This window comes from Flavobacterium zubiriense (assembly GCF_041729725.1).
Taxonomy (GTDB): Bacteria; Bacteroidota; Bacteroidia; order Flavobacteriales; family Flavobacteriaceae; genus Flavobacterium; species Flavobacterium zubiriense.
The window spans coordinates 1-57,671 of record NZ_JBCFQL010000001.1 but is presented as its reverse complement, the minus strand read 5'-3'; the positions used below and the strand labels follow the sequence as shown (position 1 = coordinate 57,671).

The window sequence follows — 57,671 nt, the reverse complement described above, 5'->3', positions numbered from 1 at the left end:
CTTGTGTTCATGGTGTTTAAATTTAATTAATTCGACTTATTCTTATTTGTTATTTGTTTTATTTTTATTTTTTCTTTCTAAATAAAAAAACCCTTTTGGTTTGTGTACCAAAAGGGTTTATACTATATAAACGATTCTTTTGGGTATCAACAGACTATAGTCTTTGCACATAGCATAGAGACTGTAAATTGTTTATTTTTCTTAATATTAATAATAATCATTTTTCTGTTTGTTTTTTTTATTATTTGTTTTAACAAAAAAGCCTCCTGATGTATCAGGAGGCTTTTGCTATATTTTAGTCTTATTTGAATAAAAAATTAAGCTATCGCACTCCTGCGGATTTCCTTAGTTTGTACCATCGATTTTTTACAAATAATAAAATTCATTTCTTTTTTTTATTTAGAGTCACAAAGATATAAATTTTTCTTTATCACTCGTTATTTTTTCAAAAAAATTAAAGCTAAAAACACTAATTAACAGTTCATTGTGTTTTTTAACATTAAATTTAAATTCTAATCTAAAAAACAAATCAAACAAGAGCTTTTTTGCCAAGATAATTAAAAAATTAACTCCATTCCACTCTTCTGATTTGATACTTCAAAGATATAGCTGAAAACACAATTAAACATTAATTCTGTTTTAAATTAATGTTATTATAAGACGTCAAAAACCGCTTTCAAATCGGCTTTCAAATCGTTGATATCTTCAAGTCCAACTGACAATCGAATTAAATCTTTTGATACACCTGAAGCCAATTGTTGTTCTTCTGATAATTGTTGGTGTGTTGTACTCGCAGGATGAATAACCAACGATTTTGTATCACCAATATTAGCCAGCAACGAAAACAGTTTGGTTTCGTCGGCTACTTTTTTAGCTGCATCAAAACCACCTTTTAGTCCAAAAGTCAACAATCCGCTTTGTCCTTTTGGCAAATATTCCTGTGCTAAATCATAATATTTACTTGATTTCAATCCTGGATAATTTACCCAAGCCACCTGATCTTGAGATTCCAACCATTGTGCTAATTCCAAAGCATTTTCACTGTGTCTTTGAATACGAACAGACAAAGTTTCTAAGCCCTGAATAATCTGAAATGCGTTAAACGGACTCAAAGCCGCTCCGTAATCACGTAATCCTTCAATTCTAACTTTTGCAATAAATGCTGCAGCTCCCAAAGCTTCGTGGTAAACTAAGCCATGATAACCCGCATTTGGTTCTGTAAATTCAGGAAAACGACCACTACTCCAGTCAAATGTTCCCGCATCAACAATAGCACCACCTAACGAAGTTCCGTTTCCAGCAATATACTTTGTCAAAGAATGAATCACAATATTAGCCCCATGTTCTATTGGGCGTAACAAAGCTGGGGAAGCAACTGTATTATCAACCACTAGAGGTACTTTTAAAGCTTTCGCTTCAACCGAAATTGCTTTCAAATCTAAAACATCTAATTTTGGATTCCCTAAACTTTCCACAAAAAACAATTTTGTATTGGCAGTAGCCGCACTGGTAAAATTAGCCGCATCGGTAGGGTCAACAAAAGTAGTTGTAATCCCTAATCGAGGTAAAGTTGAATTAAACAAATTGAACGTCCCTCCGTACAAACTGCTAGAAGCCACAATATGATCTCCTGTTTTAAGTATAGCTAACAAAGCTGTAAAAATTGCAGCTGTTCCCGAAGCAGTAACTACGGCTGCAATCCCTCCTTCTAAAGCTGCTAAACGCTGTTCTAAAATATCATTAGTTGGATTGTTTAATCGGGTATAAATATAACCTGGCTCAGCAAGACCAAATAAATTAGCCGCATGTTCTGAATTATTGAACACATAAGAAGATGTTTGGTAAATAGGAACAGCTCTGGTTCCAGCATGTTTTGTTACGTCATGCCCTGCATGTAGCGCGTTAGTTTCAAATTTTAATGTACTCATGTCTATATTTGTTTATGATTAATTATTTCCAAAAAAAAACCTCCCAATTTCTCGGGAGGCTATGCTAAATTTATATTTAAGTTTAAGCAATAGTGTACCCGCAGATCATACCCTGTTTCTTGTTACACATTATCACTTTATCTGCTTTCATTTTTTTATAAAAAAATTTTCGAATCAAATTTACGTAAGTAATTTTTTAAATTCCAAATTTTTTAAAATAAATTAACACTTTTGAATCAAGCTTTTTTTCTTTAAAAAAATTAGCTGAGATTAATTTACATTTCAAAAATGGTTTCATACCTTTGCACCTCAAAATACAAGAGGAAAAATTTGAACTGATTGCAACCTCTTCATAATGAAACGAATTCATTGTGAGTGCTGAAAAATTTTCAGTAGAAAAAAATGCTAAAGCAGAAACTCTCCTTTAGTCCTTTTTGCAATTATTTTTTTCCTCGCTTAATATTTAAAAATTATATATTATGGCCTATTTATTTACGTCAGAATCTGTGAGCGAAGGACATCCAGACAAAATTGCGGATCAAATTTCAGACGCATTAATTGATAATTTTCTAGCTTTTGATGCGGATTCAAAAGTAGCTTGTGAGACCTTAGTAACTACTGGTCAGGTTATTTTAGCTGGAGAAGTAAAATCGAATACTTATTTAGATGTTCAACAAATTGCTCGTGATGTAATCAAAAAAATTGGATACACTAAAAGTGAATACATGTTTGAAGCAAATTCTTGTGGAATTCTTTCAGCCATTCACGAACAATCAGCAGATATTAATCAAGGAGTTGACAGAAAAAATCCGGAAGAACAAGGTGCTGGTGATCAAGGAATGATGTTTGGTTATGCAACTAACGAAACCGAAAACTACATGCCTTTAGCTCTTGATTTGTCTCACAAACTTTTAAAAGAATTAGCGGCATTAAGACGTGAAAATAATGAAATTACTTATTTACGACCAGATGCAAAATCTCAGGTGACTTTAGAATACAGTGATGACAACACACCTATACGTATTGACGCCATTGTAATTTCTACACAACATGATGATTTTGAAGAAGAAGCAGTAATGCTTGCAAAAATCAAAAAAGACATTATCGAAATTTTGATTCCAAGAATCATTGCTAAGAATCCAACTCACGCCCATTTATTCAACAATAAAATTAACTACCATATTAACCCAACAGGGAAATTTGTAATCGGTGGACCTCACGGTGATACTGGACTTACTGGTAGAAAAATTATTGTAGATACTTACGGTGGAAAAGGAGCTCACGGTGGTGGTGCATTTTCTGGAAAAGACCCAAGCAAAGTAGATAGAAGTGCTGCTTATGCCACACGTCATATTGCTAAAAACCTAGTTGCTGCTGGTGTAGCAGACGAGATTTTAGTTCAAGTTTCTTATGCTATTGGTGTTGCTCAACCAATGGGTATTTTTATTGATACTTACGGAACTTCAAAAGTGAATTTAACCAATGGAGAAATCGCTAAGAAAGTAGAGGCTATTTTTGATATGCGTCCGTATTTCATCGAACAACGTTTAAAATTAAGAAATCCTATTTACAGCGAAACAGCGGCTTACGGACACATGGGACGTACTCCTGAAGTGGTTACAAAAACTTTTTCGGCTCCAGGAGGTGAAGAAAAAACAGTAACGGTTGAATTGTTTACTTGGGAAAAATTAGATTATGTTGACCAAATCAAAACAGCATTCGGATTATAACATCAATTATTACCATTATAGTAAAGGCTGTCTTTTAGACAGCCTTTTTTTTGTAGGATTATTTTTTGTTACTTAGTAAAAAAAACACCTTATGGCTTCATTTCCTTCTTTTCAAAAAATAATCCAAGAAACACAGCGTACCTTTTTACGATTTCCACTCGAAATCCTTATTACCATTACAGGTACCATTTGCGCAATTTATGTTACTAATGAAACCAATCGAGATACAGAAGAGTTGTTTACGAAAATCATTATGGGATGCTCGTTGTGCCTTGTATTGTTCTTATCAATTACTTTGTATTCTTTAAATGATAAAAAAAATTCTTATATCCGATTTATCAGTAGTTTCATTTCAGGTGCTTTAATTTTTGTGTTTATATTTCAATTCTCCGAGCGTATCAAGGAGTTTGAAACCTATCAATTTCTATCACTTAATTTAGCATTACATTTACTGGTATCTTTTGCAGCATTTATTAATAAAAAATATGACGAAGGCACTTTTTGGGAATTTAACAAGCAACTTTTCCTTAGAATCTTAACTTCAACTTTGTACAGCATTGTTATCTATGCTGGACTTTCATTTGCTTTATTAGCCACTCATCATTTATTTAATGTCGATTATTACAATGAAATTTACCTTGATTTATTTTTCGTGATTTTTGGAATTTTCAATACCGTGTTTTTCCTTTCCGGCATTCCTGAAACAAACAATATCAATGTACCATTACACTTAAACTACCCGATTGCTTTAAAAAAATTCACTCAGTTTGTACTTATCCCTTTAATAAGTATCTATTTCTTGATTTTATTATCCTATGAAATAAAAATTATTGCACTATTCTCTTTACCTGTAGGATGGGTTTCTAATTTGATTTTAGTTTTTGCCATTTTTGGAATTCTTTCTTTATTATTAATTCACCCTATTGCAAATGACAAAGGGAATGTATGGATGCGTACCTTTCATAAATGGTTTTATTATTTATTAGTTCCTTTGATCGGACTTTTATTTTGGGCCATTTTATACAGAATTAATCTTTATGGATTTACACATGAACGTTATTATGTATTAGTATTATCGATCTGGCTGACTATTTTAACGGTGTATTTTATTTTCAAAAAAGAACCTCAAATAAAATTCATACCTATTAGTATGTGCCTGATTGCTATGTTGACCATTTTAGGTCCGCAAAGTGCCGATTCAGTTTCAAAAAGAAGCCAGTTAAATCGTTTTCAGGATTATATTACGAGACAAAAATCTACTTTAACTATTGAAGAAGAAAAAGACTTAAGCAGCATCGTAAGCTTTATTAACAAAAATTATGGTATCAAAGAATTAATTCCTTTCTCTAATAAATTAGCGTTATTAACTAAAAAAGACAAAGTTCCAGGCGATTCTCAAATCATGGAAGCCCTGGGCTATTCTTATCGCGGGAGATACTACAATGAAAATGATAAAAAAGAGAATTTTTATTATAGTCATTACAATCCTGACAGAATGAATATTGAAAAAATTCAGGGATATGATTTAGCTTTCGAAATTAGCGATAACAATAATTCAAACTGCGAAAATTGTTTAGACGTAAACGGAAAAAAATATTCAATCAACTACAGTAAAAAGGATTACGGGATTGAATTAAAAATCAATAATGATACCATACCACTTCAAATAAACAATTTTATTCTACAAAACAAAGCATTGCTTAATGATAATCATAAAAAACTCACTCAAACAGTTACCACAAAAAACTATGAGATTCAATTGAATTATCAATCACTAGACGGAGAAAACAAAGACGATAAAATAATTCTAAACTGGTTCTCTATAAATGTTTTATTAAAAATGAAGTAAAAAAAGATGAAGTTACATCCCGAAAACAGTGGAATTTTCAATAAAAATCTGTTTTTCAATCAGAATAATTTAGTTTAAAAAAAAGAGTGCCAAAGTTGAAAATTTACCTATTTTTACAACTCAAGAAGTATTTAAAATTAAAATCGTAACACCGTAATGCACATAGCAGTAGCAGGAAATATAGGATCAGGAAAAACCACATTAACGGCTTTGCTATCCAAACACTTTAAATGGGAACCGCATTATGAAGATGTAGTAGACAACCCTTATTTAGATGATTTTTACCATCAAATGGAACGTTGGTCTTTCAACCTTCAAATCTATTTCCTGAACAGTCGTTTTCGTCAAGTGATTCAAATTCGCGAAAGCGGAAAAAAAGTAATTCAGGACCGCACCATTTATGAAGATGCTTATATCTTTGCGCCCAATCTTTACGCCATGGGATTAATGACGAACCGTGATTTTCAGAATTATTCAAGTCTTTTTGAGTTGATGGAGTCTACGGTTAAAGCGCCTGATTTGTTAATTTATTTAAGAAGTTCCATTCCAAATTTAGTGGGACAAATCCACAAACGAGGACGCGAATATGAAAACTCTATTTCTATTGATTATCTGAGCCGTCTGAACGAACGCTACGAAGCCTGGATCCACACATACAACAAAGGAAAATTATTAATTATAGATGTCGATAAAATTAATTTTGTTGACAATCCCGAAGATTTAGGAAATATTATTGAACGAATTAATGCCGAATTAAACGGATTATTTTAAAAAAGAAGCCGCTTCAAAAATTTGAAGCGGCTTCTTGCATAATTTACTATTTTTAAATAGTATACTACAACTCACTATACCATTTGGTAATTTCGTCTTTAGTCTTACCTATTTTTTGTTGAATTTTTCCGAACATTTCGTCCTCTTTTCCTTCTTCATACAACAAATCATCATCTGTAAGATCAGCATACTTTTGTTTTAATTTTCCTTTAATTTCGTTCCAATTCCCTTTGATTTCAGTACTATTCATAATTTCTAAAATTTAAATTAATATTTATTTTTGATCAATATATTGACGCAACATCCACGATTTTTCTTCATGCTTTTGTAGTAGCCCTGTTAAAAAATCAGCAGTACCATAATCGTCAGTTTCTTCAACTTCCTTGATAAAATCTCTCAGTTGTTTTAAAACGGCTTCATGATCTGACAAAAGCTCTTTAAGCATTTCTTTTTGATCTACAGCTTTGGGATTTTCCTTAAGAATAGAATGATCGATAAACTCTTGCATTGTACCAATGGCTTTTCCGCCAAGTTTACTAATACGTTCGGCTACTTCATCTATCTCTTGCTCCAATGCTGTGTATTGAGCTTCAAACAATTTGTGCAACTCCATAAAACTATTTCCTGAAACATTCCAGTGAAATTTTCTTGTTTTTGTATAAAGCAACATTTCATTTGCTAATACCGTTGTTAAACAATTAATACTAGACTCCAGCTCTTTTTTTGTGATTCCAATTTTTGGTTCCATAATAGTATGCTTTTTGTTATTTATATTTGTTCTTTACAAAGATATCATACAAACAAAGCTATCATCTTACACAGTTTTTTAAGATTGTTATAGAATTCCAATTTATCGTGTTTTTTTACGCTTTTTAGAACATCAATTTTTATAGTCACAAAAAAATGCCTCGCAATTGCGAGGCATTTTTACTTATTACATTTTAAAATATTACTTCAAAGCATCAATTTTTGCCTGAACTTCTTCAACTGTTCCTTCAAAACTTTGAACATCAACTTTTCCATTTGATGTAGTGGTAATAGTAGCTTTTACTTTTCCATTAACATTTATTTTCTCAATAGTAACTTCTTTAGAAATAGCATCAATAGTTGTTAAACCAGTATGTGCATGATGCTCGCAGTTTTTATTCGTACAGCCTTTGGCTATACATTCCTCCTCTGACATAGAAGTACAAGTTCCCATTGTTGTACAACATGTAGCCGTTGTGGCAATAGTATGACTTCCATTACCTAAAATTGGAGCAATAACTAAACCTATCAAGCAAGTCAGCTTAATCAAAATATTCATTGAAGGTCCAGAAGTATCTTTAAAAGGATCACCTACCGTATCCCCAGTAACTGCTGCTTTGTGTGCATCCGAACCTTTGTAAGTCATCTCTCCATTAATTAAAACTCCAGCTTCAAAAGATTTCTTAGCATTATCCCATGCACCTCCGGCATTGTTTTGGAAAACAGCCCACAGCACTCCCGAAACCGTAACTCCAGCCATATAACCGCCAAGCATTTCAGCAATTAACTGATTGTTATCTCCGTAAACTAATTTTCCTAAAAGCACAATCGCAATTGGAAAACCAATAGTCAAAATCCCAGGTAACATCATTTCGCGTAAAGCGGCTTTTGTCGAAATCTCTACACATTTGCCATATTCTGGTTTTCCAGTTCCTTCCATAATTCCCGGAATTTCCTTGAATTGACGACGCACTTCATAGACCATATCCATCGCAGCCTTTCCAACAGAATTCATAGCTAAAGCCGAAAAAACGACAGGAATCATTCCGCCCACAAACAACATTGCCAATACAGGAGCTTTAAAAATATTAATTCCATCAATTCCAGTAAAAGTTACATAAGCAGCAAATAAAGCTAATGAAGTCAATGCCGCTGAAGCTATTGCAAATCCTTTTCCAGTTGCAGCGGTAGTATTTCCAACAGAATCTAGAATATCAGTTCTTGTACGTACTTCTTTTGGTAATTCGCTCATTTCAGCAATTCCACCTGCGTTATCTGATATTGGTCCAAAAGCATCAATAGCTAATTGCATTGCTGTTGTTGCCATCATTGCCGAAGCCGCTAAAGCCACTCCGTAAAAACCAGCCAAAGCATAAGAAGACCAAATTGCTGCTGCAAATAATAAAACAGTTGGAAAAGTAGAAATCATTCCAGTTGCTAAACCTGCAATAACGTTAGTTCCCGCTCCTGTTGCCGATTTTTGTACAATAGCCAACACTGGTTTTGTACCAAGTCCTGTATAATATTCAGTTACTGAAGAAATAGCACCACCCACAATCAAACCTATAATGGTAGCATAAAAAACTCTCATAGAAGAAATATTTTGTATCCCTTCTTCAAAAAACTCCATTTTCATCATTTCTGGCAACATATATTGCACTAAAAAGTAACAACTTACGGCCGTTAAAATAATAGAAACCCAATTTCCTTTGTTTAATGCTTTTTGTACTTGAGCTTCTTTGGCATTATCATCCGAAATTTTTACCAACATGGTTCCAATAATAGAAAATAAAATTCCGAAACCAGCAATTGCCATTGGTAATAAAATAGGTCCAATTCCTCCAAAAGCATCCTGAATGTTTCCGCCCATATCTTTTATTACATAATTCCCCAAAACCATGGCCGCCAAAACCGTTGCTACGTAAGAGCCAAATAAATCGGCACCCATACCAGCAACATCACCCACATTATCCCCAACATTATCAGCAATAGTAGCTGGATTACGTGGATCATCTTCGGGAATGCCTGCTTCAACTTTACCCACTAAATCAGCACCTACATCGGCAGCTTTAGTATAAATTCCGCCACCAACACGAGCAAACAAAGCGATAGACTCTGCTCCTAAAGAAAATCCTGCAAGTGTTTCCAGCACAACTGTCATTCCTTCAGTATCTGTCCAAACGCCTCCCATAAAAACCTGAAAAAAGAAAATAAAAAACCCTGTCAAACCTAGTACAGCTAATCCTGCAACTCCTAACCCCATGACTGTTCCTCCTCCAAAAGAAACCTTAAGTGCCTGAGGCAAACTAGTCCGAGCCGCCTGTGTGGTCCTCACATTGGTTTTAGTGGCAATTCTCATCCCCATGTTTCCAGCTAAAGCCGAAAAGAAAGCGCCAAAAATAAATGCAATTACTATTAATAAATGTGTTTTAACTCCTGGCAAAAAAGTAATTCCCGCCAGTACAATGCTTGCTAAAATTACAAAGATGGTTAACAATCGGTATTCCGCCTTGAGAAAAGCAAGTGCTCCCTCATAAATGTGTTCGGATATGGTTGCCATCTTACCATCTCCAGCATCTTGTTTTAGAACCCAGGTTCTTTTAATTGACATAAACAGCAGTCCAATAATTGCCATAACTATTGGCAAATAAATCATAAATTCGTTCATAAATTCATTTGGTTAAGGTTAATAATCAACAGTATACAAACGAATTTAAACAAAAAAGCAATACTCTTAACGGAGTATTGCTTTTTTTATAAAATTTATAGATTAAAATTATTTAATACTAAATAATCCTTCTGCTTTATTTTCAATTGCATTGAAACGATCTGTACATTCTTTAATGATAGCTCTAGCTTCATCTAAATCACCCCATCCTTCAACATCTACTTTTTTGTTTTCAAGATCTTTATAAACCTGGAAGAAATGCTCAATTTCTTTTAGTAAGTGGGGATTAATGTCTGATAAATCATTTAATGAATTCCAGATTGGGTCAGAAACGGGTACACAAATAATTTTTTCATCTGGTCCTTTATCATCTGCCATGTGGAAAACTCCAATAGGTTTTACCTCTATAACACATCCAGGAAAAGTTGGCTCATTAATTAATACCAATACATCTAATGGATCTCCGTCTAAAGCTAATGTTTCTGGAATAAAACCGTAATCAGCTGGATACATCATTGAAGAGAATAACATTCTATCAAAACGCATTCTTTTAATTTCGAAATCGTACTCATACTTATTTCTACTTCCTCTTGGAATTTCGATAAGAACATCGAAAGTGTTTATTTTGTCTGCAGTCATTTTTATTTTTTTATCTTAAATTCAATTTTTCGATTACAAAAGTAATTCAAAAAGCTGTTTCTTACAAGAATTATCTACCCTAAAACGAAAGCTTTAGAAATAAAACCCAAAGGATCCTTTTACTGAAAAACGTTGCGTGTCTGGAGTGTTTAAATAATTCCCTCTCCACGTAAGATCAATACGGAAGACTTTGAAAATATTCCCTATTCCAGCACTGTATTCCCAGTAGGCATTTTCTGGAGCGGCATAAACAAGTCCAGAAGCATTTATTGCTCTATTAGTATCAGATATTGTTCCGTAAACTCCTCTTGCACCGATAACTTCTCTCCAGTTTAATTTTCTCATGAAAGGAATTCTTGAAAAAATACGCCCTCCAAAATTGTGTTCCCACTGCAACGTAGCGTATTGATCACTTACAAATTCGTAAAAATTCAAATTATTAAAAGTATTTTCAATCGAGAAATACGATTGATTTCCTGGAATTACACTCAACAAACCTAATGGCACTGTTCCAAAAGTTTTCCCTACTTCCATAATTACATTGGATCTTCCTAAAGGACCAATGATGATAGGTTGCTTGTAATACAATTGGATTTTTTCATATTTAAAATCACTATCTAATAAACCTTTAAAGCCATGACTGAAATTCACGTAAAAACGACTAAAAGGACTATCTACAATATCTCGTTCAACTCCATAACCAATAGTTTTTCTTTTGGGCGAAAACTCTACCTGAAAATTAACTTCTGATTGCTTTACCTCGCTGTTTGTAGTTGTTTGTGTTCTATCAGTGTAATAATCCAAACTAAAGGTGTTGGATGCCGACTCTAATGTTCGATAGGAAAATCCGGTTTGAAAAGTCAAGTTTTTAACGGGTTCAATTTCGACAGCTACATTTGTTAAATTTATATTGGTAAGTTTACCGTTATTTCCCGTAGAAAACAATGCCGAGGATGCAAAACTTCTACCCAAAACGTCATTTGTAGTAGTCAAACTGGCACCAATTTGCTCTACATCTCTTCTATTTCCTCCTGAAATGATCAATCGATTTTTCTTATCAACCATCCATTTTCCAGAAATACCGTATTTGAATTTGTTGTCATCAAATCCATAAGCAGTATATCCCTGTAAACGCCAAGCATCATTTGGTCCAAAATAGGTTCTTCCTCCCGCTCGCAGTCTTATACCTTCTACCTCATTATAACCTAGTGTCGAAAAGATAGGGCCAAAATCGATATGTCCAAACTGAATATAGCCACTTCCTAAAATGGAGACTAAATTATACAATTGCTTGAATTTCTTAACCGATTGCAAAGTATCTAGCATTTTATAAACCCCTTTTTCGTCTTTGTTTAAATTTTCGAAACGATTATCATCCCAGTAGCTGTCTGATTTATTGTAAACTTCATTATCAATATAATTCACTTCTTCTTTGTAAAAAGAAACAGGTTTTTCTATATTAAATTGATGGTTTTGATACAAAGTGGTTCGTTTTCCATAAACACCTTTAGATTCTTCTTTCTTATTCAATGCAAAATCCGACATCATGTGATCTCGAGTCAGTAAAAAAACGGAGTCATTTTGCACTTCAAATTCTTGTTCGATGTAAATATCTTTTACCCAGTTAATATTAGCACTTTTAGTTACTGCCATATTAATTTTCTTGATAGCAAAAGTGGTATCGTTCACCCAAAAGTCTCCTTTAAAAGTCAATTCATTTTTACGTCTTGGATAAAATAAAATATTGTAACACCATTTATTGTCAATATAAGCACTGTCTTTCAACACATAATTATAAACATCAATTCCTGTTTTTGACAATGGACTAGTAAAACTTTTGTCAAAAAAAGTTAAGTGATTGTTGTAAATATCATAATCCGAATACAAATCTTTTACAAAAGATAAAATTTGCTGATTATCACTAAATCCCGAATTTTTATTGGCTTTTAATTTTTCTTTTACTTTTTTTAATTTATTGTTTCCATAAACATCCATTAAAGATTCATTAATAAAAATAGGCAAGTAGGTTTTTCCAGTAACTCTCGATGTATCCACATGATTGAAAACAAATTCCATTCCTTTAAAAATCTTACTTTTCATAAAAGCACTATCAATAGTATTCATATCGAATTCTACTTTTTCGTACTTTTCCATTTGGTATTGGTCAAACTGATACAATCCGTTTTTTCGTTTTCTTTCCCAAATTTTTCTCAAAATATCCAATGCAGGATTGTTCTTTTTAGATGTTTTTCCAGCGTATATAACAACCTCCTTAAGCTCTTCAACATCATTTAGCTGCACTCTAAAATTATAATTAACGGCTTTATCTAACGTAATTTCTCTATCTGAAAAACCTATAGAAGTAACAATTAAAGTATTCAAAGTAGTAGTAGATTCGATATAAAAACGCCCATCTTCATTAGACATAACACCTAAATTCGAACCTTTTAAAACAATATTTGCAAAAGGAACTGGCTGATTTGATTTGTCTACCACTATACCACTCACTTTAGTTTGAGCAAAAAGTGTTGAAAAAAAAGACAATATAAAAAACAGAACTAAAAACGAGTACTTCTTATTCATATAGGGGAGATTATTAAAAAAAAAGCTTCATCAAACTAACGTAAGATGAAGCCTTAATAGTATTTACTAATGTATTATTTATACATTACTTTCTTTACCGCTTTAACAACATCAGCTGCGTTTGGTAACCAGTCTTTCAACAATACTGGAGAATACGGTGCGGGTGCATCAGCAGTTGTAATTCTTTGAATTGGTGCATCAAGATAATCAAATGCTTGTTCTTGAACAATATAAGTAATTTCAGAAGAAATACTTGCAAACGGCCAAGCTTCTTCAAGAATTACTAAACGGTTTGTTTTTTTAACTGATCTTAATATAGCTTCGTTATCCATTGGACGAACTGTTCTCAAATCGATCACTTCACAAGAAATTCCTTCTTTAGCTAATTCATCTGCAGCAATAAAAGCTTCTTTGATAATTTTTCCAAAAGAAACAATAGTTACATCAGTTCCTTCTCTTTTAACATCAGCAACTCCTATTGGGATAGTGTATTCACCTTCTGGAACTTCTCCTTTGTCACCATACATTTGCTCTGATTCCATAAAAATCACAGGATCATTATCACGGATAGCTGATTTTAAAAGTCCTTTTGCATCATAAGGAGTTGAGGGAACAATAACTTTTAATCCTGGAGTGTTAGCAAACCAGTTTTCTAAAGCCTGAGAGTGAGTTGCTCCTAATTGACCTGCAGAAGCAGTTGGTCCACGAAAAACGATAGGCACATTAAATTGTCCTCCTGTCATTTGACGCATTTTAGCAGCGTTATTTATAATTTGATCAATACCAACTAAACAGAAGTTGAAAGTCATATATTCTACAATAGGACGACATCCGTTCATTGCTGAACCTACTGCAATTCCTGTAAAACCAAGCTCAGCAATTGGAGTATCAATTACTCTTTTTTCGCCAAATTCAGCAAGCATTCCTTTTGAAGCTTTGTATGCTCCGTTGTATTCTGCAACTTCTTCGCCCATTAAATATATGGATTCATCGTGACGCATTTCTTCGCTCATCGCTTCGCAAATGGCCTCTCTAAATTGTATTGTTCTCATATTTATATTGTATGTTGAATTTTCTGAAGAGCAAAAATAAATATTTTAAACCATTTATAGCACAATTTAGCTTAAATAATCCGTTCTAAATTCTAACATCTTATTATAGGTATGTGAATATCTCACATTTATTCTGTTATTTTACAGGAATCAAACAAATAAAAACAATATGGCGGTAATGGTAAGTAGTTTTTGATACCAAATTATTCGAAATATTGTTCTAATTTTGTAATTCAATCTACGAAATTTATAAAATATCCAAACATGAAAATACTAGTTTGCATCAGTCATGTTCCTGATACTACCTCAAAAATCAACTTTACTAACGGCGATACCGAATTTGACACGAACGGCGTTCAATATGTAATCAATCCTAATGATGAATTTGGATTAACTCGTGCCATTTGGTTTCAAGAACAACAAGGAGCTACGGTAACTGTAGTAAACGTAGGCGGTCCAGAAACAGAACCTACATTAAGAAAAGCATTAGCCATAGGTGCTAATGATGCAATTCGTATCAACGCCACTCCTACTGACGGATTTTTTGTTGCCAAACAACTAGCTGAAGTTATAAAAGCAGGCGCTTACGATTTAGTAATTGCTGGAAAAGAATCTTTAGATTATAATGGCGGAATGGTCCCTGGAATGATTGCTGGTATTTTAGACTTTAATTTCCTAAATTCTTGCATCAACATCACCGTTGAAGGCACAAATGCAAAAGCAGTTCGCGAAATTGACGGTGGAAAAGAAAGCATTTCTACTTCATTACCATTAATTATTGGTGGTCAAAAAGGAATTGTTGAAGAAAAAGATTTGCGCATTCCTAACATGAGAGGAATTATGACTGCCAGAACAAAAGTACTGAATGTAGTTGAACCAATTGACGTTGCCATTAACACAAAAGCAGTGAAATTTGAAAAACCTGCTCCAAAATCAGCAGTAAAAATGATTGCTCCAGATAACTTAGACGAATTAATTAATTTGTTACATAACGAAGCAAAGGTTATCTAGTATTCAGTAATTAGTTTTTAGTATTCAGTTCAAAAAATCTGAAATCTAAAATCGTTAATCTAAAATCTAAAATCATCATGTCAATATTAATATACGCAGAATCAGCCGAAGGAAAGTTTAAAAAAGTAGCATTTGAAATCGCTTCTTATGCAAAAAAAGTAGCCGAATCTCTAGGAACTACTGTAACTGCCTTAACGGTGAATATCGAAAACGTTTCTGACTTATCTAAATACGGAGTCGATAAAGTATTAAAAGTAAACAACGATAAGTTAGCTGAATTTAATGCCAAAGCTTATGCTGATGTTATCAAACAAGCAGCTCAACAAGAAAGCACTAAATTAGTTATTCTATCTTCCAGCACAAACAGCATTTACCTTTCTTCGTTACTTGCAGTAGGCCTTGAAGCAGGTTTCGCATCAAACGTAGTAGGTTTACCCGTAAACACTACTCCTTTTCAAGTAAAAAGAAACGCTTTTTCTAGCAAAGCATTCAATATAACCGAAATCAATACTGAAGTAAAAGTTATTGGATTAGCTAAAAACTCTTATGGTATTTTCGAAAACGCATCAACTTTAACTGAAGAAGCTTTTAATCCAAGCATTGGAGAAAATGATTTTGGAATAAAAGTAGAATCCGTTGAAAAAGCATCAGGAAAAGTATCTATTGCCGATGCCGACATTGTAGTTTCTGGTGGACGCGGTTTAAAAGGCCCCGAAAACTGGAACTTAATAGAAGATTTAGCCGCTGTTTTAGGAGCCGCAACAGCTTGTTCTAAACCAGTTTCCGACTTAGGCTGGAGACCACACGCTGAACACGTAGGGCAAACTGGGAAACCCGTAGCAACCAATTTATACATTGCAGTTGGAATTTCTGGAGCCATTCAGCACATTGCCGGAATCAACGCTTCTAAAGTAAAAGTGGTTATCAATACAGATGCAGAAGCTCCTTTCTTTAAAGTAGCCGACTACGGAATTGTAGGCGATGCCTTTGAAGTTGTTCCAAAATTAATTGAAAAATTAAAAGAATACAAGTCGCAAAACGCATAATATAACGACTCATTAAAATAATTCTGTCCAATAAAATAAGATAATCGTATCTTTGCTTATTGGCAGATTTTTTAATTAATATTGCAACCTAAATTTATCCAAAAAGGATTCAGAATAAAAAACCTAGATTTTCATTTCAACAATTATGAGCTTAGTCAAATTATCCATAAAAGGAATTTCATACAGCCAAACACAAAATGGAGCCTATGCTTTGATTTTGAATGAAGTAGACGGCGAAAGAAAATTACCTATTGTAATAGGTGCTTTTGAAGCCCAATCTATTGCCATTGCCTTAGAAAAAGAAATAAAACCGCCGCGTCCTTTAACGCATGATTTATTTAAAAATTTTGCTGAACGCTTTGATATTGTTGTCAAGCAAGTCATCATCCATAAACTAGTTGATGGTGTATTTTACTCTAGTATCATTTGCGAGAGAGACAAAATTGAAGAAATAATAGATGCCAGAACTTCTGATGCAATTGCATTAGCACTGCGTTTTAGCGCTCCAATTTTTACTTATAAAAACATTCTGGATAAAGCGGGTATTTACCTAAAAACAAATCCTTCAGACAGCGATAAAGAAAACCAGCAAATGGATGATATTATTTCCAATCCTGAATCTTTTTCTGCAGAATCTGAAAACAATGATCGCGCTTATCTAAAATTCAGTCTTCAGGAATTAAATGATTTATTAATTCAGGCTGTGGAACAGGAAGACTATGAAAAAGCGGCAAACATAAGAGACGAAATTTCAAAAAGAGAATCATAAAAGCAATAAGTTGTAAGCTTTAAGCAATAAGCTTATAGCCTATAGCGTAAGACATAAAGCTCAAAGCAATGAAGCAATATCTAGATTTAGTAAAACACGTGATGGAAAACGGCTGTCAAAAAGGCGACCGGACTGGAACTGGAACTAAAAGTGTTTTTGGTTACCAAATGCGTTTTGATTTAAGTGAAGGCTTTCCAATGGTTACCACTAAAAAGCTACATCTTAAATCTATTATTTACGAATTGCTTTGGTTTCTAAAAGGAGAAACTAACATTAGCTATCTTAAAGAAAATGGAGTAAAAATTTGGGATGCCTGGGCAGATAAAAATGGCGATTTAGGCCCCGTTTATGGGCACCAATGGCGCAACTGGAATAGTGAAGAAATCGACCAGATCTCTGATTTGATTCAAGAATTAAAAACAAATCCTAATAGCCGAAGAATGCTCGTTTCGGCATGGAATCCTTCGGTTTTACCAGACACAAAAAAATCATTTGAAGAAAACGTAGCTAATAACAAAGCGGCATTACCTCCATGTCATGCTTTTTTTCAGTTTTATGTTGCTGAAGGAAAATTGTCTTGTCAACTTTATCAAAGAAGTGCCGACATCTTTTTAGGTGTTCCTTTTAACATTGCTTCTTATGCACTTCTAACTATGATGATTGCTCAGGTATGCAACTTAGAAGCAGGAGACTTCATCCACACTTTTGGTGATGCACACATTTACAATAATCATTTTGAACAGCTTGAATTGCAATTATCACGTGAACCAAGACCATTACCAAAAATGATTTTAAATCCAGATATAAAAAACATCTTTGATTTTGATTACAGCGATTTCAATTTGGCAGGATACGAACCTCACGAGACCATAAAAGGAAACGTAGCTGTTTAAAACTAAAAAAAAAAGCGTTTTAGATTAAACCTCTAAAACGCTATTTTCTGTTCCTGCAAATTCATTCCATTTATAAGCATCTGCTTCACTTTCATTGATATATTCTCCATCAACTAAGTATTTGAATTCGTAAGCTGCATCTTTAGTTAAATCAAAAACACCTTTAAAAGTACCGTTTTTCAACTTACTTAAAGCACCTTCTTCTGGATTCCAATTATTAAAATCACCAACAACCGCAACCTGAGCCGCTTCTTTAGCTTCTATAGAAAATGTAACTTTACAAACTGGCTTTGACTTTATAAATTGTTTTTTAATCGACATAAGTGTTTCATTTTTAGAATTATGAGGCAAAGTAAATCAATTTAATTGAAGTTTAAATACCCTTAAGTGAGTTTTAGGATTATGCTTAATAAAATGTTAAAAACCAAGCAAATCGTCAAATATAAAAGGATTATATTTTTAAAAAACAAAAAAGCCAAAGGCAAAATTCTAAAAATTCGCTTGTACTAATAAACATTTCCAAATTAAATTTTATCTTTATAAACAAAAAACGAACCTATGAAAACCGAACAACATGAATTATACGAATATGCCCGAAAACGTATAAAACAAAAAAGAATAGTTTATTTTCATTTTGTTTTATTGTTTTTAGTGGCTTTATTTCTATTTGTTTCTACTAAAGTTTTTAACTTTAACCAAGATGCAAATTGGCATATTTGGTTAATTACTGTTTGGTTATTTGTATTTATTTTACATTTTATTAAAGTGTTCATCACCGATCGTTTCATGAATAAAAACTGGGAAAGAGAACAAATTGACCGATTAGTTGCTCTACAAGAAAAAAAAATAACAGAATTAAGCAATCAAATAAACGAAGAACCTCCTACTAAATAAGTACTAATGATTACAATGATTGCGGCAGCTGCCGAAAACAGGGCACTTGGAAAAGACAACCAATTAGTTTGGCATTTACCTAATGATTTTAAAAGATTTAAAAACCTAACTACAGCGCACCACATCATAATGGGAAGAAAAACCTTTGAAAGCTTCCCAAAACCCCTACCCAATCGCACACATATTATTATTACACGACAAGCTGATTATCAAGCGGAAGGTTGCATAATAGTTGATAGTATTGAAAAAGCAATTGAAAAATGTCCTAAAGGAGAAGAAGCTTTTATCATTGGCGGAGGCGAAATTTATCAATTAGCTCTACCCTTTTCAGATAAAATAGAACTCACCGTAGTTCATCATTCTTTTGAAGCAGATGCTTTTTTTCCGGAAATAAAATTAGACGATTGGGAACTAGTAAATAGTGATTTTCAAACTAAGGATGAAAAACACCTGTACGATTATAGTTTTGAAACTTATATTAGAAAACAAAAAACACCTCAACAATAGAGGTGTTTTTTTTAAACTTAAATTACAATAATCATTAGAAAAAATGTTCTAGTCTTGAAAAATAATTTGACTTAACAATACTAAATTTACAAACAGTAAACACATTCCTGAAACGAAAATGATACAGTTTGCGATTTTTTGAGAAAACATCTCAAAAAAACCTTTAATACCAAATACCACGAAGGTACTAAAGGCAAAGAAAATTAAAATTTCCAAAAACAAATTTAATCCTAAGAACGTATTTTGCGTTTCCATTAAAGTACAACTTCTAATTAAAGTAGCACCGTCAAAATAAATTACAAGAACAGATGATAGCGTTAACGCAAAAAACAACCATTTGAGTTGAACCACTAATTCTTTATTAATCATTGCGAAAAAAATTTAATACGTAAATTTCGGGATTCTAATTGCACCACACAATACCCACTTTTAGTGATATTTCAAAAAAAATAAAAAAAACAGTAAACATATTTATCGATGAATTGAAAGTCAATTTAAATACCAACTTAAAGGGCATTGTAGTATATTTGTCAAAATTTAAAAAATGGCAAAAAACATCACCCCATATAAAAACTCCGATTTAGGCAAAAAAGAACAAGTAGCAAAAATGTTTGATACTATTTCGGGGAATTACGACAATTTAAATCGTGTTATTTCTTTTGGAATAGATGTAAAGTGGAGAAAAAAAGTCTTGAAAATTGTTGACAATAGCAATCCCGAAACGATACTAGACATTGCTACAGGAACTGGTGATTTAGCCATTTTAATGGCAAAAACAAAAGCTAAAAAAATAACGGGTTTAGACATCTCGGCAGGAATGCTAGAGGTAGGTGTAAAAAAAATTGCTGATAAAAAATTATCTAACACTATCGAAATGATTTTAGGCGATTCGGAAAACATTCCTTTTGCTGAAAATTATTTTGATGCTATAACCGTAGCTTTTGGTGTTCGGAATTTTGAAAATTTAGAAAAAGGCTTAAGCGAAATATTACGTGTATTAAAACCTAATGGCACTTTTGTAATTTTAGAAACTTCGGTTCCTGAAAAAACACCTTTCAAACAAGGTTACAACTTTTATAGTAAAAATATACTTCCTATCATTGGAAAGTTATTCTCAAAAGACAATGTTGCTTATGGTTATTTATCAGAATCTGCTGCTGCATTTCCTTACGGTGAAGCGCTAAACAATATTTTGAGGAAAATTGGGTTTATAGATGTAAAAGCAATGCCACAAACTTTTGGCGTGGCCACTATATATGTAGCATCTAAAAAATAAATTAAGTTTCCTTTTAAAATGAAAAAAACATTTGTCTTTATCTTACTCTTACTTTTTTTTAAAGGGCATTCGCAGTCAAAAGGCATGTTTAGTAAAGACCCAATTATCAATTTAGAAAACTTCCAAAAACAAAGATTGCATTTTGGATATTTCTTAGGTTTTAACTCTTTTGATTTTAAAATTGATTATAAAACTGTAAGTCCAGACATACAGGTAGAAAAAACAACAGGTTTTAATGTAGGAGTTGTTGCTGATTTAAAATTACAAGAATATGTCAATCTCCGTTTAGAACCTGGTTTATATCAATCTAAAAGAACACTACATTATCCTGACTTAATTCGAGAAGTAGATGCTATCAGAGATGTAAACAGCACCTATATCCATTTTCCATTACTATTAAAATTTTCATCATTACGCACTGGAAACATTCGCCCTTATCTTGTGGGAGGTTTATCTACAACATTAAATTTATCTTCAAATGCAAAATCAATTGATGATAACGTGCAACAAAGATTCAGAGTAAAATCATGGACTTCCAATTATGAAGTGGGTTTTGGAATCGATTTTTTCTCCGAATATTTTATATTTTCTCCTTCTATTCGAGGCTGTTTTGGCATTAATGACGAACTTATTAGAGACAACGACCCTAATAGTCCTTGGACAAGTAATATAGAATCTCTTAAAAACAGAGCGATTCTAATTAACTTTACGTTTCATTAAATCAGGCTAAATTTCGTTTAAATTCGCTCAAAATAATTCCTGTTGCAGTAGCCACATTTAAACTTTCTGCTTGTTGCAAATCGCCAAAACGAGGAATTGAAAGTCGGTTTTGAATGATTTCTTCAATTCCTTCCGAAATACCATTAGCTTCGTTTCCCATAATAATAATTGCTTCTTGCGGCAAAGTCTTTTTATAAATATTATCGCCATCCATAAAAGTTCCAAAAACAGCTAAATTAGTTTGAGAAATATATTCGATCAAATCAACATAACTAACATTCACTCTGGTAATAGAACCCATGGTTGCCTGAACTACTTTTGGATTATAAATATCAACTGTTTCTTTAGAACAAATTACTTGTTTGATGCCAAACCAATCACACAATCTCAAAATGGTTCCTATATTCCCTGGATCTCTAACATCATCAAGTGCTATGATTAATCCTGACTCTAGAATTGGTTTCTCCTCGGGGATTTTAAAAACGGCCAAACAACTATTTGGAGTTGTTAACGCGCTAATTTTTTTTAAATCATTCTCATGAATTAATGATTTTTTACTTTCTAAAACAGCTTCAAAATCATACTGTGTAGTGTACAAATGTTCTAATTCAAAATTAGACCGTAAAAGCTCCTGAATTACTTTTACACCTTCAGCAAAAAATAATTGATTAATTATTCTATACTTTTTTTGCTGTAAACTAGTTATAAGTTTTATTTGGTTTCTACTAACCATAAAAATATGTACTTTTGAATTAAATTATTTTAAACCTCTTGAAAAAAATTTCAACAAAAATATCACTATTTATTCTAATAGGAATAATTATATCTGCCTGTAACGCCGAAAAAAGAGTTCCAGAAGGAAAACAGCTCCTTGTGAAGAATCAAATTTTAGTAAATGGTAAAAAAATCAATGACGAAGACATCCATAATCAATTGTACCAAAAACCAAATAGTACCTTATTAGGCTATCGTTTGCGTTTAAATTTATATAATCTAGCCAATTTAAATCCAGATTCCACTTATCAAGCAAAGTTTACTAATAATCCAGGAAAATACGAACGCAAAGCAAAATGGTTGTCGGCAAAACAAGTCGATCGATTGGGAAAATCTTTTTTATACAATGGAATTCATGAGTTTTTAAAGAAAACAGGAGAACCACCTATAATTATTGACTCATCACGAACTCAAAAATCACTTTCGAGGCTTAGATATTATTATTTTAACAATGGTTATTTTGATGTTAAAGTTAATTCAGAACAAGATACCCTAAGTCTAAAAAGAGGAAGTGTTAAATACGAAATCACAACTAACGAAGCCTATGTTTTAGATTCTATAAGAACAAACATTAGCTCTCCTGAATTAGATTCTTTGTATACAATTACAAAAGAAAACACCTTAATTGAGTCAGGAAAACAATACAAAACTCTTGATTTTTCAGACGAAAAAAACCGCCTTACTACTTATTTTAGAAATCACGGTGCTTATTATTTTCAGCCTACTTCAATTGTTTTTGACATTGACACAATTGGTAAAAAAAACAAAGCTAATGTAAACATAAACATTAGCGATTACAGCTACCAAGATAATGATTCTACAAAAACAGAAGATTTTAAATTATACAAAATTAGCAGCGTAAACATCTACACTGATTATTTGCCCAATACAAGCAAACAGAATATTACAGACAGCATTTCTTATCAAAATTTCAACTTGTACAGTCGTGAAAAATTAAAGTACAAACCGCATGCGATAACAGATGCCATTTTTATTACTAAAGGAAGTGAATTTGCCGATTACAAAACGGTATTGACGTCCAGATACTTAACCAATCTTAAAATATTTAATCCGCCAAGTATTCAATATGAAGTAGATAAAAAAGATACTCTTCGTAATTCGCTTATTGCAAAAATTTATTTGACACCAAGAAAAAAATATAGTTTTCAAGCTTCATTTGACCTTACGCACTCTAATATTCAGGATATTGGAATTTCGTTTAGTCCATCGGTAAGCATTAGAAATATTTTTAATGGAGCCGAAACATTAGAAATCTCTACCAGAGCAAATATTGGCTCTTCCCGAGACTTAGCGAATCCTAACAACCAATTTTTCAATGTATCTGAATACGGTGTTGACCTAAAACTGAATTTCCCTAGAATTTTCATGCCTTTTTCTACTGAAAAAATCATCCCAAAAAGTATGATTCCGTCAACTTTAATTGGAGTGGGTTATGCTACGCAAAAGAACATTGGATTAGACAAAGAAAATTTCACAGGAACATTTACATACAATTGGAATCCTAAAAGATTCAACACCGCACGTTTTGACCTTTTTAATATTCAATTTGTACGCAACTTAAATGCTCAAAATTACTTTAATGTTTACGGCTCCTCTTACAATGCGTTAAACGAAATTGCAAAAACATATCCAGCAAACACAGAATATTTTGAAGATGGTAATTTAAAAATTGAATCAGGAACAACAGATTTTACCAGAGATGTTCTGGAAGGAAACCAAAATTTCACACCATCTGACAACGATTTAAGAGAAGTAAGAAGTATTGAGGAAAGAAGAGTCCGATTAACTGAAAACGATTTTATTTTAGCTACAAATTTTTCATTTACTAAAACAACCAAAACGGATTTAGCTGATAATAATTTTTATCTATTTAAAACAAAAATAGAATCGGCAGGTTCTTTATTATCTTTAATCGGAAACGCTACAAGCTTAAAGAAAAATCAAAATGGAAATCGCGAATTATTTAATTTAGAATATTCGGAATACATCAAAACCGAATTTGATTTTATTAAACATTGGGATTTAAGCCATGAAAAAGTTCTAGCAATTCGCACTTTTTTTGGCATTGCGATTCCTTTTGGGAATTCTAATTACATTCCGTTTTCAAGAAGTTATTTTTCAGGAGGTTCTAATGATAACCGTTCCTGGCAACCTTATAGTCTTGGACCGGGACGTAGTGGCGCTACAAATGATTTTAATGAAGCCAATATGAAAATTGCTGTAAGTGCCGAATTTAGATTTAAAATTTTAGGCGATTTAAAAGGAGCTATATTTGCTGATGCTGGAAATATTTGGAACGTTTTTGACAATGTAATCGACGAAAAATCAACTTTTAACAATTTATCAAGCTTAGAAGATACCGCTTTAGGTTCAGGATTTGGTCTTAGATACGATTTAAACTTCTTTGTTGTCCGTTTTGATTTTGGTTTCAAAACCTATAATCCTGCTGATGAATCGGGTAAAAAATGGATGCGAGATTATAACTTTGCAAACACTGTTTTAAATTTTGGTATAAATTATCCGTTCTAATCCTAATTAATTCTTATTTTTGCCAACTTAAACTAGAAACAAAAACCTAACACTAAAAACAAAAAACAAGATGGGACACAACATAAAAGCAGGTGTAGCAACAGGAGACCAAGTACAAGAAATCTTTAACTATGCAAAAGAAAAAGGCTTTGCACTTCCTGCTGTAAACGTTACTGGATCAAATACTATAAATGGAGTTCTTGAAACAGCTGCAAAATTAAATGCACCAGTTATTATTCAATTCTCAAATGGTGGAGCTCAATTTAATGCAGGAAAAGGACTTTCTAATGCAGGAGAAAAAGCAGCTATCGCTGGTGCAATTGCAGGAGCAAAAAGCATTCACGCTTTAGCAGAAGCTTACGGAGCAACTGTAATTTTGCATACTGATCACTGTGCTAAAAAATTATTACCTTGGATTGACGGTTTATTAGACGCTTCAGAAGAACATTTTGCAGCTACTGGAAAATCTTTATTCAGTTCTCACATGATTGATTTATCTGAGGAGCCAATTGAAGAAAACATCGAAATTTGCAAAACGTACCTAGAAAGAATGAGCAAAATTGGGATGACATTAGAAATTGAACTTGGAATTACAGGTGGAGAAGAAGATGGTGTTGACAACTCTGATGTGGATAGTTCAAAATTATACACTCAACCAGAAGAAGTAGCTTATGCTTACGAAGAACTTTCTAAAGTAAGTCCAAAATTCACTATTGCTGCTGCTTTTGGAAACGTTCACGGGGTGTACAAGCCAGGAAACGTAAAATTAACTCCAAAAATCTTGAAAAACTCTCAGGATTTCGTTCAACAAAAATTCAACACAGGACACAATCCAGTTGATTTTGTATTCCACGGTGGATCAGGTTCTACTCTAGAAGAAATTAGAGAAGGAATTAGCTACGGAGTTATCAAAATGAACATTGATACTGATTTACAATTTGCTTTCACTGAAGGAATTCGTGATTTCATGGTAGACAACATCGATTATTTGAAAACTCAAATTGGTAATCCAACTGGTGCTGATGCTCCAAACAAAAAATATTACGATCCAAGAAAATGGTTACGTGAAGGAGAAGTTACTTTCAACACAAGACTGGAACAAGCATTTGCTGACTTGAACAACGTAAATACTCTATAAAAGTATACAGTATTTAGATTTTAGTGTTCAGTTGCCAAAACTGAACACTAAAATCTAAATAAAAAAAAACTGAATACTGAAATTTGATTACTGAACACTGAATACTAGAACAAATGGCTTGGTTTAAAAGACAAGAAAAAGGAATCACAACTCCTACCGAACAGAAAATGGATGTTCCAAAAGGACTTTGGTACAAATCTCCTACTGGAAAAATTATTGATGCCGATGAACTAGAACGCAACCTATTTGTAAGCCCTGAAGATGGTTTCCATGTAAGAATAGGTAGTGCTACTTATTTTGAGATCTTATTTGATGACAATAAATTTACCGAATTAGATCCTAACATTACTTCAAAAGACCCATTGAACTTTGTAGATACAAAGAAATATGCCGATCGTTTGAAAGACGTTATGGAGAAAACCAAACTGAAAGACGCTGTGCGTACTGGAGTTGGAAAATCTAAAGGTAAAGACGTAGTAATCTGTTGTATGGATTTTGCATTCATTGGAGGTTCTATGGGAGCTGTTGTAGGCGAAAAAATTGCCAGAGGAATTGATCATGCTATCAAAAACCGATTGCCTTTTGTAATGATTTCTAAATCAGGAGGAGCTAGAATGATGGAAGCCGCTTATTCTTTAATGCAATTAGCTAAAACATCAGTAAAATTAGCCCAACTTTCTGAAGCGAAATTACCTTATATTTCTTTGTGTACGGATCCAACAACCGGAGGAACAACTGCTTCTTACGCTATGTTAGGAGACATCAACATTGCTGAACCTGGTGCCTTAATTGGATTTGCAGGACCTCGTGTTGTAAAAGACACAACTGGTAAAGATTTACCTGAAGGTTTTCAAACAGCTGAGTTTCTTTTAGAGCACGGTTTCTTAGACTTTATAACCGCCAGAAAAGAATTAAAAGACAAGATTAACTTGTATATTGATTTGATTCAGAATAACGAAATTAGATAATTTTCGAATTCATTATAAATACAGAATCCCATTCCGATATGTTTTTTATCGGAATGGGATTTTTTTATATCTTTATTTCAAATCTTCCATTATGAAAAGAATAGTTTTAGGCTTTATGATTTGTCTCTTTTTCGGGAATTGTAGCAAAAAGAGAGAAATCAAAGAAGAAAACCTTCCTTACATAATTTCTAAAAATTATAATAAAAAAATCATTCGAGGCAACGTTACTGTTCCACCTCCTCCACCAACCCCAGGCTGGTTAATTTATGGCACAAACACATTTATTATAAATTCTGACTCAACATTATATTATTTCCAAAACAGTAAAACAGGTTACATATGTGGTACCAGATCTGAATTTGACACGATACCACATTTTATAAATTTACAACCAAAAGATATAATCGAAATTCCAGTAAATTCAATTACTGATTTTATAAAACTAAACTATAAAGATGATTTTCGTAATATCACTTTTATAGCTTCAAAATCTGACACACTAAAATCTAAAATTTATTTTGATTTAAAAAAAGCATTAGATTTATCACTTTCTGACAGAGACTTTTACCAAATTAGAAGAACAACACAAGAAGAAGATACTGTGCTCATATACAAGAAAAGTAATAAATATTATAATTCAGACGATATTAGATGGGATAAAACAAGAATCAAATTTCCCGAACTCATCAAATTTGTAAAAAGAAAAGAATAAAACTTAAAGCAATACATCTCGTTCCTACGGAACTCTTGAATTCATCTTTTCAATTTCAACGGAATAAATTCCGTTGCTACAAAACATTTCATTCCTACGGAATTTGATACTGAGATTCCTCCTTCGTCGAAAAAACAAGTTTGCGGAAAAATATGCAATCTAGATTCTCAATTCTGGAATCTAAAATCTAAAAATCACATTCCCGTTCTAATAGCTTCCACAGGATCTAATTTAGAAGCTGAAATGGCAGGTAAAATACCCGAAATCAATCCTATTATTCCAGCTAATCCAGTTCCTAAAAGAACATTATCCAAACCTAGGACAAATTCAAAATCTAAGGCTTTGGTTAAACCAACAGCAATTCCCCAAACCAATAACAAACCTATTAGTCCACCAATAACTGATAAAATAATGGCTTCAAACAAAAACTGAAACAAGATAAATCTATTTTTAGCTCCTAATGATTTTTGAATTCCAATTAAATGCGTTCGTTCTTTTACCGAAACAAACATAATATTTGCAATTCCGAAACCACCCACCAAAAGAGAAAAACCACTAATCACCCAGCCTCCTAACTTCATACTTCCAATAATTCCGTCAATCAAATCAGTAAATCCAGAAAATACATTAATAAAAAAATTGTCAATTTCTCCCGCTTTAATTCCGCGATAGGTTCGTAATTTTTGCGAAATCTCTGCTTTATAGGCTTCCATATCCACGCCTTCTACCGGTTTAAAAACAATGACATTAGTTAACGAAGTATTATTATCTCCAAATTTTTGTCGAATAAAATTAACTGGAATGTAAACAGAAGAGTCGTTACTATCTCCAAAAAGGCTTGCCCCTTTTTTAGTCAGAACGCCTATTACGCTAAAACGCTGCCCATACAATCTTACATCTTTCCCTACAGGATCAGCAGTATCAAATAAAGAAGTCGCAATCTCGTTTCCAATTACAATAACTTTAGCTCCCGAATTAGCTTCCGATTCATTATAAAATCGGCCATTTTCAAAATCCAGCGCTTCAATCTCAGAAAACTCCGCCGAAACAGGAACAATATTCACATCACTCACCACCTTGGAATCGTATTTTACAGTCTCTGATTTCGTGAAAATTTGATAGCCTAATTGAGCTGTATTGTTCATGGTTCCTTTCAAATAAACATATTCGTCGTATTTAACATTAGGAAACTGTTCTCTTTTCCATTTTGGAATATCCGAGGGACCAAAAGAAAATTTCATCAAATAAATGGTGTTTTTATCTAAGCCACTCAAATCATTAGTGATTTTTCTGTCTAATGAATCCACTGCTGCCAATACAGCAATGATGGAAAAGATTCCAATTGTTACACCAAGCAGAGAAAGCAAGGTCCTTAATTTATTATTTCGTAATGCATTGATGGCAAAAGCAAAACTTTCTTTCAATAATCGAAGATATAACAACATAAAAACTGTTTTTAATAAGGTAAAATTCTACAAATATTATTCAAAATCCTAATATAAAACCCTTTTAACAAAATAAAATTCAGCTATTTTATTCAGATATTAAAAAAGTTAATTAATTCTAAATTATCTCATTTCTAGATAGCTAATTTTCACATTAAAAAACTATTTTTGCATTTTATAATTAAAACTATACATGAGCACATCTAAAACAATTCAATCTGCATTAATTTCGGTTTTTTCGAAAGAAGGTCTTGAGCCTATTGTTAAATTCTTACACAGTCAAAATGTTACGCTTTATTCTACTGGAGGGACAGAAGATTTTATAAAAAATTTAGGCATTCCTGTTGTTGCTGTTGAAGACATTACTGCTTTTCCTGAAATTTTAGGTGGACGTGTAAAAACACTACATCCAAAAATCTTTGGAGGAATTTTGAACCGTCAAGACCATGAAAGTGATGTGCAACAAATGAAGGAATTCGACATCCCTCAGATTGACTTGGTCATTGTAGATTTATATCCATTTGAAAAAACAGTAGCTTCTGGAGCTAGCGAACAAGATATTATTGAGAAAATTGACATTGGTGGAATTTCATTGATACGTGCCGCTGCTAAAAACTTCAAAGACACTGTTATTGTTCCATCGATGAACGAGTACAGCTTGTTCTTAGATATGATTACAAAACAAAACGGAGCGACCACTCTTGAAGACAGAAAATTATTAGCTACAAAAGCATTCCACGTTTCTTCTCATTACGACGGAGCTATTTTTGGTTATTTTAATACTGACGAAACGATCTTCAAAACAAGTATTGCTGATGGTCAAATATTGCGTTACGGAGAAAACCCACACCAAAAAGGATTTTTCTTTGGAGATTTTGACGCCATGTTCAAAAAATTACACGGAAAAGAATTATCATACAACAATTTATTAGATGTTGATGCTGCAGTGAATTTGATTAACGAATTCAAAACTGACGGACCAACATTTGCGATATTAAAACACAACAACGCTTGTGGATTAGCTTCTAGAAAAACAATTAGCGAAGCTTACTTAGCAGCATTGGCTTGCGATCCAACATCAGCTTTTGGAGGCGTATTAATTTCGAATACTAAAATTGATGTAGCTACAGCAACAGAAATCAACAAATTATTCTGCGAAGTAGTCATTGCTCCAGAATATGATGCCGAAGCTGCCACTATTTTACAAGAAAAAAAGAACAGAATTATTTTAGTTCAAAATAATGTTGAATTACCGCAAAAACAAGTTCGTACATGTCTAAACGGATTGTTAATTCAAGAAAGAAACAACATTACAGACAATAAAAAAGATTTGACTACCGTTACAACTACAAGTCCAACAGAACAAGAAATTGAAGATTTAATTTTTGCTTCTAAAATTTGTAAAAACACTAAATCAAACACGATTGTTTTTGCTAAAAACGGAACTTTGATTTCATCTGGAACAGGTCAGACATCAAGAGTAGATGCATTACAACAAGCTGTTGAAAAAGCAAAACACTTTGGATTTGATTTAACCGGTGCATCTATGGCCAGCGACGCTTTTTTCCCTTTCCCTGACTGTGTGGCTCTTGCAAAAGAAGCTGGAATTACAGCAGTAATTCAACCAGGAGGATCGATTAAAGATCAATTAAGCATTGACTACTGTAACGAAAATAATTTGGCAATGGTATTTACAGGAACACGTCATTTTAAACATTAATTTGACTAACTTTGTACGCTTCTAATTTTTAACTTTTAAACCCCTGAAAATCGTATGGGATTTTTTGATTTCATGACCGAGGATATCGCGATAGACCTTGGTACCGCTAATACACTAATCATACATAATGATAAAGTTGTCATTGACAGCCCTTCAATAGTTGCCAGAAACCGCATAACAGGAAAAATTATCGCTGTAGGTAAAGAAGCCAATTTAATGCAAGGTAAAACGCATGAAAACATTAAAACCATAAGACCTTTAAAGGACGGTGTAATTGCCGATTTTGATGCATCAGAACAAATGATAAAAATGTTTATCAATAGTATTCCTGCATTAAAAAAGAGAATGTTTACTCCTGCTTTACGAATGGTGGTTTGTATACCTTCAGGAATTACAGAAGTGGAGATGAGAGCCGTAAAAGAATCTTGTGAACGAGTAAATGGAAAAGAAGTATACCTGATTCATGAGCCAATGGCAGCTGCAATCGGTATTGGAATAGACATCATGCAACCAAAAGGAAACATGATTGTTGATATCGGAGGTGGTACAACTGAAATCGCTGTAATTGCATTAGGTGGAATTGTATGTGATAAATCAGTAAAAATTGCCGGTGACGTTTTCACAAATGACATTGTATATTATATGCGTACACAACACAACTTATTTGTTGGAGAAAGTACTGCTGAGAAAATAAAAATCCAAATTGGTGCTGCCATTGAAGATTTAGAAACTCCTCCAGAAGACATGTCCGTTCAAGGTAGAGATTTGTTAACGGGAAAACCAAAACAAGTAGATGTTTCTTATAGAGAAATCGCCAAAGCTTTAGACAAATCGATCCAGAGAATTGAAGATGCCGTAATGGAAACGTTATCTCAAACACCTCCGGAATTAGCCGCGGATATCTACAACACAGGAATCTACCTTGCAGGTGGAGGATCTATGCTTAGAGGATTAGACAAACGTATTTCTCAAAAAACAGATTTACCTGTTTATATTGCAGAAGATCCGTTAAGAGCTGTAGTTAGAGGAACTGGAATGGCGCTGAAAAACATTGGAAAATTTAAGAGCATCTTAATAAAATAAACTGTTTTCTGGAAAATGTATTGATAGCTTAAATTATAAATACATTAGCATATCCTGAAATTAATAATCAAATAAGAGAATGCAGCAAATATTTAACTTTATATTCAAAAACAGTAATCGATTACTGTTTTTGCTGTTATTATGCGTTTCGCTTTTGCTTACGATACAGTCTCATTCTTACCATAAAAGTAGAGTTATCAGTTCGGCTAATTTTCTAACTGGCGGTGTTTATGAAAAAATAAACCACGTAACCGAATATTTGAATCTTAAAACTGAAAACGATGCCTTGGCACTTGAAAATGCCAGACTTAAAAGCATCATTTTCAACACAAAGGACACTACAACTATAAAGAAACCAGAAAACATAAAAGGTGTAGCTCCTGATGAAATAATAGTTTCTAAAGTCATTCATAATTCTTATAATACTCACGAAAACTTCTTAACGTTGAATTCAGGATCAAATGATGGAGTCAAAACTGATATGGGGGTCATTAACAGTTTAGGAATTGTGGGGATTATAGACCGAACTTCTCCTAATTATTCCACGGTAGTTAGCATCTTAAACACTAAATCGCAAATTAATGCCAAAATAAAAAAATCCAATCATTTTGGTTCATTATCATGGAATGGAAAAAGTACTGGGTTTGTTCAATTAATTGATGTTCCTCGATTAGCCTCTGTTAGAAAAGGAGATACAATAGTTACAGGTGGACAATCCGTTATTTTTCCGGAAAATATTAATATTGGTACCATTTACAATATTTATATTGACACTCAAACTAATTATTATACATTAAACATTAAATTATTTAATGACATGACTAATTTAGGTCATGTTTACATCATTAAAAGCAAGGACAGAGAGGAAGTTAATAATCTAGAAAAAGGGAACAAAAAAAATGAATAGCACTTTGTTAGTCAATATTTTAAGGTTTATTTTATTATTAGCCCTTCAGATTGTCATATTTAATAACATGACTTTTTTAGGCTTTATACTGCCATTGCCTTACATCCTTTTTATTATTTTATATCCTGTAAATTCTAATAAATCTGCTTTGTTATTAAGTAGTTTTTTACTTGGATTAACAATGGATTTTTTCTCAAATTCTGGCGGTATACATGCTACTGCCTGTTTAATCCTAGCGTATTACAGACCCTATCTTTTTAAGTTTGCATTTGGCGTCAGTTATGAATACCAAACCATTAAATTGAACGAAGCGCTGACTCCTGAACGATTTTCATTTATCCTTCTTGCCGTGATAATTCATCATTTTACACTATTTATATTAGAAGCTTTTCAAGTTAGCTTTATATTAGATATTTTAATTAGAACCTTATTAAGTACCGTATTCACAATCATTAGTTGTATTATAATAATATACCTTATTAAGCCAAACAAACGATGAGAAAACTTCTGCTGCCATCTATTATTATCATTGCAGCAATCTTGCTACTGATTCGGATTTTTTATTTGCAAGTCATCAATGATACTTTCAAATTAAAATCAGAAAACAATGCTATTAAGATACAATACGAATATCCTGAAAGAGGTTATATTTTTGACAGAAACGGCAAGCTGCTAGTTGCCAATCAGGCTTCTTACGATATCATGGTAATTCCAAGGGAAATAAAAAACTTAGATACCTTAGAATTTTGCAGATTATTAGATGTTACCAAAGAAGATTTTTTAGAAAAAATAGCCAAGGCTAAAATTTATAGCCCGCGCCTACCTTCTGTTTTTTTACCACAATTAAACAAAAGTGAATTTGCTGCTTTTCAGGAAAAAATCAGAAAATTTGAAGGCTTCTATTTTCAAAAACGTTCACTTCGTGATTACGAAGTAGATTTTGGCGCCAATATATTTGGTTTTATCACCCAAGTAAACGAAAGAATAATTGAAAAACAACCCTATTATAAAAGTGGCGATTTAATAGGAAAACAAGGTGTTGAAGAATATTACGAAGAAATTTTACGCGGAGTAAAAGGGGTGAAGTATTTTCAAAAAGACAAGTACAATCGACTGATAGGCTCTTATAAAGAGGGGAAATACGATACTATTGCCGTACAAGGAGAAGATATCAATTTAACCATTGATGCAGAAATTCAACGTTATGGCGAACAATTGATGATTAATAAAAGAGGCGGAATTGTTGCAATCGAACCTAAAACAGGAGAAATTCTTGCTTTAGTAACTGCTCCCTCTTATGATCCCGGAATTTTAGTAGGAAGACAACGTTCTAAAAATTATACTCTTTTGTACTATGATTCTATTGCAAAACCTTTATACGACCGAGGTTTATTAGCCGAATATCCTCCGGGTTCTCCTTTTAAAATACTCACAGGATTAGCAGCATTGCAAGAAGGCGTTATTGATCAACATACTACCGTATTCTGTCGCCATGGTTTTAGTTATGCCAGAGGACGATTCATGGGCTGTCACTGTCAGGGTGGTGCATTACAATTGCATCGTGGAATTTACCAATCTTGTAACTCCTATTTTGCTACGGCATATATGAAAACCATCAATAAATACACTAAGCCTTCTCATGCAATAGATGTTTGGAGTAAACATATTAAAAGTTTTGGTTTAGGACAATTTATGGGTTATGATTTACCTACTGGACGAAGAGGAAACGTGCCAGATTCTAAAACCTACAAACGCATTTATCCTAACGGTGGCTGGAGAAGCACAACCATTGTTTCAAATTCTATTGGACAAGGTGAAGTTTTAATGACACCCATTCAGTTAGCAAATATGATGGCCGCAGTAGCTAACGAAGGACATTTTTACACCCCACATATTATTAAAAAAATTAAAGGAGGTAGTATAGACACAAAATTTAAAGTAAAACATGAAACAACCATAAGCAAAGAGTTTTATAAACCCATAATTCAAGGACTTTTTGATGTTTACAACTTGGGGACTGCCAGAGCGTTAAGAGTAGATGGAATTGACATTTGTGGAAAAACTGGGACCGCTGAGAATTTTACAAAAATTAATGGTAAAAGAGTTAAACTAGAAGACCACTCGATATTTGTTGCTTTTGCACCAAAAGACAATCCTAAAATTGCTATTGCAGTATTAGTAGAAAACGGTGGTTATGGAGCAGCAATAGCAGGCCCAATTGCTAGTTTGATGATCGAAAAATATTTGAGAAGAAAAATTACACGAACAGATTTAGAAAAAAGAATTCTTGAAAAAAGCTTAAACGACCGATATGCAAAACTCGGTGGAATGAAAGAAGCTAATGCAATTGAAAGTACTCCTAAAGACACGATACGCAAATACAACGAGGCTAAAACAAATTCGGTAATAGATACCACAAAAAAAACTAATTAGAGATTCTTTTACGAATGAAAAATCAAAGTGTAAAGAAAAATATTGACTGGATATGTATTATCATATATAGCCTTTTAGTGATAATGGGATGGTTAAACATTTATTCCTCATCATTGGCTTCTATGGAAGAGACATCAAATAAACAATTGATGTTTATCATTCTAACTATCCCTCTAATTTTTATTTTACTCTTTGTTGATGGAAAACTATATGAAAAATACGCTAGCGTAATCTATATCATAGGTCTAATCTCATTAGCTGGTTTATTTGTATTAGGAAAAACAATTAAAGGACAAGCCAATTGGTATTCTTTTGGATCTTTCGGTATTCAACCCTCTGAGTTTGTTAAATCAGCCACCGCTTTAGCATTGGCTAAATATTTAAGTGATACCCAAATCAATTTAAAAGATACTAATAGACAATTACAAGTACTTAGCATTTTAGGACTTCCTATTTTACTGATTGTTTTTCATGACCCGGGAAGTGCTTTAATCTACTGCTTTCTTATAATCGTTTTGTATCGAGAAGGATTACCCGCATGGTACATTTGGACAGGATTTATAGCCATTTTATTGTTTGTATTGACACTGGTTTTAGAGCCACAATATGTTATTTTACTTTCTTTATTAGCTATAATTATTGTTTATTTCAAATCCCGTTTAGCCGATAGAAACATTGTAGCAAGCAGTATAATATTAGTTTTAATATCAGGCTTTGTGTTATCTGTAGATTATGTTTTTGACAATGTATTCAAACAACACCACAGAGACCGTTTTAATATACTATTAGGTAAGACAGTGGATTTGAAGGGAATTGGCTATAATACCAATCAATCTGAAATTGCCATTGGTTCCGGTGGATTATTCGGAAAAGGTTTTCTCGAAGGCACACAAACCAAAGGCGGTTTTGTTCCTGAGCAACATACCGATTACATTTTTACCACTGTAGGCGAAGAATGGGGATTTGTGGGTTCATTAGTAGTTGTAGCATTATTTGTAACCTTATTACTAAGAATTGTTTACTTAGCAGAAAGACAAAAAACCAAATTTAGTAGAGTGTATGGGTATTGTACCGCATCCATATTATTCATCCATTTCTTTGTAAATATTGCCATGGTTATTGGGGTTTTCCCAACTATTGGAGTACCACTACCTTTCTTCTCGTATGGAGGTTCTGGTCTATGGGGATTTACCATTTTGCTTTTTATATTCCTTAAAATGGATGCCAATAAAGTAAATGAATGGTAATCTTGTTGATTTTATAAAGATTATTTCGAAAGCCAAGAACTAATATCTACACTTTTTTCCAAACTATTCTCAATGCTGTTTTCTAATTTTGGAAAAAAATCAATTCCCGTAATTGATTCTATTTTATCTACCGAAACTACATAATCAAAAATGGGTTTACTGCTTTTTTCATTTGGAACTAAAAAAGCAATCATTTTATAATTCCCTTTGGAATGACTCAATGCAATTTTATAAAAATATTTTGGCACAATAACCTTTTCTGTCCCAATAGCTTTTAAATTCCCTTTTAAAACACCACCTGTAACCACAATTAACCCATCATTTTTAACTGCCCAAAAACGAATCTTTTGTTCCAATCGATTCCAGATACCACTATTAAACTCATGGTTTTGCGGACTTATGTTCGAAGTAAAAAAAGTATCGTTGTACGCATTGATATCAAATTCCATATCGGCAGCTGGACACAAATGCCCTTTATCATATCCTGACTTTTTATAATTTTTCCAATGAGCCGATTGCGTTGTTACTTTAGGATCCTCAATAAAATACGGCCGTTTAAAGTTACTATTTTTTACATAATTTTTCTTTAATTCATAAGCTACCCATTCTGCTTGTTCTGCTTTTTCATTATAAGACAAAGTATAATAATTGTGTTTTACAATTTGTGAAGTAGTCGAAGTAGGCAAATAAAAATTCAAATCTCGATTCGATTGAGTTGTTGTTGTGGAATTTAATTCATTTGAATTTACTTTCTCTACTAATGGCACATCAAATTGATTATAAGCCAAAAAAGAAAAACCAACAACTATAATCCCAAAAAGAAACTTAAAATTCATATTATCTGTTTTAAACAAAAACGCTCTGAAAATTAGTTTAATTTTCAGAGCGGATTCTTTATTAATTTTTTTATTAATTTGTTTTAGCTAACTTTTCCTTTTTAGATTTATTAACTGTAACGGTTGTCTTTTTTAAATTTACTTTAGTTTGTAAATCATCCAAAACATTCAATGCTTCTTCAACATAAATGTCTTTGGCTAAACTTTCGTGCCAACGATCGCGTTTTTCTTTCAAAATATTATCTTTACTCATTTGCTCTATTTCATAAGGCAGTGAAGTAAATTTTAAATCGTTTTTATAATCAAAAATAGGTTTGAATTTCTTAGCTTTTTCTTCAATCGCATTTTGCGCTTTTCTGAATTTATCAATATTTAAGCTATATTCATTTTCTTCGCTTCTGGTATCAATCCATTTTGCATTTTCCTCAATCAATTTAAATTGTGGATTGTTTGCAATACGTTCTTTACTATGCAAAACTGCTTTACCAAAATTAGCATTATTGTCCCAAACGGTATAATCAGCTGGATCAATCTTGTCCCAAGGCATTGCATTTTCTACATCGCGTTCGCCCATTTTTAAGTAAGCATAACGGTCTGGCATCACCACATCACTTCTCACTCCTTCTAATTGTGTAGAACCACCATTAATTCTATAAAATTTCTGAGTAGTTGTTTTAAGCGCACCTAAGTCCCCTACCTCATTACTGCGTACAAACTGATTCAAATCGATTACATTTTGAACCGTTCCCTTACCATAGGTTTGTTTACTACCAATGATAACACCACGTTTGTAATCTTGAATAGCTGCCGCCAAAATCTCTGAAGCCGAAGCCGAAAAACTGTTAACCATAATTACTAACGGCCCGTCCCACTCTATTTTCTTATCTCGGTCATACAACACTTCTTTCTTTCTGCCTGCTGATTTAATTTGGACAATGGGTCCTTGTTCAATAAACAATCCTGCAATATCTACAACCGTAGACAAAGATCCACCACCATCATCACGAACATCTAAAACAATACCGTCAACCTGAGCCTCCTTTAATCGAGCTACTTCATGAGCAATGTCTTTACCGGCATCTCTTCCATCTTTATTTTCGAAATTGATATAGAATTTAGGCAAATATATTACTCCGTATTTCAATCCGTTTTTATTAACGATACTTGATTTAGCATAGGTTTCTTCAATTTCAACAATATCTCTAATGATTGAAATTACTTTAATGGTTCCGTCTACTTTTTTGATAGTTAAGCGTACTTCGGTGCCTTTTTTTCCTTTAATTTTCTTGACTACATCATCCAGACGCATTCCTACTACATCTACTGGCTGACCGTCTCCTTGAGCCACTTTCATTACAATATCTCCAGCTTCCAGCTGTTTTCCTCTCCAGGCTGGTCCACCAGAAATTAATTCTGAAATCTCGGTGTAATCATTTTTCTTTTGTAAACGAGCGCCAATTCCTTCTAATGTCCCACTGATGCTAACATCAAAACGTTCTTTTTCTTCTGGTGCAAAATAATTAGTATGCGGATCAAAACGAGCAGTAATAGAATTGATATAAACCGAAAACCAGTCGTTACGATCTAAATCTTTCATAAAACCAAAATACTCATCCAAAGATTTTGAGGTACTCTCACGAGTTTCTTTTTCTAATTCTTCAAAAGATTTAGGCTTACTGTCCTCTGCCGAAACTTCTTTTTTAGGTTTTTCAGCTCCGGAATGATCATCAGGATTCTCTAAAGGATTAGAAATCAAATCAGCTTCATCAGTAGAAGGTTTTCCTTTGTTTTCTTGCATTTTCAAACGATCCGTTAAAGAAGAAAGAGTAGTCAATTTTAATTGTTTTCTCCATCTTTCTTTTAATTCTGCATCCGTTTTAGAATAAGGTGATTTCTCATAATCTGTATTAAAACTTTCGTCAACAGTATAATCAAAAGGAGTTTTTAAAATTTCTTTGTAAAAAGCCTGACTTTCCTTCATTCTTGTCATCAAACGATCGTAAGTTAAGGTAAAGAATGTCAAATCTTTATTTCTCAATTCATCATCTAATTCTAATTCGTACTTTGAAAATTCATCAATATCCGATTGTAAAAAAAATCGCTTAGACGGATCTAGTGCCTGAATGTAATCCTTATAAACTCCTTTAGAAAAAGCATCATCAATAGTTGCTGGTTCATAATGTCCTTTTTCAATAACAAAAGTCAATAATTCTAAAAGTAATTTATCTTTATCAGGATCAGCTTCAGAGGCCGATTTTATTTTAAAAGCAAACAATGTCACCGACAAAACAGCAACCGCAATAAGTAATTTATAATTTCTCCTCATAAGACTAATAATAGTATTCATCCAAATTTTTAAACTAAGTTAAGTGAAAAACCAAACCAACAATAATAAGGTCTCCATAATTTTTTGTTAAAGATATAAAATTGTTTTTTTCTTAATACCAATAATTAAACAACAAAATAAAATTGTTTACTTTGTTCCAAATATTGCACTTATCGATGCTTTAGATATTCAAAAAATCCTTTTTCGACCCATGAAAAAAACGAAACCCTTAATTTTAATTACAAATGACGACGGTGTTACAGCTCCTGGAATCAAAGCTTTAATTGAAGTAATATCCCAAATTGGAGAAGTCGTAGTTGTTGCTCCAGACAAACCACAAAGCGGAATGGGACACGCTATTACTACTAATGAAACTTTATATTTGAATAAAATTTCATTAGAAAATGATCCTATTACCATTTATAGCTGTTCAGGAACACCCGCTGATTGTGTTAAAATTGCCGTTAACGAAGTATTAAAAAGAAAACCCGATTTGTGTGTTTCTGGTGTTAATCACGGTTCTAATTCTTCAATCAACGTTATTTATTCAGGAACGATGAGTGCTGCTATTGAAGCTGGAATTGAAGGAATTCCTGCTATAGGTTTTTCACTTTTAGACTTTGAATGGAATGCCAATTTTGAAGAAATCAAACCTTTCATAAAAAAAATAACTTTAGAAGCATTAGAAAACAAACTACCTAAAGATGTTGTTTTGAATGTAAATTTCCCTAAATTAAAACAAGAAGAAATCAAAGGAATTAAAATTTGCCGTCAGGCAAAAGCATTCTGGCAAGAAAAATTCCATAAAAGAAAAACGCCTCAAGGACGCGATTATTACTGGTTATCTGGCGAATTTATAAATCAGGATCAAGGCGAAGATACTGACGAATGGGCTTTGAATCACGGCTACATTTCTATAGTTCCGGTTCAATTTGATTTGACTGCCTATCATGCCACCCAACAACTTAATTCCTGGAATTGGAACGAATAATTGCATTTAAAAATTAGCTTTATTTGATTCCTGATGATGGAATGGTTAATTTTGGTTTGATTTTAAATTAAGCAGCATACAATGAAATACTACATTATAGCCGGAGAGGCATCAGGTGACTTACATGGTTCTAATTTAATGAAATCACTTTTGGAACAAGATTCCAATGCTGAAATCCGTTTTTGGGGTGGCGATTTAATGCAGGCTGTTGGTGGGAATTTGGTCAAACATTACCGCGAATTAGCTTTTATGGGATTTGTAGAGGTGCTGTTTAACTTAAAAACCATTTTAAACAATATTAAAATTTGCAAAGAAGATATTAGCCAATTCCAACCTGATGTGATCATTTTTATCGATTATCCAGGTTTTAACATGCGCATTGCCAAGTGGGCTAAAGAAATTGGAATCAAAACCCATTATTACATTTCGCCACAAATTTGGGCTTGGAAAGAAAACAGAATAAACGCGATTAAAAGAGATGTAGACAAAATGTATGTGATTTTGCCTTTCGAAAAAAACTTCTACGAAGACAAACATCATTATCCAGTGGAATTTGTGGGACATCCGCTTATTGATGCGATTCAGAATCAAAAACCAATTGAAGCAGCTACTTTTAGAGCCGAAAATAATTTAAACGAAAAACCGATTATTGCGTTACTTCCGGGAAGTAGAAAACAAGAAATTACCAAAATGCTTTCGGTAATGCTTAGCGTAGTGGATGATTTTCCAGATTACCAATTTGTAATTGCGGGCGCTCCAAGTCAGGAGTTTTCTTTTTACGAAAATTTTATAACCAAAAAGAATATCAAATTTATTTCTAACAAAACTTATGATTTGTTAAAAATCGCTCATGCTGCCTTAGTTACTTCGGGAACAGCCACCTTAGAAACGGCACTTTTTAAAGTTCCAGAAGTAGTTTGCTACAAAGGAAGTTGGATTTCGTACCAAATTGCAAAATGCATCATTACCCTGAAATACATTTCATTAGTCAATTTAATTATGGATGAAGAAGTGGTAACCGAATTAATTCAGGAAGATTGCAATACTAAAAATATAAAAAAGGAGTTAAATAAAATACTAGATCCTGAATACCGAAAAAACCTTTTGGTTCAATACAATACTTTAGAACAAAAGTTAGGCGGAACAGGTGCTAGCGAAAAAACAGCTCAATTAATTATTGCCGATTTGAATGCGTAGAATAAGTCTTTTAAAACCGTTATTTTTCCTAATTCTAATTGCCATTATTTTTACTTCTTGTAAATCTACAGCGGTTGCCACCAGCAAATCAGACAAAAAGAACAACAATAATCTTGTTGAAAAAATAATCCATTCGGCATCCGAAAATCTTGGTGCACCATACAAATTTGCTGGAACTACCAAATCCGGTTTTGATTGTTCGGGATTGGTTTTTTCGACTTTTAAACAATATGACATCGTCCTCCCTAGAAGTTCTGCTGATCAAGCTAAAGTAGGGATTGAATTAGGGAAAAACATTTCGAAAGCGCAAAGAGGAGACCTAATCTTTTTTAAAACCAATAATCGCAATAAGATTAACCACGTTGGAATTGTTACCAAAGCTAAAAACGACGAAATTGAATTTATTCATTCCTCTACTTCTAAAGGGGTAATCATTTCTTCTACCAAAGAATCCTACTACGGAAAGACTTTTACACAAATCAACAGAATTTTGCCTTAAAAAAATAAAATATTATCGAAAATTCGTACTTTAGAATCATGAAAGTACTGCAATTTCCTTTGGCAAGAATCACAATTGGTTTCCTATTTGGGATTCTAACCGCTTTCTATTTTCATCCGAATCCAAATCTAGTATTTGGGCTTCTCTTTGTTTTATTAACATTACTAATTCTTTTGTTTTTTGGAACAAAAAAAACGAAGAACACTCCATTTTATTTTGGAATACTTACCTATTCCATTTCTTTTTTAATTGGAATCAGTAGTTTAATTGTCCAAACTAATTCCTTAGAAAAAAGCAACTACAGTAATGACAATAGTGTTTTTGAAAAAGAAATTTCGATTACATTAATCATTCGGGAAAAATTAAAAAACACCAGCTACAATAAGCGCTACATTGCTCTAGTCCAGACCATAAATCAAAAAAACTACAGCGGACGAATTTTACTCAACATTCCTAAAAAAAGTATCACTACTCCAATTGAAGTGGGAACAATTTTACGAATTCGAGGTTCTTTGATTAAAAACAAGAAGCCAGACAATCCAAACCAATTTGATTATGGCAACTATCTCAAGCAAAAACAAATTTATGCTCAATTGTATGCTAATTCGGGAAGTATAGAACGAAGTCTTGAACCTTATAAAGACATTTGGTATTACAGTGCTAAAATTAGCTCAAGAATTACCCATAATTTAGAAAAATCAGCTTTTAACAAAACAGCTTTAGCCGTTGCAACCGCTTTAATTTTAGGTCAACGACAAGACATTGCTCCTGAAATAGTACAAGATTATCAATACGCTGGAGCCGTACACATTTTGTCCGTTTCAGGTTTGCATGTGGGATTTATTTTCCTGTTCTTAAATTTTATTTTAAAACCCATTTCAAATACTAGAAAAGGCGCTTTTATAAAATTAAGCATCATACTCATAAGCTTATTTCTATTTGCTTTAATCGCTGGATTGTCACCTTCTATTGTTCGTTCAGTTACCATGTTTTCTTTTGTTACAATTGGATATTATCTCCGAAGAAACGTTAATATTTACCACACTTTACTAGTATCCATGTTATTAATATTGCTTTTTCAAGCATATTTTTTATTTGATGTTGGTTTCCAATTGAGTTATCTTGCTGTATTTTTTATTGTATGGTTTCAACCTGTTTTAGCTACCCTTTGGAAACCAAAAAACAAAATACTAAAATACAGTTGGGACATCCTCACAGTTTCATTTGCAGCACAAATAGGCACTTTGCCATTAAGTTTGTATTATTTTCATCAATTTCCGGGATTGTTTTTCATTACTAATTTGGCGGTAATTCCGCTGGTTAGCATCATTATGTTTATCGGAATTGTAGTTATGGGATTTGCTGCTTTTGGATTCACAGCACTTTGGTTAAACAAACCTTTAGAATGGAGCATTATTTTACTCAACAAAATCATCAATACGATTGCTTCTTTTGAACAATTCATTATCAAAGACATTCCGTTCAATTTTAGCTTACTGACATCTAGTTATATTTTAATTATTGCACTAATTGTTTGGTTTAAAAAACCTTATTTCAGTAGGCTTTTAATTGTTATGATTTCAATAATTACATTCCAATTAGCATTGGTAATAACCCATTGGCAAACTCAAAATCAAGAAGAATGGATTGTTTTTAATGTAAAAAGAAACACATTGATTGTACAGCGCAAGGGAGATGAAGTTTCTCTATATTCGAATGATAGTGTGGTTAGAAAAAGTAAAATATTAAACTCTTATTTACTTGAAAATTTTAGCCAAATCAAAAATCAAAAAACATTACGGCACACAGCCTATTTTAAAGGAAATAAAATCCTTATTTTGGACAGTCTAGGTATTTTTCCAAAAAACATAAAACCAGATATTGTACTACTCACTCAATCGCCTAGAATAAATATAGACCGAATGCTATTGGACTTAAAACCAAAAATAGTAATTGCGGATGGATCCAATTACAAGTACATTTTAAAACAATGGGAAATGAGTTGTAAAAAACAAAAAATCCCTTTTCACGCTACTGCCGAGAAGGGATTCTATAAATTAAACTAAATCTTATTTTTGCTCTAAAATTCCATTAGCCACTTCTAACCAAGCTACTGAACCACCTGGAACATATCCTGTTTTTCCAAGTCCTTGAAAATTAACTTTTCCATCTTTAGTAGCTGCTGTAGCAAACCAAACTGTTGGGTATCCTGGAACTTGAAACGCTTGTTCCAATCCTTTATTTTGCATTCTCAATTCGTCTGATTGTGGAACGCTTCTAGGGAAATCTAACTCGACTAATATCACTTTTTCATTTGCCCATTTTGTAAATTCTGGTGTAAAAAAGACTTCTTTTTGCAAACGAATACACCATCCACACCAGTCACTTCCTGTAAAAAAAAGCATCAAAGGCTTATTCTCTTTAGTTCCAATTGCCATAGCTTCCTTAACATCCGTATGCCATTTTAATTCTTCTTTTTGAGCCTGAGCAGAAACAATACCGATACAGAAAACAGCAATTAAATATATTTTTTTCATTTTATTTTTTTTTCACGAATAAGCACAAATATAATACCTAAATTTTATTTTACCCCGTGCATTAACTTTTTCATAAGAGGGTTTAAAATAATAACTATTATACCAGCAGCAGCAGGAACAACAGTAAAAATTAAAAAGAAAGTCGATAACGAATATGTATTGGTAATATTTTCTATTTGACCTCCAAGAACAGCCGCTAATTTACTACCAATTGCAATGGCCAAATACCACATTCCAAACATGAAAGCAATCATTCGCGCTGGAACTAATTTAGACACATAAGAAAGTCCTACAGGTGACAAAAATAATTCGCCAAGTGTATGGAACAAATAAGCTAAAACTAACCAAACCATAGAAACTTTAAAACCCTCAGTTATTCCGTAAGAACCATAAGCCAATAAACCAAAACCAATAGCCATGATGATTAATCCTAAACCATATTTGGCTGCAGCAGGCGGATTGAATCTACTATCCCAAATTTTTGAAACGCTGGATGCTAAAGCAATAATAAAAAAGGAATTTAAAATGGAGAACCAACTTGGATCTATTTCTGAAGCTTTTTTACTAAATTCATTGTTTAACATCCATATCGAAATTCCCCAAACCATTAAAAAAGTAATTGCTAGTACAATATTAGATACGGTTATTTTTTTCCAGGTTTGTTTAGCCAATAAAAACAAAACCCATGAAATGATAATTAAAGGAACTACAGTCAATAAAGTATTAATAGTATTAAAAATTGTCAAAGAAGTTCCTTCTAAACTTCTGTCCACATTGTCTCTAGCAAAAAGAATTAACGAAGAAGCTCCTTGTTCAAAAGACATCCAGAAGAAAATAGTGAAAAATGCAAAAACAATCACCGCAATCATTCGATCTCTCACTACAGTAGTATAACGCAACAATCGGGAAATAACCAAATATAAGAACAGCACTAATCCAAGTAAGATCATAAAAATAGAACCGTCCAGTCCATTCACTTTAAAATCAAACAAATTGATGCCACCAATTTTAGAAAGTGGATCATTAAAAGCGTACAATAAACCTATTGTAGTTGAAATTACTATTAAAGCATAATCTATAGTTGTAAAAGGATTCGGTTTGTCTTCAGGATCATTTGAAAGTCTTGATTTTGCAATAGCAGCCTCTCTTTTTTCTTTTGAAGGAGCGTCCCCAACGTCACCAAACAAAGGTTTTGCCATCCAAAATTGTAAAGTTCCTAACAACATAAAAACACCTGCTAAACCAAATCCCCAACGCCAACCTAAATTAGAAGCCAAGTATCCGCAAAGCATCATTCCAAAAAAAGCACCTGCATTTACACCCATATAAAAAATTGTATAAGCACTATCTTTTTTCTCTGGAAAACCTTTATACATTTCGGATAATATTGAAGTCATATTGGGTTTAAAAAAACCAGTTCCAATTACTAATAATCCCAAACCTAAATACAACATAAAAGGAGTATCCAAAAACATAGCAACATGCCCAAGTGTCATGATAATCGAGCCCACAACTACCGCCCAACTGTATCCTATGTACCTATCGGCTATAATTCCTCCAAATATGGGAGTGATATACAATAACATGGCATAAGTTCCATATAAAGCTCCTGCATTTTCTGCATTCCAACCCCAACCTGGATTTCCACCTGAAATAGAAGCGGTCAAGAATAAAATCAACAAAACTCTCATTCCGTAAAATGAGAATCGCTCCCACATTTCAGTAAAAAAAAGCACAAACAATCCTGCTGGATGCCCTAAAACAGGACTTTTAAAAAAATTATCTTGAGTATCTCGAATCATAAATGGAGTATTAATTATTGGTAAGTTTCTGTTTTGTTGGCGGAAATTAAAAAATCCATTCCAAATATAGTTCTAAAATCTAACTTCTTATTTTGAATTATAGATTTTCCTGTATAAAATTAGTCATCTTATTGAAAAGTTGAATTCGGGTCATTCCGCCATAAATTCCATGGTTGCAATCTGGATAAATTTGGGAATCAAATTGTTTATTGGCTTTAATCAACGCATTCATCATTTCCATCGAATTTTGAACATGTACATTATCATCGGCAGTACCATGAATCAAAAGGTATTTCCCTTTTAATTTACTGGCAAAATTAATTGGGGAATTGTCATCATAACCGCTTGGATTTTCCTGCGGTGTTTGCATGTATCTTTCCGTATAAACCGAATCATAATAACGCCAATTAATAACTGGAGCTACTGCAATAGCTATTTTAAAAATGTCATTTCCTTTCAAAATACAATTCGAAGCCATAAATCCACCATAAGACCAACCAAAAATTCCTATTCTGGTTTTATCCACAAAAGGATAATTCCCGATAACTTTTGCGGCATCAATTTGATCTTCTACTTCATATTTTCCTAGTTGCAATTGTGTTACTTTTTTAAATTCGGCACCTTTAAAACCCGTTCCTCTACCATCCGCGCAAACCACAATATAACCTTGTTGAGAAAGCATCATATACCAATAATCATCAACAGAATTCCATTGATTAGCTACTTGTTGTGAACCTGGTCCAGAATATTGCGTCATAAAAACAGGATATTTGTTAGCTGAATCAAAATCTTTTGGTTTGATAATCCAAGCATTCAATTCGTTTCCTTTCTCTGTTTTTAAAACAAAAAATTCTTTTGTTGGCAAATTAAATTCTTTTAATCGGTTTGCCAAAGCAGCATTATTTTCAATAACTTTCAATTCCTTAGCTGATTTTACTTCATTCAAAGTATAAGTAGTAGGCTGATTCACGCTGGAAAAAGCACGAATATAGTAATCGAAATTTGGACTAAAAGTGGCTTCATTAGTTCCTAATTCATTAGACAAAGCCACTTTATTTTTTCCATTCAATCCTGTTTTATAAACACCTCTGTTAATCGAACCGTTTTCGGTGGACTGATAAAACACCGTATTGGTTTTTTCGTCGAATCCATAAAACTTTGTGATTTCCCAATTTCCTTTGGTTACTTGATTCTTTAGCTTTCCCGTTTTATCATAATAGTAAATATGATTAAACCCATCTTTTTCGCTAGTCCAGATAAAACTATTGTCTTTTAGAAAAGTGAGATTATCGGTAACATCAATGTAAGCTTTGTCTTTTTCGTTCAAAACTACTTTTTTAGCTGCTGAACTTCCATCAATAAAAAGCAAGTCTAAATTATTTTGATGGCGATTTAAAACCTGAGCCGATAACACATTGGCATCATTGGTCCATTTCATTCTAGCAATATAAAAATCAGAATAGTTACTCAAATCCACCATTTTTGAATCTTTCGACACCAAATCAAAAATATGTAATGAAACCTGCGAATTTTTCTCGCCTGCTTTTGGGTATTTAAAAGTTTCTACTTCAGGATACAATTGCTGATTGAAAACCGTCATTGAAAATTCAGGTACTTCCGACTCATCAAATCGGATAAAAGCTATTTTTTTACTATCACTTGACCAATCAAAAGCGCGGACAAAAGCAAATTCTTCTTCATAAACCCAGTCGCAAATTCCGTTGATAATTGCATTTTTCTTTCCATCAGCAGTAATCTGCGTGGTCGTTTTTGATGCTATATCATAAACATATAAATTATTTTCTTTAGCAAAAGCAATCTTACTTCCATCAGGAGAAAAAGTTGGTTCCTGAATTTGGAGATCAAACAACTTCGTTAATTCCTTTTTCGAAATATCATACAAATAATAATCAGCGGTAAAAGAATGGCGGTAAATAGGGCTGGAATTACACGCCAACAAAAGCTTTTTTTCATCCGAATCAAAAGTGTAACCATCAATCGCTGGCATGTCTTTATGATTATTAGAATCAATAATGGTGGCTATTTTTTGCAAACTAGCAAAATCATACAAATCAATCTGCGTGGACTGTGCTGCCTGATTGAAATTCAAAACCGTGTATTGATTGGATTTTTTTAACGAATGCAATTCGTCCATATCCTGAGTGCGAAAAGCCCCTCGATAAATAGACTCAACGGTTATTTTTTGTTGTGCAAAAACAACCATACTCAACAAAAACAAAACGAAGGAAAGCAGCTTATGATTCATAATCTATGGGTTCAAATAAAATAATTTCAATTTTAATAAAAAAAAGGCAATTATCTCCCATTAAATTCATTTTTATTCAACAAATAAATAACATTAATCTTATTTATTGACTACAAATTAATTAAAAATAAAACTCCTAAAACGTATCTTTGTACCTCATTACCTTATAATCAATTGAAAATGAATAAAGCCATAGCAGGATTCTCAAAACTATCAAAAGAAGAAAAAATAAACTGGATAGCAACAACTTATTTTTCAAATCCTACAAATGCAATCCAATTATTAAAAAAATACTGGAATAGTGACGAAAAACTTCAAAAACTACACGACGAATTTATAGAAAATACCATTAGTAATTTCTACATTCCGCTGGGTGTTGCTCCTAATTTTTTAATTAATGATACGTATCACACCATCCCGATGGCGATTGAAGAAAGTTCGGTAGTTGCTGCAGCTTCTAAATCGGCTAAATTTTGGGCAACTAGAGGCGGTTTTAAAACTACAATTATCAATACTGAAAAAATTGGTCAGGTTCATTTTTTATTCAAAGGCGATGTTTCTAAACTGGAATTATTCTTTGTTCAAACCAAAACTAAATTTTTCTCAGAAACCGAAAATATTACTAAAAACATGCAACAACGCGGTGGCGGAATTCTGGATATTACACTAGAAAACAAAACCCAATTATTGCCCAATTATTTTCAGCTTCATGCTACTTTTGAAACCAAAGACAGCATGGGCGCTAATTTTATCAATTCTTGCTTAGAGCAGTTTGCCAATATCTTAAAAACGGAAGCTCAGGCTTACGAATTTTTTACAGAAGAAGAAAAAAACATCGAAGTAATCATGAGCATTCTTTCGAACTATGTTCCAAATTGTATCGTGAGAGCCGAAGTTTCCTGTCCGATAGAAGATTTGGCAGAAAAACACATTCCGAATCCTCAGGTTTTTGCAGAGCGTTTTGTTCAGGCGGTACAAATTGCCGAAGTAGAGCCTTTTCGGGCTGTAACTCACAACAAAGGAATCATGAACGGCATTGACGCAGTAATATTAGCAACCGGTAATGATTTTAGAGCTGTAGAAGCGGGAATCCATGCTTATGCGGCTAAAAATGGACAATACAGCAGTTTGTCTCATGCCAAAATAGAAAACGGAATTTTTAATTTTTGGCTCGAAGTTCCTTTAGCTTTAGGAACTGTAGGCGGGTTAACGAGTTTGCATCCTTTGGTCAAACTTTCGTTAGAAATGCTCGAAAATCCATCCGCTAGCCAATTGATGGAAATTGTTGCCGTTGCAGGATTAGCACAAAATTTTGCTGCTTTGCGTTCGTTAACCACAACAGGAATTCAGGACGGACACATGAAAATGCACTTGAATAATATTTTAAACCAATTTGAAGCTACAAACGAAGAACGTGATGCTATACAAAAACATTTTAAAAATAACATAGTATCGCACAGTGGAGTAGTCAACTTTATTGAAAGTCTAAGGAAATAATCATACTAGAACGAATTCTAATTCAATTTGGAGATGAACACAAAACAAACATTTTACAGCAACGGAAAATTATTAATCACTGCTGAATATCTTGTATTAGACGGTGCTAAGGCTTTCGCATTGCCAACAAAATTTGGTCAAAATTTAATTGTTGAAGAAACGAAAAATCCAGGAATCATCTGGAAAAGTTATGATGCTGATGGAAGTATTTGGTTTGAAGATACGCTCACTTTTTCAGAAATTAAAAACCCAATCGAAACAGAGGAAGAATCTACTAAGAAAACCTTATTAAAGATTCTGCATGAAGCCTATCTTTTAAATCCTGATTTCATTGAACAGACAAAAGGCTATCAAATCACTACCGAATTGACTTTTCCAAAAAAATGGGGATTGGGCACTTCTTCTTCACTTATCAATAATATTGCACAATGGTTAGAAATCGATGCTTATATATTATTGAATAACAGTTTTGGCGGTAGCGGTTATGACATTGCTTGTGCACAAAATAACACACCTATCACCTACCAATTGAAACAAGGAAAACCAAAAGTAGATGCTGTACTCTTTACTCCTAATTTTACCGATACCATTTACTTTGTGTATTTGAATAAAAAACAAAGCAGTAAAACAGCCATAGCCAATTACCAAAAAAACAAAATAGCAGATACCGAAAAAAACATTGTGAAAATAGACAAATTAACTCTGGAAATCATTCATGCAAAAAACAGCAATGCAATGGCTGTTGCAATAGCAAAACATGAAGCGATTATGAGTACTATTTTAGAAACTGCTACCGTAAAAGAGGATTTATTTTCTGATTTTATTGGTGAAATAAAAAGTCTAGGTGCATGGGGGGGCGATTTTATTATGGTTGTTTCCGAAATAAACCCTGTTACTTATTTTTCTTCCAAAGGTTTTAAAACTATCATTCCTTATAAGGATATGATATTGGAGTAATACCAATAATTTTTAAAATAGTTCATCAATAAATAAAAATTTATGTTTGTCAGTTCGAGTTTTTCATTAAAAAACGCGACAGCTTTTTTTAATGAAAAGTATCGAGAACTTTTTGCATAAAAAAAATACTTCTCGATACAATTTTGAATACTAATGCTGTCGCATTATTATCCAAAACCACTCGAAGTGGCGGCTGGCTAAAAAGCATAAAAAAACGTCCCGAATTTTCATTCGGGACGTTTTTTTATGAAATTAAAATTAATCTTACACTATAAAACTAGTAATTGAATTGTTTTCTATTGTCTTTAATATCAGCAATATCTTTAAGAGCCGGTAACACTCTGTTTACATCTCCTGCTGATTGTGCTTTTAATTTAGCGATATATGGACTTACATCTTTTACTGCTGGAGCTTTAACAACACTTGTTGTTTTAACTACGTAAACTCCTGTATTTCCTTCAATAGGAGCTGAAGTTTTATTAGCTGCTAAAGCAAATGCAGTTCCTACCACTCTTGGCTCTTGACCTACTCCACCGTTTAAAACTGGATTGTCTAAAGTAACATTAGCCGCTTGTTCTACTTTAGTTCTTGTAGCTTTAGCAATCGCTTCTAGAGAACCAGCTGTCATTTTAGCTTTAAGCATTTCTGCTTTTTTAGTCTTTTTCAATTTCGTTTCGATAAAAGGTCTTACTTGATCTAATGGAGCAAATCCAGAATCGTCAATATCTTTAACTTTTGCAATTACGTGACCTAAATTAGCTACTTCAAAACGTTTTACTGACCCTACTTTTGTATCGCCTTCAAATGCCCATCTTACAATAGCTCTTTGGTTTCCTAAAGGACCAAAATTCTCATCCATTGCTTTTACTGAAACTCCAGGAGTCACAGTCAATTTCATTTCTTTAGCTACTTTATTAAAATCACCTTCAGCCGCTTTCATTTCGAATTGAGTTGCCTGAGTAAAGATTTTATCAGAAGTCGCTTCAGATGCTTCTAATTTTTGAGCCACTGTAGCCAAACGAATTCCGTCTTGCTTATCTGTAACTTTTATAATGTGGAATCCAAAAGGCGTTTCTACTAAACCAATTTTTCCAATACCGTTGTTGAATACAAAATCATTGAAAGGCTTTACCATTTGGTTTGGACCAAAATAACCTAAATCACCACCTTGTTGAGAAGATGAATCATCAGAATATTGGAAAGCCAACATCATAAATCCATCAGGATTAGCATTAACTTGGGCTAAAATCTCTTCCGCTTTAATCTTAGCTTCTTCTTTTGTTCTTTTCTCTTTTTGATTTGGAACTTGAGCTCCTTCATAACTAATTAAGATATGACTTGCTTTAGCATTCACTCCTAACTTCTTACCTAACGATTTTGAAATACAGTAGTAATCTCCAAAAACATAAGGACCATACACTGCACCTGGAGCCAAATTAAATAATTGATCTGCATCTATAGCAGGTAAATCTTTCTTAGCCACATAAGTAGAATCATAAGGGATATCTGAATTTGAATTTACAAATTCAATCACATTACTAGTAGTTCTAAAACCTGCTACAGTATCATTTTTACCAGTCCCTTGGTTGTATACCACACTTCCAGATAACAATGAATTGATTCTTGTTTTAACCTCAGCTACATCAGCTGCTGAAGCTTTATCTTCAATTAAAACATATTCAACAGCACGAGATTCTTCTGCTTTGAACGTTTTTTCATCTTTCTTCATGTAATCTAAAATCTCAGCATCAGTCACTTTTACATCACTGTCTTTAATCGAAGAATATAATGCTCCTACGTATGAAAAATTAGCTTTATTAGCTTCCATTTCATACTTTAATTTACCTTCAGCTTGAGTAGTATAAGATGCTGATTTTATTAGAGTACTGTAAATTTGGTATTTTGCATTTAATTCTGCATCTTTTTCTCTTTGTTTCAAAAACTCAGCTTGTGCTGGATTTGTTTTAAAGTATTCTTTAAATTTAGCCAAATCAAACATTCCAGCAGCATTCAAAAACATTGGGTTTTGACCGATATTTTGATCTGCTTTTAAGATTTCTATAATGTGTTTTTCGCCAACTCTTAATCCTAATTTATCAAATTCATCAGATAATAAAGCTACTGAAACTTCTTGTTCCCAAACTCTGTTAGCCGCTGCTGTGGAAGTGATTCCTTGTCCACTTTTTTCAACATCACTTACTTTAAGTCTAAAACTCTCAAATGAAATATCTTTTCCATTGATGCTTCCTACATCTTGTGAGGCACTACTAAAGCCACCACTTTTAAATAAATCACCAATGATAAATGCAAATAAAGCTAATGCTATAACTGCAATCATTAAAGCGGAACGCTGTCTAATTTTTGATAAAACTGCCATTTTTATTGTTGTTTATTTTATATTCAGTTTGCGAAAATACAATTATCTAGTTAATAATAATACAAGTAACGTTTTATTTTAAAAGATTTTTTGTTTTTCTAAAAAAATCACTCTTTTACGGTCATTTTCACTAATTCAATTTTTTTATTTGTTGCCTCTTCAATTACAAAATGATAGTTTCCAATAGCAATTACATCGCCTTTTAGGGGAATCTCTTTTGTAAAATCAACAATAAAACCGCCCAATGTTCCATAAGAATCGCTCTCAGGAATTTGTAACTTATACGTTTGATTTAAATATTCTACATCAAAACGCGCCGAAAAAAGATAAACATCTTCTTCCAATTCTTTTTCGATTAATTCTTCATCTAAATCGTGCTCGTCTTCAATTTCTCCAAAAAGTTCCTCCACAATATCTTCTATTGTAATCATCCCCGAAGTTCCTCCATATTCGTCTAATACTACAGCCACACTTTTTCGCTTTTTAATCAGCAAATCCAGCACTTCTTTAATATAAATGGTTTCTGGTACAAATTCAACAGGAATAACTACCGATTTGATGTTTTTTGGCTTTTTGAACAAATCAAAAGAATGTACATAACCGATAATTTCGTCCAATGAATTCTCGTAAACCACAATTTTAGAATAACCCGTAGCCACAAATAATTCTTTAAGCTCTGTAACGGAATCATACAAATCGACCGCTACAATTTCAGTACGAGGACTCATAATATCCCGGGCTTTTACTCCCGAAAACTCCAGTGCGTTTTGGAAAATTTGAATTTCCGAATCTACTTCTTCACTATCTTCCACGGTACTCATTTGCTCAGTGATGTAATTCCCTAGCTCTATTTTAGAAAAATACAATTGAATTTGGTCTCCCTCGGTTCTAAAAAATTTCTTCAAAATAAAATCGGAAACCCAAATAATAAAAGTGGAAATAAAATAAAAAAGCAGGTAAAACCCATAAGCTGGAACGGCAAAAAACTTGATTAAAACATTGGAATAAATCTGAAAAAATACTTTTGGAAAAAACTCTGCTGTTATTAAAACAATCAAAGTGGAAAGAACGGTTTGGATAAACAAATTCAAAAAATCAGAAAAAGAATAACCCAATGATTGTATCCAATCCATTAAAAGGTCGCCCATAAAAAAACCATAAATAACCAAGGTTATATTGTTACCAATAAGCATGGCTGCAATAAACTTGGACGGTTTTTCGGTAAGTTTTGTTAGAATTTCAGAAATAAAACTATCTTGTTTCTTTTCGATTTCAAGATAAATTTTATTTGAAGAAACGAATGCTATTTCCATTCCTGAAAAAAAAGCAGATAGTATTAGACATAGTATGATAATACTAATTTCCATAAATTAGGATTTATGGTTGCTACGGTCTTGCATTTTTTTTGCAAATCTTTTTCTAAAGAAAAACATAAAAATTCCCAAGCCTGCCATTAAAAGGCTCAAAATAGGAGTTGCTCCTTCAACATTCCATTTTTCTACAGCATCGTAAATGAAAAATGCTGCTAAAATAAGATAAACGTAGGGTGTGTATTTTAATAAAGTCATACTATAAAAAATTGATAATTATTCAGCTGTTAGTACTTCGCCGGTTATTCTTTGGGAGTTAATCACTTTAAAGTCTTTACTAAAATCGATTCCCTGACCGTTCGAGACTCCTTTTAGATCCGTAAATTTAAACTTTTTCTCGGTAAAAAACCATTCATTTTTCTGGTCGTAATACAATTGCTCGGTTTCTAACATTTGTCCATCTTGCGAAACAATTTTTACCTTTCCTTGTAAATCGATAATATTTGTTTGTTTATAAGAAATGGCATAATTTGAAGTTACATGAGTTTCCTTTGCGTTCTTGTCATATATGGTAACATCAATCCCTTTTGGGAATTCAGTAAACGGAAAATCTACCGCTGCATAATCCAGCATCTTAGAACTTACCAAAACGATTTTTATAAACCCTGAATCGGTATATTTTAAATTTACTTTATCCGCATCTCCTGTAGGAGTAAATTCAGTAAAATTATTCTGTTGGACTTTTTTAAAATTACTTTCGCACCCAAAAAACAGAGTCACAGCACAGGCCATGACTACTGGAAAAAATTTATCTTTTTTTAATAAAAACATAGACAAAATGGTACTATATAGAAATTATTACTCGTGAGCAATTATTAATCAAATTTTCTCTTAACAAACCATCTGTCGTTAAACGAAAGACCTACGCTAAATTTAGCATAATTTTCTTCTATTAAACCCGCAGAAGTAGTACCTCGTTTTCCAAATTCGAAACCCAAATTAATATTAGAAAAACTTCCTGTAACTGGCAATCCCAATCCAAAACTCACTCCTTTATCTTTAATCGATTCGGAATCGATTACTAATCCAGTTTGTTCGTATTTTAGACCTGCTCTGTACACAATTCTTTTAGCATAACTGGTAAACGAATTGTAATTAGGTATAAAATAACCTCCAATGCTGTATTTCGTCGCTTTTTCATAAGAAGCTCTAGATGATGTATTATAAGTATTTGCTAAATCACCTTGGCTAGCCGAAATAAATTGTGTTCCTACTAACCATTTTTTAGATTCCCCTACTCCAAATCCAATTTTTAATTCACTAGGTAAGGTCAAGGTTTTCTCAAATACTTCTTCATCTGCACTTTGTACTGAAGCAAATTCAAAATTTGAATTAAAACTTACTACTGCAATATTTCTAGTATTATTTGAAGCTAATTTACTCTCTAATTTGTAACTCAAACTACTAAATAAACTTAATTTTTTATTCAATTTAGCCTGATACATGGCACCAAAATTAAAGTTCACACCAGACAAATCAGCTCTATTTAACTCACGACTTCCCGTAGCAACTCCATTTACAAATTGTGTATTAGTAGTTTCAATTCGACCAAAATTATAATCTACATTAGCACCCACACTGAAATTTGGAACTATCTTATAAGAAGCGCCTAAAAAAGCTTTATTCATGCCTCCTGTACCATTATCACGACTACCTGGGTCGCCTATCGCGGTTGGAATAACTTCTATTTTGTAACCCACAGAAGAATAAGGTATCAAACCAAAGCCAACACCTAATTTACCCATAGGCAATCCTACAGCCAAATAATCAAATGTTGTTCTTGTAGCTTTTTCTGAACTAGAATCATTTTTTAAAGTGGTTGAATTATACGTTCCTCCAACAGTAAAAGTGGTTAATTTTAGATGAGAATAACTAGCTGGATTATCTAAGTTGAGATGAATACTATCTTGTTCCACCTGAACTCCACCCATAGAACGGCTCTCTACAGTACCTTTAAACCTTACATCTCCAATTCCGTAAAAAGAATAAGGTGACGAAGTCCCTTCTTGGGCAAAAGACGCTAGAGACAAAAGTAAGCAAAGGCTTGATATAATTTTTCTAATCATTTTTGATTTTATATTGAAATGTTTGGTTCAAACTTTCCAATAGGAAATTTGAATTGGCAAATATGGTATTTTTTAATCGTTTAGCCAAAAAAACTGCATCACCACCCGTTAAAATTATGATAATATTTTTACAAGCTGCCTTATATTCATCTATAAAACCGTCAATCTCATAGACCAATCCGTTTACCACACCTGAATGTATGGATTCTGAAGTTGATTTTCCTATGTAAGTTTCCGGACTTTGCAAAGTCAACAACGGCAATTTTGCTGTAAACTGATGCAAAGATTCATAACGTAATCGGAAACCTGGCGCAATGGCACCACCCTGATACACATTTTTTTCATCAATAAAATCATAAGTAATACAAGTTCCTGCATCAATTACCAATCGGTTTTGATTGGGATACAATAAAGTAGCTCCCGCGGCCAGCACCATGCGATCGATTCCTAAAGTTTTTGGAGTTCCATAATTATTGATAAATGGAAAAGTATCTTGATGAGAAACAAAATGAACTTTAACCTGATTTTCGAATGCTACAAAAGATTGTTTTTCGACATCTCCTACCAATGAAACAACCAAATAATCTATTGTTTCAAATTTTTCTAAAATTTTTTTAATCTTTTTTTCAAGCTCGATTTTATCAAAAACAAAACTTTCCAAATGGGTATCTCCCTCAAAAACAGCGGCTTTAATTCGGGTATTCCCCACATCAACAGTTAATATCATATTTTGACTTTTGGTTTGGCGAAGGTACGAATAGATTTTTTCATAAAAATGTTTTGGATATATTAAAAATGGTTCTATATTTGCACCCGCAACAAGCACGGTACCTTAGCTCAGATGGTAGAGCAATGGACTGAAAATCCATGTGTCCCTGGTTCGATCCCTG

At 32.9% G+C, this 57,671-nt stretch carries 50 protein-coding genes (1 of these 50 running past the window's edge); 27 read left to right on the top strand and 23 right to left on the bottom strand.

What is annotated here, in order from left to right; translation table 11 throughout:
• Both AAGV28_RS00250 and AAGV28_RS00245 read right to left on the bottom strand, forming a co-directional pair.
• A protein-coding gene (locus tag AAGV28_RS00250; RefSeq protein ID WP_373404844.1) for a hypothetical protein crosses the window boundary here: on the bottom strand, nucleotides 1-11 show its 5' end (the start). Its footprint begins 196 nt before the window's first position; 11 of the gene's 207 nt are visible here — the first part of the coding sequence; the start codon lies at nucleotides 9-11; its stop codon lies beyond the left edge, outside the window.
• Nucleotides 12-653: 642 nt separating this feature from the next.
• Entirely contained in the window at nucleotides 654-1,928 is a 1,275-nt protein-coding gene (locus AAGV28_RS00245) for an O-acetylhomoserine aminocarboxypropyltransferase/cysteine synthase family protein (protein WP_373404843.1), read from the bottom strand.
• 479 nt (nucleotides 1,929-2,407) lie between these two features.
• On the opposite strand from AAGV28_RS00245, the gene metK reads away from it, so the two are divergent.
• From metK to AAGV28_RS00230, 3 genes are all read left to right on the top strand, one after another.
• Nucleotides 2,408-3,658 carry a methionine adenosyltransferase gene (metK, locus tag AAGV28_RS00240; RefSeq protein WP_373404842.1) on the top strand — a complete coding sequence of 417 codons (1,251 nt, stop codon included), beginning with the start codon at nucleotides 2,408-2,410 and terminating at the stop codon, nucleotides 3,656-3,658.
• A 91-nt stretch (nucleotides 3,659-3,749) separates the two neighbouring features.
• A complete protein-coding gene (locus AAGV28_RS00235; protein ID WP_373404841.1) occupies nucleotides 3,750-5,507 on the top strand; it encodes a DUF4153 domain-containing protein in 1,758 nt (585 codons plus the stop codon).
• Nucleotides 5,508-5,663: 156 nt separating this feature from the next.
• Nucleotides 5,664-6,278, top strand: a complete 615-nt coding sequence (locus AAGV28_RS00230) for a deoxynucleoside kinase (RefSeq protein WP_373390039.1) — start codon at nucleotides 5,664-5,666, stop codon at nucleotides 6,276-6,278.
• Between the two features lie 64 nt (nucleotides 6,279-6,342).
• On the opposite strand, the gene AAGV28_RS00225 is transcribed toward AAGV28_RS00230, so the two are convergent.
• The 6 genes from AAGV28_RS00225 to AAGV28_RS00200 all read right to left on the bottom strand — a co-directional run bounded on the left by AAGV28_RS00225 (nucleotide 6,343) and on the right by AAGV28_RS00200 (nucleotide 13,967).
• A complete protein-coding gene (locus AAGV28_RS00225) occupies nucleotides 6,343-6,528 on the bottom strand; it encodes a CsbD family protein (RefSeq protein WP_373404840.1) in 186 nt (61 codons plus the stop codon).
• A 24-nt stretch (nucleotides 6,529-6,552) separates the two neighbouring features.
• Nucleotides 6,553-7,026, bottom strand: a complete 474-nt coding sequence (locus AAGV28_RS00220) for a Dps family protein (protein WP_373404839.1) — start codon at nucleotides 7,024-7,026, stop codon at nucleotides 6,553-6,555.
• A 201-nt stretch (nucleotides 7,027-7,227) separates the two neighbouring features.
• Nucleotides 7,228-9,693 (bottom strand): sodium-translocating pyrophosphatase, encoded by a 2,466-nt coding sequence (locus tag AAGV28_RS00215; protein WP_373404838.1) that lies wholly within the window; start codon nucleotides 9,691-9,693, stop codon nucleotides 7,228-7,230.
• A gap of 108 nt (nucleotides 9,694-9,801) precedes the next feature.
• On the bottom strand, nucleotides 9,802-10,332 hold the full coding sequence (locus AAGV28_RS00210) for an inorganic diphosphatase (RefSeq protein WP_373404837.1): 531 nt from the start codon (nucleotides 10,330-10,332) through the stop codon (nucleotides 9,802-9,804).
• Nucleotides 10,333-10,425: 93 nt separating this feature from the next.
• Nucleotides 10,426-12,915, bottom strand: coding sequence for a DUF5686 and carboxypeptidase-like regulatory domain-containing protein (locus tag AAGV28_RS00205; RefSeq protein WP_373404836.1), 2,490 nt, complete (start codon nucleotides 12,913-12,915; stop codon nucleotides 10,426-10,428).
• A gap of 74 nt (nucleotides 12,916-12,989) precedes the next feature.
• Nucleotides 12,990-13,967: a pyruvate dehydrogenase complex E1 component subunit beta gene (locus tag AAGV28_RS00200; protein ID WP_373404835.1), complete on the bottom strand. Its 978-nt coding sequence runs from the start codon at nucleotides 13,965-13,967 to the stop codon at nucleotides 12,990-12,992.
• A 264-nt stretch (nucleotides 13,968-14,231) separates the two neighbouring features.
• Here AAGV28_RS00200 and AAGV28_RS00195 point away from each other — a divergent pair, with 264 nt between their 5' ends.
• The 4 genes from AAGV28_RS00195 to AAGV28_RS00180 all read left to right on the top strand — a co-directional run bounded on the left by AAGV28_RS00195 (nucleotide 14,232) and on the right by AAGV28_RS00180 (nucleotide 17,686).
• On the top strand, nucleotides 14,232-14,978 hold the full coding sequence (locus AAGV28_RS00195) for an electron transfer flavoprotein subunit beta/FixA family protein (protein ID WP_373404834.1): 747 nt from the start codon (nucleotides 14,232-14,234) through the stop codon (nucleotides 14,976-14,978).
• 77 nt (nucleotides 14,979-15,055) lie between these two features.
• On the top strand, nucleotides 15,056-16,024 hold the full coding sequence (locus AAGV28_RS00190; protein WP_373404833.1) for an electron transfer flavoprotein subunit alpha/FixB family protein: 969 nt from the start codon (nucleotides 15,056-15,058) through the stop codon (nucleotides 16,022-16,024).
• 145 nt (nucleotides 16,025-16,169) lie between these two features.
• The gene (locus tag AAGV28_RS00185) at nucleotides 16,170-16,793 is read left to right on the top strand and encodes a bifunctional nuclease family protein (RefSeq protein WP_373404832.1); all 624 of its coding nucleotides are present in this window, start codon (nucleotides 16,170-16,172) and stop codon (nucleotides 16,791-16,793) included.
• A 68-nt stretch (nucleotides 16,794-16,861) separates the two neighbouring features.
• Nucleotides 16,862-17,686, top strand: coding sequence for a thymidylate synthase (locus AAGV28_RS00180; RefSeq protein WP_373404831.1), 825 nt, complete (start codon nucleotides 16,862-16,864; stop codon nucleotides 17,684-17,686).
• Nucleotides 17,687-17,710: 24 nt separating this feature from the next.
• Here the strand turns inward: AAGV28_RS00180 and AAGV28_RS00175 are convergent, their stop codons facing one another.
• Complete coding sequence (locus AAGV28_RS00175; RefSeq protein WP_373404830.1) at nucleotides 17,711-18,007, bottom strand: isoamylase early set domain-containing protein; 297 nt, start codon at nucleotides 18,005-18,007, stop codon at nucleotides 17,711-17,713.
• 237 nt (nucleotides 18,008-18,244) lie between these two features.
• Between AAGV28_RS00175 and AAGV28_RS00170 the strand changes: the two genes are divergently transcribed.
• Together AAGV28_RS00170 and AAGV28_RS00165 are read left to right on the top strand one after the other, a co-directional pair.
• A complete protein-coding gene (locus AAGV28_RS00170; protein WP_373404829.1) occupies nucleotides 18,245-18,580 on the top strand; it encodes a 2TM domain-containing protein in 336 nt (111 codons plus the stop codon).
• Between the two features lie 6 nt (nucleotides 18,581-18,586).
• Nucleotides 18,587-19,087 (top strand): dihydrofolate reductase, encoded by a 501-nt coding sequence (locus tag AAGV28_RS00165; RefSeq protein WP_373404828.1) that lies wholly within the window; start codon nucleotides 18,587-18,589, stop codon nucleotides 19,085-19,087.
• Between the two features lie 48 nt (nucleotides 19,088-19,135).
• Here the strand turns inward: AAGV28_RS00165 and AAGV28_RS00160 are convergent, their stop codons facing one another.
• Entirely contained in the window at nucleotides 19,136-19,456 is a 321-nt protein-coding gene (locus AAGV28_RS00160; RefSeq protein ID WP_373404827.1) for a hypothetical protein, read from the bottom strand.
• A 175-nt stretch (nucleotides 19,457-19,631) separates the two neighbouring features.
• On the opposite strand from AAGV28_RS00160, the gene ubiE reads away from it, so the two are divergent.
• The gene (gene ubiE / locus AAGV28_RS00155) at nucleotides 19,632-20,363 is read left to right on the top strand and encodes a bifunctional demethylmenaquinone methyltransferase/2-methoxy-6-polyprenyl-1,4-benzoquinol methylase UbiE (RefSeq protein ID WP_373404826.1); all 732 of its coding nucleotides are present in this window, start codon (nucleotides 19,632-19,634) and stop codon (nucleotides 20,361-20,363) included.
• 18 nt (nucleotides 20,364-20,381) lie between these two features.
• Nucleotides 20,382-21,083 carry a type IX secretion/gliding motility protein PorT/SprT gene (porT, locus tag AAGV28_RS00150; RefSeq protein ID WP_373404825.1) on the top strand — a complete coding sequence of 234 codons (702 nt, stop codon included), beginning with the start codon at nucleotides 20,382-20,384 and terminating at the stop codon, nucleotides 21,081-21,083.
• 1 nt (nucleotide 21,084) lies between these two features.
• On the opposite strand, the gene AAGV28_RS00145 is transcribed toward porT, so the two are convergent.
• Nucleotides 21,085-21,816, bottom strand: coding sequence for a TrmH family RNA methyltransferase (locus AAGV28_RS00145; protein ID WP_373404824.1), 732 nt, complete (start codon nucleotides 21,814-21,816; stop codon nucleotides 21,085-21,087).
• A 38-nt stretch (nucleotides 21,817-21,854) separates the two neighbouring features.
• On the opposite strand from AAGV28_RS00145, the gene tamL reads away from it, so the two are divergent.
• The 4 genes from tamL to AAGV28_RS00125 all read left to right on the top strand — a co-directional run bounded on the left by tamL (nucleotide 21,855) and on the right by AAGV28_RS00125 (nucleotide 27,225).
• Nucleotides 21,855-24,407, top strand: a complete 2,553-nt coding sequence (gene tamL, locus AAGV28_RS00140) for a translocation and assembly module lipoprotein TamL (protein ID WP_373404823.1) — start codon at nucleotides 21,855-21,857, stop codon at nucleotides 24,405-24,407.
• A gap of 70 nt (nucleotides 24,408-24,477) precedes the next feature.
• A complete protein-coding gene (gene fbaA, locus AAGV28_RS00135) occupies nucleotides 24,478-25,545 on the top strand; it encodes a class II fructose-bisphosphate aldolase (RefSeq protein ID WP_373404822.1) in 1,068 nt (355 codons plus the stop codon).
• Nucleotides 25,546-25,658: 113 nt separating this feature from the next.
• Nucleotides 25,659-26,513 carry an acetyl-CoA carboxylase, carboxyltransferase subunit beta gene (gene accD, locus AAGV28_RS00130; protein ID WP_373404821.1) on the top strand — a complete coding sequence of 285 codons (855 nt, stop codon included), beginning with the start codon at nucleotides 25,659-25,661 and terminating at the stop codon, nucleotides 26,511-26,513.
• A 91-nt stretch (nucleotides 26,514-26,604) separates the two neighbouring features.
• Entirely contained in the window at nucleotides 26,605-27,225 is a 621-nt protein-coding gene (locus tag AAGV28_RS00125) for a hypothetical protein (protein WP_373404820.1), read from the top strand.
• A gap of 194 nt (nucleotides 27,226-27,419) precedes the next feature.
• On the opposite strand, the gene AAGV28_RS00120 is transcribed toward AAGV28_RS00125, so the two are convergent.
• Complete coding sequence (locus AAGV28_RS00120; RefSeq protein WP_373404819.1) at nucleotides 27,420-28,670, bottom strand: ABC transporter permease; 1,251 nt, start codon at nucleotides 28,668-28,670, stop codon at nucleotides 27,420-27,422.
• 193 nt (nucleotides 28,671-28,863) lie between these two features.
• On the opposite strand from AAGV28_RS00120, the gene purH reads away from it, so the two are divergent.
• The 6 genes from purH (at nucleotide 28,864) to rodA (ending at nucleotide 36,060) form a co-directional block, all read left to right on the top strand.
• Entirely contained in the window at nucleotides 28,864-30,390 is a 1,527-nt protein-coding gene (purH, locus tag AAGV28_RS00115; RefSeq protein ID WP_373404818.1) for a bifunctional phosphoribosylaminoimidazolecarboxamide formyltransferase/IMP cyclohydrolase, read from the top strand.
• A 54-nt stretch (nucleotides 30,391-30,444) separates the two neighbouring features.
• Nucleotides 30,445-31,473, top strand: coding sequence for a rod shape-determining protein (locus tag AAGV28_RS00110; protein ID WP_026712801.1), 1,029 nt, complete (start codon nucleotides 30,445-30,447; stop codon nucleotides 31,471-31,473).
• Nucleotides 31,474-31,552: 79 nt separating this feature from the next.
• Nucleotides 31,553-32,380 (top strand): rod shape-determining protein MreC, encoded by an 828-nt coding sequence (gene mreC / locus AAGV28_RS00105; protein ID WP_373404817.1) that lies wholly within the window; start codon nucleotides 31,553-31,555, stop codon nucleotides 32,378-32,380.
• A complete protein-coding gene (locus AAGV28_RS00100) occupies nucleotides 32,373-32,879 on the top strand; it encodes a rod shape-determining protein MreD (RefSeq protein ID WP_373404816.1) in 507 nt (168 codons plus the stop codon). The genes mreC and AAGV28_RS00100 overlap by 8 nt, the downstream gene beginning before the upstream one ends.
• Nucleotides 32,876-34,813, top strand: coding sequence for a penicillin-binding protein 2 (mrdA, locus tag AAGV28_RS00095; protein WP_373404815.1), 1,938 nt, complete (start codon nucleotides 32,876-32,878; stop codon nucleotides 34,811-34,813). The genes AAGV28_RS00100 and mrdA overlap by 4 nt, the downstream gene beginning before the upstream one ends.
• Before the next feature lie 14 nt (nucleotides 34,814-34,827).
• A complete protein-coding gene (rodA, locus tag AAGV28_RS00090) occupies nucleotides 34,828-36,060 on the top strand; it encodes a rod shape-determining protein RodA (RefSeq protein WP_373404814.1) in 1,233 nt (410 codons plus the stop codon).
• 20 nt (nucleotides 36,061-36,080) lie between these two features.
• Here rodA and AAGV28_RS00085 read toward each other — a convergent pair whose 3' ends face one another.
• Together AAGV28_RS00085 and AAGV28_RS00080 are read right to left on the bottom strand one after the other, a co-directional pair.
• Nucleotides 36,081-36,896, bottom strand: coding sequence for a DNA/RNA non-specific endonuclease (locus AAGV28_RS00085; RefSeq protein ID WP_373404813.1), 816 nt, complete (start codon nucleotides 36,894-36,896; stop codon nucleotides 36,081-36,083).
• A gap of 73 nt (nucleotides 36,897-36,969) precedes the next feature.
• Nucleotides 36,970-39,243 carry a carboxy terminal-processing peptidase gene (locus AAGV28_RS00080; protein ID WP_373404812.1) on the bottom strand — a complete coding sequence of 758 codons (2,274 nt, stop codon included), beginning with the start codon at nucleotides 39,241-39,243 and terminating at the stop codon, nucleotides 36,970-36,972.
• A 190-nt stretch (nucleotides 39,244-39,433) separates the two neighbouring features.
• Between AAGV28_RS00080 and surE the strand changes: the two genes are divergently transcribed.
• The 4 genes from surE to AAGV28_RS00060 all read left to right on the top strand — a co-directional run bounded on the left by surE (nucleotide 39,434) and on the right by AAGV28_RS00060 (nucleotide 43,975).
• Nucleotides 39,434-40,213 carry a 5'/3'-nucleotidase SurE gene (surE, locus tag AAGV28_RS00075; RefSeq protein WP_373404811.1) on the top strand — a complete coding sequence of 260 codons (780 nt, stop codon included), beginning with the start codon at nucleotides 39,434-39,436 and terminating at the stop codon, nucleotides 40,211-40,213.
• 81 nt (nucleotides 40,214-40,294) lie between these two features.
• The gene (lpxB, locus tag AAGV28_RS00070; RefSeq protein ID WP_373404810.1) at nucleotides 40,295-41,410 is read left to right on the top strand and encodes a lipid-A-disaccharide synthase; all 1,116 of its coding nucleotides are present in this window, start codon (nucleotides 40,295-40,297) and stop codon (nucleotides 41,408-41,410) included.
• Entirely contained in the window at nucleotides 41,403-41,909 is a 507-nt protein-coding gene (locus AAGV28_RS00065; protein WP_373404809.1) for a C40 family peptidase, read from the top strand. The genes lpxB and AAGV28_RS00065 overlap by 8 nt, the downstream gene beginning before the upstream one ends.
• A 38-nt stretch (nucleotides 41,910-41,947) precedes the next feature.
• Nucleotides 41,948-43,975, top strand: coding sequence for a ComEC/Rec2 family competence protein (locus tag AAGV28_RS00060; protein WP_373404808.1), 2,028 nt, complete (start codon nucleotides 41,948-41,950; stop codon nucleotides 43,973-43,975).
• A 3-nt stretch (nucleotides 43,976-43,978) separates the two neighbouring features.
• Here AAGV28_RS00060 and AAGV28_RS00055 read toward each other — a convergent pair whose 3' ends face one another.
• From AAGV28_RS00055 to AAGV28_RS00045, 3 genes are all read right to left on the bottom strand, one after another.
• Entirely contained in the window at nucleotides 43,979-44,446 is a 468-nt protein-coding gene (locus AAGV28_RS00055; protein WP_373404807.1) for a thioredoxin family protein, read from the bottom strand.
• A 44-nt stretch (nucleotides 44,447-44,490) separates the two neighbouring features.
• Nucleotides 44,491-46,248, bottom strand: coding sequence for a peptide MFS transporter (locus AAGV28_RS00050; protein WP_373404806.1), 1,758 nt, complete (start codon nucleotides 46,246-46,248; stop codon nucleotides 44,491-44,493).
• 97 nt (nucleotides 46,249-46,345) lie between these two features.
• Nucleotides 46,346-48,514 carry a S9 family peptidase gene (locus AAGV28_RS00045; protein ID WP_373404805.1) on the bottom strand — a complete coding sequence of 723 codons (2,169 nt, stop codon included), beginning with the start codon at nucleotides 48,512-48,514 and terminating at the stop codon, nucleotides 46,346-46,348.
• Between the two features lie 180 nt (nucleotides 48,515-48,694).
• Here AAGV28_RS00045 and AAGV28_RS00040 point away from each other — a divergent pair, with 180 nt between their 5' ends.
• Both AAGV28_RS00040 and AAGV28_RS00035 read left to right on the top strand, forming a co-directional pair.
• Nucleotides 48,695-50,011 (top strand): hydroxymethylglutaryl-CoA reductase, degradative, encoded by a 1,317-nt coding sequence (locus AAGV28_RS00040; RefSeq protein ID WP_373404804.1) that lies wholly within the window; start codon nucleotides 48,695-48,697, stop codon nucleotides 50,009-50,011.
• A 33-nt stretch (nucleotides 50,012-50,044) separates the two neighbouring features.
• Nucleotides 50,045-50,968: a GYDIA family GHMP kinase gene (locus AAGV28_RS00035; protein ID WP_373404803.1), complete on the top strand. Its 924-nt coding sequence runs from the start codon at nucleotides 50,045-50,047 to the stop codon at nucleotides 50,966-50,968.
• 277 nt (nucleotides 50,969-51,245) lie between these two features.
• On the opposite strand, the gene AAGV28_RS00030 is transcribed toward AAGV28_RS00035, so the two are convergent.
• The 6 genes from AAGV28_RS00030 to AAGV28_RS00005 form a co-directional block, all read right to left on the bottom strand.
• Nucleotides 51,246-53,345, bottom strand: coding sequence for a peptidylprolyl isomerase (locus AAGV28_RS00030; RefSeq protein ID WP_373404802.1), 2,100 nt, complete (start codon nucleotides 53,343-53,345; stop codon nucleotides 51,246-51,248).
• A gap of 107 nt (nucleotides 53,346-53,452) precedes the next feature.
• On the bottom strand, nucleotides 53,453-54,712 hold the full coding sequence (locus tag AAGV28_RS00025) for a hemolysin family protein (RefSeq protein ID WP_373404801.1): 1,260 nt from the start codon (nucleotides 54,710-54,712) through the stop codon (nucleotides 53,453-53,455).
• Nucleotides 54,713-54,715: 3 nt separating this feature from the next.
• Nucleotides 54,716-54,913, bottom strand: coding sequence for a hypothetical protein (locus AAGV28_RS00020; protein ID WP_373404800.1), 198 nt, complete (start codon nucleotides 54,911-54,913; stop codon nucleotides 54,716-54,718).
• 18 nt (nucleotides 54,914-54,931) lie between these two features.
• Complete coding sequence (gene lptC / locus AAGV28_RS00015) at nucleotides 54,932-55,486, bottom strand: LPS export ABC transporter periplasmic protein LptC (protein WP_373404799.1); 555 nt, start codon at nucleotides 55,484-55,486, stop codon at nucleotides 54,932-54,934.
• A gap of 44 nt (nucleotides 55,487-55,530) precedes the next feature.
• Nucleotides 55,531-56,781: a hypothetical protein gene (locus tag AAGV28_RS00010; protein ID WP_373404798.1), complete on the bottom strand. Its 1,251-nt coding sequence runs from the start codon at nucleotides 56,779-56,781 to the stop codon at nucleotides 55,531-55,533.
• Nucleotides 56,774-57,508 (bottom strand): type III pantothenate kinase, encoded by a 735-nt coding sequence (locus AAGV28_RS00005; protein WP_373404797.1) that lies wholly within the window; start codon nucleotides 57,506-57,508, stop codon nucleotides 56,774-56,776. Before AAGV28_RS00005 ends, AAGV28_RS00010 begins: the two co-directional genes overlap by 8 nt.
• Between the last annotated feature and the right edge of the window lie 163 nt (nucleotides 57,509-57,671).

Excerpts from the sequence above, each read along its gene's own strand:
- AAGV28_RS00245 (WP_373404843.1), bottom strand. The coding sequence starts at position 1,928 with ATGAGTACATTAAAATTTGAAACTAACGCGCTACATGCAGGGCATGAC.
- metK (WP_373404842.1), top strand. The coding sequence starts at position 2,408 with ATGGCCTATTTATTTACGTCAGAATCTGTGAGCGAAGGACATCCAGAC.
- AAGV28_RS00235 (WP_373404841.1), top strand. The coding sequence starts at position 3,750 with ATGGCTTCATTTCCTTCTTTTCAAAAAATAATCCAAGAAACACAGCGT.
- AAGV28_RS00230 (WP_373390039.1), top strand. The coding sequence starts at position 5,664 with ATGCACATAGCAGTAGCAGGAAATATAGGATCAGGAAAAACCACATTA.
- AAGV28_RS00225 (WP_373404840.1), bottom strand. The coding sequence starts at position 6,528 with ATGAATAGTACTGAAATCAAAGGGAATTGGAACGAAATTAAAGGAAAA.
- AAGV28_RS00220 (WP_373404839.1), bottom strand. The coding sequence starts at position 7,026 with ATGGAACCAAAAATTGGAATCACAAAAAAAGAGCTGGAGTCTAGTATT.
- AAGV28_RS00215 (WP_373404838.1), bottom strand. The coding sequence starts at position 9,693 with ATGAACGAATTTATGATTTATTTGCCAATAGTTATGGCAATTATTGGA.
- AAGV28_RS00210 (WP_373404837.1), bottom strand. The coding sequence starts at position 10,332 with ATGACTGCAGACAAAATAAACACTTTCGATGTTCTTATCGAAATTCCA.
- AAGV28_RS00205 (WP_373404836.1), bottom strand. The coding sequence starts at position 12,915 with ATGAATAAGAAGTACTCGTTTTTAGTTCTGTTTTTTATATTGTCTTTT.
- AAGV28_RS00200 (WP_373404835.1), bottom strand. The coding sequence starts at position 13,967 with ATGAGAACAATACAATTTAGAGAGGCCATTTGCGAAGCGATGAGCGAA.
- AAGV28_RS00195 (WP_373404834.1), top strand. The coding sequence starts at position 14,232 with ATGAAAATACTAGTTTGCATCAGTCATGTTCCTGATACTACCTCAAAA.
- AAGV28_RS00190 (WP_373404833.1), top strand. The coding sequence starts at position 15,056 with ATGTCAATATTAATATACGCAGAATCAGCCGAAGGAAAGTTTAAAAAA.
- AAGV28_RS00185 (WP_373404832.1), top strand. The coding sequence starts at position 16,170 with ATGAGCTTAGTCAAATTATCCATAAAAGGAATTTCATACAGCCAAACA.
- AAGV28_RS00180 (WP_373404831.1), top strand. The coding sequence starts at position 16,862 with ATGAAGCAATATCTAGATTTAGTAAAACACGTGATGGAAAACGGCTGT.
- AAGV28_RS00175 (WP_373404830.1), bottom strand. The coding sequence starts at position 18,007 with ATGTCGATTAAAAAACAATTTATAAAGTCAAAGCCAGTTTGTAAAGTT.
- AAGV28_RS00170 (WP_373404829.1), top strand. The coding sequence starts at position 18,245 with ATGAAAACCGAACAACATGAATTATACGAATATGCCCGAAAACGTATA.
- AAGV28_RS00165 (WP_373404828.1), top strand. The coding sequence starts at position 18,587 with ATGATTACAATGATTGCGGCAGCTGCCGAAAACAGGGCACTTGGAAAA.
- AAGV28_RS00160 (WP_373404827.1), bottom strand. The coding sequence starts at position 19,456 with ATGATTAATAAAGAATTAGTGGTTCAACTCAAATGGTTGTTTTTTGCG.
- ubiE (WP_373404826.1), top strand. The coding sequence starts at position 19,632 with ATGGCAAAAAACATCACCCCATATAAAAACTCCGATTTAGGCAAAAAA.
- porT (WP_373404825.1), top strand. The coding sequence starts at position 20,382 with ATGAAAAAAACATTTGTCTTTATCTTACTCTTACTTTTTTTTAAAGGG.
- AAGV28_RS00145 (WP_373404824.1), bottom strand. The coding sequence starts at position 21,816 with ATGGTTAGTAGAAACCAAATAAAACTTATAACTAGTTTACAGCAAAAA.
- fbaA (WP_373404822.1), top strand. The coding sequence starts at position 24,478 with ATGGGACACAACATAAAAGCAGGTGTAGCAACAGGAGACCAAGTACAA.
- accD (WP_373404821.1), top strand. The coding sequence starts at position 25,659 with ATGGCTTGGTTTAAAAGACAAGAAAAAGGAATCACAACTCCTACCGAA.
- AAGV28_RS00125 (WP_373404820.1), top strand. The coding sequence starts at position 26,605 with ATGAAAAGAATAGTTTTAGGCTTTATGATTTGTCTCTTTTTCGGGAAT.
- AAGV28_RS00120 (WP_373404819.1), bottom strand. The coding sequence starts at position 28,670 with ATGTTGTTATATCTTCGATTATTGAAAGAAAGTTTTGCTTTTGCCATC.
- purH (WP_373404818.1), top strand. The coding sequence starts at position 28,864 with ATGAGCACATCTAAAACAATTCAATCTGCATTAATTTCGGTTTTTTCG.
- AAGV28_RS00110 (WP_026712801.1), top strand. The coding sequence starts at position 30,445 with ATGGGATTTTTTGATTTCATGACCGAGGATATCGCGATAGACCTTGGT.
- mreC (WP_373404817.1), top strand. The coding sequence starts at position 31,553 with ATGCAGCAAATATTTAACTTTATATTCAAAAACAGTAATCGATTACTG.
- AAGV28_RS00100 (WP_373404816.1), top strand. The coding sequence starts at position 32,373 with ATGAATAGCACTTTGTTAGTCAATATTTTAAGGTTTATTTTATTATTA.
- mrdA (WP_373404815.1), top strand. The coding sequence starts at position 32,876 with ATGAGAAAACTTCTGCTGCCATCTATTATTATCATTGCAGCAATCTTG.
- rodA (WP_373404814.1), top strand. The coding sequence starts at position 34,828 with ATGAAAAATCAAAGTGTAAAGAAAAATATTGACTGGATATGTATTATC.
- AAGV28_RS00085 (WP_373404813.1), bottom strand. The coding sequence starts at position 36,896 with ATGAATTTTAAGTTTCTTTTTGGGATTATAGTTGTTGGTTTTTCTTTT.
- AAGV28_RS00080 (WP_373404812.1), bottom strand. The coding sequence starts at position 39,243 with ATGAATACTATTATTAGTCTTATGAGGAGAAATTATAAATTACTTATT.
- surE (WP_373404811.1), top strand. The coding sequence starts at position 39,434 with ATGAAAAAAACGAAACCCTTAATTTTAATTACAAATGACGACGGTGTT.
- lpxB (WP_373404810.1), top strand. The coding sequence starts at position 40,295 with ATGAAATACTACATTATAGCCGGAGAGGCATCAGGTGACTTACATGGT.
- AAGV28_RS00065 (WP_373404809.1), top strand. The coding sequence starts at position 41,403 with ATGCGTAGAATAAGTCTTTTAAAACCGTTATTTTTCCTAATTCTAATT.
- AAGV28_RS00060 (WP_373404808.1), top strand. The coding sequence starts at position 41,948 with ATGAAAGTACTGCAATTTCCTTTGGCAAGAATCACAATTGGTTTCCTA.
- AAGV28_RS00055 (WP_373404807.1), bottom strand. The coding sequence starts at position 44,446 with ATGAAAAAAATATATTTAATTGCTGTTTTCTGTATCGGTATTGTTTCT.
- AAGV28_RS00050 (WP_373404806.1), bottom strand. The coding sequence starts at position 46,248 with ATGATTCGAGATACTCAAGATAATTTTTTTAAAAGTCCTGTTTTAGGG.
- AAGV28_RS00045 (WP_373404805.1), bottom strand. The coding sequence starts at position 48,514 with ATGAATCATAAGCTGCTTTCCTTCGTTTTGTTTTTGTTGAGTATGGTT.
- AAGV28_RS00040 (WP_373404804.1), top strand. The coding sequence starts at position 48,695 with ATGAATAAAGCCATAGCAGGATTCTCAAAACTATCAAAAGAAGAAAAA.
- AAGV28_RS00035 (WP_373404803.1), top strand. The coding sequence starts at position 50,045 with ATGAACACAAAACAAACATTTTACAGCAACGGAAAATTATTAATCACT.
- AAGV28_RS00030 (WP_373404802.1), bottom strand. The coding sequence starts at position 53,345 with ATGGCAGTTTTATCAAAAATTAGACAGCGTTCCGCTTTAATGATTGCA.
- AAGV28_RS00025 (WP_373404801.1), bottom strand. The coding sequence starts at position 54,712 with ATGGAAATTAGTATTATCATACTATGTCTAATACTATCTGCTTTTTTT.
- AAGV28_RS00020 (WP_373404800.1), bottom strand. The coding sequence starts at position 54,913 with ATGACTTTATTAAAATACACACCCTACGTTTATCTTATTTTAGCAGCA.
- lptC (WP_373404799.1), bottom strand. The coding sequence starts at position 55,486 with ATGTTTTTATTAAAAAAAGATAAATTTTTTCCAGTAGTCATGGCCTGT.
- AAGV28_RS00010 (WP_373404798.1), bottom strand. The coding sequence starts at position 56,781 with ATGATTAGAAAAATTATATCAAGCCTTTGCTTACTTTTGTCTCTAGCG.
- AAGV28_RS00005 (WP_373404797.1), bottom strand. The coding sequence starts at position 57,508 with ATGATATTAACTGTTGATGTGGGGAATACCCGAATTAAAGCCGCTGTT.